Source organism: Streptomyces sp. NPDC005281 (genome assembly GCF_040607495.1).
GTDB lineage: Bacteria > Actinomycetota > Actinomycetes > Streptomycetales > Streptomycetaceae > Streptomyces.
On the sequence record NZ_JBEXGX010000042.1, the window covers coordinates 1 to 56,068 of the forward strand.

Annotated in this window: 54 protein-coding genes and 5 pseudogenes; 23 read left to right on the plus strand and 36 right to left on the minus strand. The window is 69.7% G+C overall.

The window, feature by feature from the left end; all coding sequences use genetic code 11:
* Positions 1-164: 164 nt before the first annotated feature.
* The 3 genes and pseudogenes from ABZV42_RS37050 to ABZV42_RS37060 form a co-directional block, all read left to right on the plus strand.
* Positions 165-263: pseudogene (locus ABZV42_RS37050) on the plus strand (ALF repeat-containing protein); the annotation flags it as partial.
* Between the two features lie 90 nt (positions 264-353).
* Complete coding sequence (locus ABZV42_RS37055; RefSeq protein ID WP_356055874.1) at positions 354-3,434, plus strand: hypothetical protein; 3,081 nt, start codon at positions 354-356, stop codon at positions 3,432-3,434.
* 81 nt (positions 3,435-3,515) lie between these two features.
* The gene (locus tag ABZV42_RS37060; RefSeq protein ID WP_355987313.1) at positions 3,516-3,905 is read left to right on the plus strand and encodes a hypothetical protein; all 390 of its coding nucleotides are present in this window, start codon (positions 3,516-3,518) and stop codon (positions 3,903-3,905) included.
* A gap of 652 nt (positions 3,906-4,557) precedes the next feature.
* On the opposite strand, the gene ABZV42_RS37065 is transcribed toward ABZV42_RS37060, so the two are convergent.
* Positions 4,558-5,070, minus strand: a complete 513-nt coding sequence (locus ABZV42_RS37065) for a PadR family transcriptional regulator (RefSeq protein ID WP_356055876.1) — start codon at positions 5,068-5,070, stop codon at positions 4,558-4,560.
* A 63-nt stretch (positions 5,071-5,133) separates the two neighbouring features.
* Here ABZV42_RS37065 and ABZV42_RS37070 point away from each other — a divergent pair, with 63 nt between their 5' ends.
* Complete coding sequence (locus ABZV42_RS37070) at positions 5,134-5,727, plus strand: hypothetical protein (RefSeq protein ID WP_355990670.1); 594 nt, start codon at positions 5,134-5,136, stop codon at positions 5,725-5,727.
* Between the two features lie 724 nt (positions 5,728-6,451).
* Here ABZV42_RS37070 and ABZV42_RS37075 read toward each other — a convergent pair.
* From ABZV42_RS37075 to ABZV42_RS37145, 15 genes are all read right to left on the minus strand, one after another.
* The gene (locus ABZV42_RS37075; RefSeq protein WP_356055878.1) at positions 6,452-6,973 is read right to left on the minus strand and encodes a YbaK/EbsC family protein; all 522 of its coding nucleotides are present in this window, start codon (positions 6,971-6,973) and stop codon (positions 6,452-6,454) included.
* Positions 6,970-8,313: a hypothetical protein gene (locus ABZV42_RS37080; protein WP_356055880.1), complete on the minus strand. Its 1,344-nt coding sequence runs from the start codon at positions 8,311-8,313 to the stop codon at positions 6,970-6,972. Before ABZV42_RS37080 ends, ABZV42_RS37075 begins: the two co-directional genes overlap by 4 nt.
* Positions 8,314-8,350: 37 nt before the next feature.
* On the minus strand, positions 8,351-9,031 hold the full coding sequence (locus ABZV42_RS37085) for a hypothetical protein (protein ID WP_356055882.1): 681 nt from the start codon (positions 9,029-9,031) through the stop codon (positions 8,351-8,353).
* A gap of 29 nt (positions 9,032-9,060) precedes the next feature.
* Complete coding sequence (locus ABZV42_RS37090; protein WP_356055949.1) at positions 9,061-9,975, minus strand: clavaminate synthase family protein; 915 nt, start codon at positions 9,973-9,975, stop codon at positions 9,061-9,063.
* Between the two features lie 71 nt (positions 9,976-10,046).
* Positions 10,047-11,333 carry a cation:proton antiporter gene (locus ABZV42_RS37095; RefSeq protein WP_356055884.1) on the minus strand — a complete coding sequence of 429 codons (1,287 nt, stop codon included), beginning with the start codon at positions 11,331-11,333 and terminating at the stop codon, positions 10,047-10,049.
* Entirely contained in the window at positions 11,323-13,107 is a 1,785-nt protein-coding gene (locus ABZV42_RS37100; protein ID WP_356055886.1) for an ABC transporter substrate-binding protein, read from the minus strand. The genes ABZV42_RS37095 and ABZV42_RS37100 overlap by 11 nt, the downstream gene beginning before the upstream one ends.
* Positions 13,104-13,466 carry a hypothetical protein gene (locus tag ABZV42_RS37105; RefSeq protein WP_356055888.1) on the minus strand — a complete coding sequence of 121 codons (363 nt, stop codon included), beginning with the start codon at positions 13,464-13,466 and terminating at the stop codon, positions 13,104-13,106. The genes ABZV42_RS37100 and ABZV42_RS37105 overlap by 4 nt, the downstream gene beginning before the upstream one ends.
* Positions 13,467-13,494: 28 nt before the next feature.
* Positions 13,495-14,364, minus strand: a complete 870-nt coding sequence (gene ddaH, locus ABZV42_RS37110; protein ID WP_356055890.1) for a dimethylargininase — start codon at positions 14,362-14,364, stop codon at positions 13,495-13,497.
* A gap of 52 nt (positions 14,365-14,416) precedes the next feature.
* Entirely contained in the window at positions 14,417-15,661 is a 1,245-nt protein-coding gene (locus ABZV42_RS37115; RefSeq protein WP_356055892.1) for an ATP-grasp domain-containing protein, read from the minus strand.
* 21 nt (positions 15,662-15,682) lie between these two features.
* Positions 15,683-16,981, minus strand: a complete 1,299-nt coding sequence (locus tag ABZV42_RS37120; RefSeq protein ID WP_356055893.1) for an MFS transporter — start codon at positions 16,979-16,981, stop codon at positions 15,683-15,685.
* Positions 16,978-18,216, minus strand: coding sequence for an FAD-dependent oxidoreductase (locus ABZV42_RS37125; RefSeq protein WP_356055895.1), 1,239 nt, complete (start codon positions 18,214-18,216; stop codon positions 16,978-16,980). The genes ABZV42_RS37120 and ABZV42_RS37125 overlap by 4 nt, the downstream gene beginning before the upstream one ends.
* 4 nt (positions 18,217-18,220) lie before the next feature.
* On the minus strand, positions 18,221-19,846 hold the full coding sequence (locus ABZV42_RS37130) for a class I tRNA ligase family protein (protein WP_356055897.1): 1,626 nt from the start codon (positions 19,844-19,846) through the stop codon (positions 18,221-18,223).
* A complete protein-coding gene (locus ABZV42_RS37135) occupies positions 19,843-20,205 on the minus strand; it encodes a cupin domain-containing protein (RefSeq protein WP_356055899.1) in 363 nt (120 codons plus the stop codon). The genes ABZV42_RS37130 and ABZV42_RS37135 overlap by 4 nt, the downstream gene beginning before the upstream one ends.
* A gap of 351 nt (positions 20,206-20,556) precedes the next feature.
* Positions 20,557-21,885 (minus strand): SidA/IucD/PvdA family monooxygenase, encoded by a 1,329-nt coding sequence (locus tag ABZV42_RS37140; protein WP_356055901.1) that lies wholly within the window; start codon positions 21,883-21,885, stop codon positions 20,557-20,559.
* Between the two features lie 61 nt (positions 21,886-21,946).
* The gene (locus ABZV42_RS37145) at positions 21,947-22,129 is read right to left on the minus strand and encodes a hypothetical protein (protein ID WP_355990699.1); all 183 of its coding nucleotides are present in this window, start codon (positions 22,127-22,129) and stop codon (positions 21,947-21,949) included.
* 435 nt (positions 22,130-22,564) lie between these two features.
* On the opposite strand from ABZV42_RS37145, the gene ABZV42_RS37150 reads away from it, so the two are divergent.
* On the plus strand, positions 22,565-23,818 hold the full coding sequence (locus ABZV42_RS37150) for an ATP-grasp domain-containing protein (protein ID WP_356055903.1): 1,254 nt from the start codon (positions 22,565-22,567) through the stop codon (positions 23,816-23,818).
* 266 nt (positions 23,819-24,084) lie between these two features.
* On the opposite strand, the pseudogene ABZV42_RS37155 reads toward ABZV42_RS37150, so the two are convergent.
* The 5 genes and pseudogenes from ABZV42_RS37155 to ABZV42_RS37175 all read right to left on the minus strand — a co-directional run bounded on the left by ABZV42_RS37155 (position 24,085) and on the right by ABZV42_RS37175 (position 26,074).
* A pseudogene (locus ABZV42_RS37155) lies at positions 24,085-25,181 on the minus strand (amidohydrolase family protein).
* Positions 25,181-25,354, minus strand: coding sequence for a hypothetical protein (locus ABZV42_RS37160; protein WP_356055962.1), 174 nt, complete (start codon positions 25,352-25,354; stop codon positions 25,181-25,183). The pseudogene ABZV42_RS37155 and the gene ABZV42_RS37160 overlap by 1 nt, the downstream one beginning before the upstream one ends.
* A gap of 9 nt (positions 25,355-25,363) precedes the next feature.
* Positions 25,364-25,549, minus strand: coding sequence for a hypothetical protein (locus ABZV42_RS37165; protein WP_356055964.1), 186 nt, complete (start codon positions 25,547-25,549; stop codon positions 25,364-25,366).
* 157 nt (positions 25,550-25,706) lie between these two features.
* A pseudogene (locus ABZV42_RS37170) lies at positions 25,707-25,835 on the minus strand (transposase); the annotation flags it as partial.
* Positions 25,796-26,074 carry a transposase gene (locus tag ABZV42_RS37175; RefSeq protein WP_356055951.1) on the minus strand — a complete coding sequence of 93 codons (279 nt, stop codon included), beginning with the start codon at positions 26,072-26,074 and terminating at the stop codon, positions 25,796-25,798. The pseudogene ABZV42_RS37170 and the gene ABZV42_RS37175, both read right to left, overlap by 40 nt.
* On the opposite strand from ABZV42_RS37175, the pseudogene ABZV42_RS37180 reads away from it, so the two are divergent.
* Positions 26,073-27,410, plus strand: a pseudogene (locus ABZV42_RS37180) (transposase); the annotation flags it as partial. The gene ABZV42_RS37175 and the pseudogene ABZV42_RS37180 sit on opposite strands and share 2 nt — an antisense overlap.
* Before the next feature lie 7 nt (positions 27,411-27,417).
* On the opposite strand, the gene ABZV42_RS37185 reads toward ABZV42_RS37180, so the two are convergent.
* Positions 27,418-27,786, minus strand: coding sequence for a tetratricopeptide repeat protein (locus ABZV42_RS37185; RefSeq protein ID WP_356055954.1), 369 nt, complete (start codon positions 27,784-27,786; stop codon positions 27,418-27,420).
* 103 nt (positions 27,787-27,889) lie between these two features.
* Here ABZV42_RS37185 and ABZV42_RS37190 point away from each other — a divergent pair, with 103 nt between their 5' ends.
* On the plus strand, positions 27,890-29,101 hold the full coding sequence (locus ABZV42_RS37190; protein WP_356055905.1) for a transposase: 1,212 nt from the start codon (positions 27,890-27,892) through the stop codon (positions 29,099-29,101).
* A 399-nt stretch (positions 29,102-29,500) separates the two neighbouring features.
* On the opposite strand, the gene ABZV42_RS37195 is transcribed toward ABZV42_RS37190, so the two are convergent.
* On the minus strand, positions 29,501-30,163 hold the full coding sequence (locus tag ABZV42_RS37195; RefSeq protein WP_356055906.1) for an SUKH-4 family immunity protein: 663 nt from the start codon (positions 30,161-30,163) through the stop codon (positions 29,501-29,503).
* 76 nt (positions 30,164-30,239) lie between these two features.
* Positions 30,240-30,812 (minus strand): hypothetical protein, encoded by a 573-nt coding sequence (locus ABZV42_RS37200; RefSeq protein ID WP_356055908.1) that lies wholly within the window; start codon positions 30,810-30,812, stop codon positions 30,240-30,242.
* Between the two features lie 165 nt (positions 30,813-30,977).
* Here ABZV42_RS37200 and ABZV42_RS37205 point away from each other — a divergent pair, with 165 nt between their 5' ends.
* The 5 genes from ABZV42_RS37205 (at position 30,978) to ABZV42_RS37225 (ending at position 34,246) form a co-directional block, all read left to right on the plus strand.
* The gene (locus tag ABZV42_RS37205; protein ID WP_356055910.1) at positions 30,978-31,928 is read left to right on the plus strand and encodes a hypothetical protein; all 951 of its coding nucleotides are present in this window, start codon (positions 30,978-30,980) and stop codon (positions 31,926-31,928) included.
* A gap of 238 nt (positions 31,929-32,166) precedes the next feature.
* Positions 32,167-32,574: a DUF3224 domain-containing protein gene (locus tag ABZV42_RS37210; RefSeq protein WP_356055912.1), complete on the plus strand. Its 408-nt coding sequence runs from the start codon at positions 32,167-32,169 to the stop codon at positions 32,572-32,574.
* Between the two features lie 302 nt (positions 32,575-32,876).
* On the plus strand, positions 32,877-33,239 hold the full coding sequence (locus ABZV42_RS37215; protein WP_356055914.1) for a metalloregulator ArsR/SmtB family transcription factor: 363 nt from the start codon (positions 32,877-32,879) through the stop codon (positions 33,237-33,239).
* The gene (locus ABZV42_RS37220; RefSeq protein ID WP_356055916.1) at positions 33,223-33,789 is read left to right on the plus strand and encodes an SRPBCC family protein; all 567 of its coding nucleotides are present in this window, start codon (positions 33,223-33,225) and stop codon (positions 33,787-33,789) included. Before ABZV42_RS37215 ends, ABZV42_RS37220 begins: the two co-directional genes overlap by 17 nt.
* Before the next feature lie 166 nt (positions 33,790-33,955).
* Positions 33,956-34,246: a dihydrofolate reductase family protein gene (locus ABZV42_RS37225; RefSeq protein ID WP_356055956.1), complete on the plus strand. Its 291-nt coding sequence runs from the start codon at positions 33,956-33,958 to the stop codon at positions 34,244-34,246.
* A gap of 110 nt (positions 34,247-34,356) precedes the next feature.
* Here ABZV42_RS37225 and ABZV42_RS37230 read toward each other — a convergent pair whose 3' ends face one another.
* From ABZV42_RS37230 to ABZV42_RS37240, 3 genes are all read right to left on the minus strand, one after another.
* On the minus strand, positions 34,357-35,562 hold the full coding sequence (locus ABZV42_RS37230) for an ATP-binding protein (RefSeq protein WP_356055918.1): 1,206 nt from the start codon (positions 35,560-35,562) through the stop codon (positions 34,357-34,359).
* Between the two features lie 300 nt (positions 35,563-35,862).
* Positions 35,863-37,170, minus strand: coding sequence for an MFS transporter (locus tag ABZV42_RS37235; RefSeq protein WP_356055920.1), 1,308 nt, complete (start codon positions 37,168-37,170; stop codon positions 35,863-35,865).
* Positions 37,171-37,449: 279 nt separating this feature from the next.
* The gene (locus ABZV42_RS37240; protein WP_356055922.1) at positions 37,450-39,714 is read right to left on the minus strand and encodes a glycoside hydrolase family 3 C-terminal domain-containing protein; all 2,265 of its coding nucleotides are present in this window, start codon (positions 39,712-39,714) and stop codon (positions 37,450-37,452) included.
* 320 nt (positions 39,715-40,034) lie between these two features.
* Here ABZV42_RS37240 and ABZV42_RS37245 point away from each other — a divergent pair, with 320 nt between their 5' ends.
* The gene (locus ABZV42_RS37245) at positions 40,035-40,676 is read left to right on the plus strand and encodes a TetR/AcrR family transcriptional regulator (RefSeq protein ID WP_355986540.1); all 642 of its coding nucleotides are present in this window, start codon (positions 40,035-40,037) and stop codon (positions 40,674-40,676) included.
* A gap of 207 nt (positions 40,677-40,883) precedes the next feature.
* On the opposite strand, the gene ABZV42_RS37250 is transcribed toward ABZV42_RS37245, so the two are convergent.
* A complete protein-coding gene (locus ABZV42_RS37250; RefSeq protein WP_356055924.1) occupies positions 40,884-42,134 on the minus strand; it encodes an NAD(P)/FAD-dependent oxidoreductase in 1,251 nt (416 codons plus the stop codon).
* 138 nt (positions 42,135-42,272) lie between these two features.
* On the opposite strand from ABZV42_RS37250, the gene ABZV42_RS37255 reads away from it, so the two are divergent.
* Positions 42,273-42,851: a helix-turn-helix domain-containing protein gene (locus ABZV42_RS37255; RefSeq protein WP_356055958.1), complete on the plus strand. Its 579-nt coding sequence runs from the start codon at positions 42,273-42,275 to the stop codon at positions 42,849-42,851.
* Between the two features lie 101 nt (positions 42,852-42,952).
* On the opposite strand, the gene ABZV42_RS37260 is transcribed toward ABZV42_RS37255, so the two are convergent.
* A complete protein-coding gene (locus tag ABZV42_RS37260; protein WP_356055926.1) occupies positions 42,953-43,531 on the minus strand; it encodes a hypothetical protein in 579 nt (192 codons plus the stop codon).
* A gap of 152 nt (positions 43,532-43,683) precedes the next feature.
* Entirely contained in the window at positions 43,684-44,904 is a 1,221-nt protein-coding gene (locus ABZV42_RS37265) for a metallophosphoesterase (RefSeq protein WP_355986534.1), read from the minus strand.
* Between the two features lie 20 nt (positions 44,905-44,924).
* Between ABZV42_RS37265 and ABZV42_RS37270 the strand changes: the two genes are divergently transcribed.
* Complete coding sequence (locus ABZV42_RS37270; RefSeq protein WP_356055928.1) at positions 44,925-45,125, plus strand: hypothetical protein; 201 nt, start codon at positions 44,925-44,927, stop codon at positions 45,123-45,125.
* Positions 45,126-45,204: 79 nt separating this feature from the next.
* Here the strand turns inward: ABZV42_RS37270 and ABZV42_RS37275 are convergent, their stop codons facing one another.
* Positions 45,205-45,651: a DUF1772 domain-containing protein gene (locus ABZV42_RS37275; protein WP_355986530.1), complete on the minus strand. Its 447-nt coding sequence runs from the start codon at positions 45,649-45,651 to the stop codon at positions 45,205-45,207.
* A gap of 90 nt (positions 45,652-45,741) precedes the next feature.
* On the opposite strand from ABZV42_RS37275, the gene ABZV42_RS37280 reads away from it, so the two are divergent.
* From ABZV42_RS37280 to ABZV42_RS37310, 7 genes are all read left to right on the plus strand, one after another.
* Positions 45,742-46,320 (plus strand): TetR/AcrR family transcriptional regulator, encoded by a 579-nt coding sequence (locus tag ABZV42_RS37280; RefSeq protein ID WP_356055930.1) that lies wholly within the window; start codon positions 45,742-45,744, stop codon positions 46,318-46,320.
* 353 nt (positions 46,321-46,673) lie between these two features.
* Positions 46,674-47,867 carry a cytochrome P450 gene (locus tag ABZV42_RS37285; protein ID WP_356055932.1) on the plus strand — a complete coding sequence of 398 codons (1,194 nt, stop codon included), beginning with the start codon at positions 46,674-46,676 and terminating at the stop codon, positions 47,865-47,867.
* 130 nt (positions 47,868-47,997) lie between these two features.
* Positions 47,998-48,132 (plus strand): hypothetical protein, encoded by a 135-nt coding sequence (locus ABZV42_RS37290; RefSeq protein WP_356055935.1) that lies wholly within the window; start codon positions 47,998-48,000, stop codon positions 48,130-48,132.
* Entirely contained in the window at positions 48,129-48,920 is a 792-nt protein-coding gene (locus tag ABZV42_RS37295; protein WP_356055937.1) for a class II aldolase/adducin family protein, read from the plus strand. The genes ABZV42_RS37290 and ABZV42_RS37295 overlap by 4 nt, the downstream gene beginning before the upstream one ends.
* 215 nt (positions 48,921-49,135) lie before the next feature.
* Positions 49,136-49,375 carry a hypothetical protein gene (locus ABZV42_RS37300; protein ID WP_355986521.1) on the plus strand — a complete coding sequence of 80 codons (240 nt, stop codon included), beginning with the start codon at positions 49,136-49,138 and terminating at the stop codon, positions 49,373-49,375.
* Positions 49,375-49,752: a fic family toxin-antitoxin system, toxin component gene (locus tag ABZV42_RS37305; RefSeq protein ID WP_355986518.1), complete on the plus strand. Its 378-nt coding sequence runs from the start codon at positions 49,375-49,377 to the stop codon at positions 49,750-49,752. Before ABZV42_RS37300 ends, ABZV42_RS37305 begins: the two co-directional genes overlap by 1 nt.
* Positions 49,753-49,912: 160 nt before the next feature.
* Complete coding sequence (locus tag ABZV42_RS37310; protein ID WP_355986516.1) at positions 49,913-50,308, plus strand: hypothetical protein; 396 nt, start codon at positions 49,913-49,915, stop codon at positions 50,306-50,308.
* Positions 50,309-50,571: 263 nt separating this feature from the next.
* Here ABZV42_RS37310 and ugpC read toward each other — a convergent pair whose 3' ends face one another.
* From ugpC to ABZV42_RS37330, 4 genes are all read right to left on the minus strand, one after another.
* The gene (gene ugpC, locus ABZV42_RS37315; RefSeq protein WP_356055939.1) at positions 50,572-51,768 is read right to left on the minus strand and encodes a sn-glycerol-3-phosphate ABC transporter ATP-binding protein UgpC; all 1,197 of its coding nucleotides are present in this window, start codon (positions 51,766-51,768) and stop codon (positions 50,572-50,574) included.
* A 38-nt stretch (positions 51,769-51,806) separates the two neighbouring features.
* Positions 51,807-52,640, minus strand: a complete 834-nt coding sequence (locus ABZV42_RS37320) for a carbohydrate ABC transporter permease (RefSeq protein WP_355986512.1) — start codon at positions 52,638-52,640, stop codon at positions 51,807-51,809.
* Complete coding sequence (locus ABZV42_RS37325) at positions 52,640-53,482, minus strand: sugar ABC transporter permease (protein ID WP_356055960.1); 843 nt, start codon at positions 53,480-53,482, stop codon at positions 52,640-52,642. The genes ABZV42_RS37320 and ABZV42_RS37325 overlap by 1 nt, the downstream gene beginning before the upstream one ends.
* A 95-nt stretch (positions 53,483-53,577) precedes the next feature.
* Entirely contained in the window at positions 53,578-54,747 is a 1,170-nt protein-coding gene (locus tag ABZV42_RS37330; RefSeq protein WP_355986509.1) for an ABC transporter substrate-binding protein, read from the minus strand.
* A gap of 349 nt (positions 54,748-55,096) precedes the next feature.
* On the opposite strand from ABZV42_RS37330, the pseudogene ABZV42_RS37335 reads away from it, so the two are divergent.
* Positions 55,097-55,254: pseudogene (locus tag ABZV42_RS37335) on the plus strand (GNAT family N-acetyltransferase); the annotation flags it as partial.
* A gap of 46 nt (positions 55,255-55,300) precedes the next feature.
* On the opposite strand, the gene ABZV42_RS37340 reads toward ABZV42_RS37335, so the two are convergent.
* Positions 55,301-55,741: a VOC family protein gene (locus tag ABZV42_RS37340; protein WP_355986507.1), complete on the minus strand. Its 441-nt coding sequence runs from the start codon at positions 55,739-55,741 to the stop codon at positions 55,301-55,303.
* Positions 55,742-56,068: the final 327 nt, after the last annotated feature.

Consider the following 56,068-nt stretch of genomic DNA (forward strand, 5'->3'; position numbering starts at 1 on the left):
CCGCTGGAACAACTCCCACAACTCATCCGGCACCAGCCGCTCAACGATCGAAACCACGATCGACAGCCTATCGAACCAAATGAGATGACTTCTTAGCCGCCACGGCCGATGCGGCCGATTTCCCGCCCCTCCCCTCCCTTCCGGACACCCCACGGGCCAAGGCCGTCACCGCGTGGCAGGTCGGCGGCAAGGCGACCCGGGAGGCCGCGGCCGCCGCTCTCGTCGGCACCGACACGGACGTCGCGGCGTTCATCGCCACGGGGCTGCCCGCTGCCGTCGCCGAGGACAACCGCGTCGCCCTTTTCAAGTCCCTCTCCATCTCCGGCAAGGGCACGGCTGCCGAGATCTCCCGCGTGCTGGATGCGGGTGACACCGAGATCGCGGCCTTCCTCGCCGGCGGATTCGCGACGGCGCAGACGGAGGACCTCAGCGTCCTCACCTTCACGCTGAAGGCCCTGGGAGGCAAGAGTGTGCAGGCCGCCGCGGACACCGCGCTGAATGACGGCTCCGGCGAGGCGCTGATGAAGTTCGTCACCGCCACCCAGTTCTCCGCGCGTCTCCAGGACGAGACCGCCGAGGTCTTCAAGCTCCTCAACGGCGCCGGGCCGGAACTGACGAAGTACGCGACGCGCGCCTTGGACGACGGCGGCGCAACCGCCATCCGCTGGTTCCTGGAGATCGGGCAGAACATAGCCCGGGCCCGCGACGACGAACCAGCCACTATCGGGCAACTCGTCGCCGTCGCCGAACGGCAGTCCAAGCGGGCCCAGTTGACGACGGAGAAGGCGAAGGAGGAGTCAAGCAAGGCAGTCTCGGCAGCCGCCGAGGCCAAGAAGGCTGCCCTGGAGGCAGCAGAGGAGGCACAGGCCGCCAAGCAGGACGTCGCCAAGGCTGCGGCCGCCGCGCGCAAGGCCGCCGGCGCAGCCAAGGGCGCGGCGAACGCCGCGTCCACCGCCATCTCCGCCTCCTACGCGGCCCAGTCCGCTGCCCGCAAGGCCGCGTGGGCCGCCCACGCCGCGACGTCCGCCGCGGCCATGGCTGCCCATGCCGCCTCCAGCGCCTACCAGGCCGCCATGGCGGCGTCCAAGGACGCGTCCAAGACGAAGGCCGCCACGGACGCGGCAGTCGCTGCCCGTAACGCCGCGGCCAAGGCACGTACGGCTGCGAAGGCAGCCGACGCCGCCAAGGTCGCCTCCCAGCAGGCGGTGTCGGCCGGCAGCTCCGCCGCGTCCGCCGCGCGCGACGCCGCCGCCGCCGCGAACGCCTCGGCCGCTGCGGCCACCGCCGCCGGTGCCGCCCAGTCGGAGGCGGCTGCCGCCCGCGCAGCCGCCGCTGAGGCCGACGCTCAGGCCGCGCGCGCCACCCGTGCCGCCTCCCAGGCGCAGACCCTGGCCAACAGCGCGGCGACGGCTGCCGGGGCAGCCCGTGACGCAGCCAACTCCGCGGCCGACCACGCGGAGAAAGCGGCGGCCGCCGCCGACGAAGCCGTGAAGTACGCGGGCCAGGCTCTCGACTTCGCCAACAAGTCCACCGCGTACGCCAACGACGCCCAGGCCGCGGCCGACGCCGCGGTCAAGGCCGTCCTGGACGCGCAGAACGTGGAGCAGCAAGCACGCGACGCAGAGCTCACGAAGCTCGACCAGTACACCGCGCAGGGCAAGGCCGAGGCCGCAGCGCTCGCCGTCCTCGAGCAGCAGGACAACGAGAAGGCCCGCAATCAGCTGACTCAGCAACAGGCCACGGACTCGGCCACGCTGGACCTGATCGCGGCGGCGCAGACGGCGTTCACGGCCGGCGACCACCCGACTGCCATAGGCCATGGCCGCAACGCGTGCCTCAGCCTGCTGTCGTCCCACGGCACCTGGACCCGAGAGGCCGCCGCGTTCGCGCTTGCTGCCGGTGAGGAGTCGGTCCTGAACTGGATCGACACCGACCGGACCATCGCGCAGAAGCAGGACGACCGCGAGACCGTCCTGTTCATCAGCCAGGTCTCCGCGCCCGATGTTGCGATCGCGGCCCAGGCGGCCCTGGAGTCCACGGACGACGCCGCCCCCGCTGCCTTCCTCACCACCGGCGGGATCCAGGCGGCCAAGACCGATCAGACCGCGGCGATCTTCCGGATTCTCGGTCAGAATCCCGGCAAGGCGGTCACGCAAGCGGCGACCGACGCCCTCAACGACGGCTCGGCCAAGGCCGTGCACGACTTCTTCACCGTCAAGTACGGGCCTGCGCTGGCGCAGGACGACAACGTAGCGGTCTTCTCCTCCATCGACTCCGCGGGTCCGTACACCAAGATGTCGGCGACCGTGGCGCTCGAGGGCCCGACCTGGATGCGCCGCAACTTCGTCCTCGCCGTCCACCCGCGGATGTTGCAGCTCGACTCGGACTCCGCCGCCCACATCGCGGCGATGCAGGCCCTGCTCGCCCACGCCGCCAAGCTGGCCCAGGACGCGACGACGAATGCGGCGTACGCGCAGAAGGTGGCGGCGGACGCCCGCAAGGCGTCGGACGACGCGCAGAAGTGGGCCACTGCCGCCACGAACTCCGCCGCCAAGGCCAAGGACTACAAAGATCAGGCGGACGCCCACGCGGACGCGGCGGAGAAGTCCGCAGCGGACGCCCAGGCTTCCGCCGACAAGGCGAAGACCGCGGCACTGGCCGCCCGCGGCTCCGCCCGGCGCGCCAACTACTCGGCGAACCAGGCGACCGCCGCCGCGGACGCCGCGACGGCGTCCGCCGTCAGCGCGCAGGCCTCCGCCAACTCAGCCGCCGCCTCGGCCACCCAGGCCGGCAAGAACGCCAAGGAGGCGGCCGCGGCTGCCTCCCAGGCGAATCAGATCGCCGCCACGAAGCGCAAGCAGGAGCAGGCGGAAGCGGCCAGGAAGGCCGCGGAGGCGGCCGCGAAGGCCAAGCAGGACGGCGTCGACCAGGCCGACAATGCGGACAACGACGGGGCGAAGAAGCCCGGCACGTTCCTGGGCGGCACCAAGGGTGACTGGCAGGCCGCCGCCGCAACGCTCGGCACCATATCCACCTACGCGGGCTACGTCGCCGCTCTTTCTCTGCTGGTCCCGCCGCCGGCGGGCGAAGCCCTCTACGGGTTCTTCGGCGGGGTCTCCCTGATCACGGGTGTGGCCAGTACCGTCATCTACGGATTCACCAACGGCATCGGCTCCGCGGAATTCCTGACCTCGGCGGTCGGCGTGGCCCTCGGCGTCTTCACCACCGGTTTGCCGTGGACCAAGTTCGGTGGCACGGTCGGCGTCATCGACGACGCCTTCAGGGGACTCGAAGGCGGCGTCATGTCGCTCGGCGCCCAGGCTCAGCGCCTTGGTATGGCAGCCCTTTCGCCGGCTACCGGCGCCGTCGTCGATGCCGGAAATGCAGTGAAAGATGCTGTCAGTGACACCTGGCACGATCTGACACCGTGGTAATCCCCGAATGATGTCCTCCGGGGCGGAATCCAAGCGATTTCAATAAATCACCTCGTGTTCCGTCCCGGGAGGGCCGCGGCCATGTCTCTTCATTTGATCACAGGCGACTGGGTTCTCATCGCCGGCGTCACCACCATCATCTACACGGTCGCGATGCGCTGGTGCATGCCGACGCCAAAGACAAAGCGGCGAATATCCTTCGCCCCGCTGGGCGGCAGCGTATTCCTGGTGCCCACCGCCGTAGTAAAAGGATATTCCGCCTCCTTCACCCTGTATTTGTACAGTTGCGTCCTGCTCACTTTCGTCATCATGCTGGTGCCGGTCAGAAAAAGAGTCGCGGCCGACATTTTGGAACAGGAACAGAAACCCTGGGACAAGGTGCCGTTCAATACTGCTTCTTTGTACTGGGTCATATTTTCGTTCACGGGCTGCATCATCGCGATGCTCTGCATCTGGCCGGCTATTAATTGACATCGCCATTTCGGCTGGGGTGCACCAGCGAAATGATCAGCCAAGCTCAGTCAGCGGGAACGGGACGAGGTTGTCCGGAGCCGGAGAAGGGTCAGGCTCGGGGCCATCTTTCGAGCGAGAAAGAGCGCCAGCCAGGGTGAGGAGGGTCCCCGTCGCTTCGCTGACCCGACTGCGCATCGCCGTGGTCGGGGGTGCCGGGTTCGGCGGTGCGGACCCCCACGTGGTGGCCGGGGGTTGTCTTCGAGGTTCATGCCCCCGAACGACTCTGTCGCATGGTGAATGCCGCGGTGAAGTGATCCCCTCTCGGGCCTCGTTCGCCGCCGGTGGTGGCTGCCCCTGCACCATCAAGCTCGCGAGCCAGGTGAGGCCGTTTCGGCGTCGGCACCCGGTACGTCGAGTGCGCGCAGTCACGCAGGAAGCGGTCCCCGTGACTGTTGCCGACGAGGTTCACGCTTTCACCGATTCATGTGGGTGCGCCGTCGGGTTCCCTTCCTGCGCGGCGCTTTCGCCGTGATCCCCAAGGGTGCCGCCGGGACGAGCCTTACGTCAGCGGCAGGATCCAGGCCGTCTGTCACGGCCCGGAGCCTGCCGTGGTCGGTTGGGGAGAGGGGTGGAACACATCCGGGAAGGATCGCGCCGGGTTCGGCAGTCGTCACTTGATCTGCGCCGCAGCCCATTTTGCCCATTCGCGACGCATCGTGTTGAAGCGCAGGCCGTATTCCAGGGCGATGCGGCCGTGCACCGCGAGATTGTCGTCACCCCAGTCGACGGACTCCATGAGCTGCTTCAGGTTGTCGTGCTCCCGCTCGGACATCCCGGCGAGTTCGTCCAGGTAGGAGCGCGCCTGCTCCGGTGTGAGTACGCCGAGGAAGAAGACCCGCAGCAAGATGTCGCTGCGCAGGACTCGCTGGGGTCTGGTCTCCGTCATCCAGTGCCGCAGCTCGGCCAGCCCCTCGTCCGTGAGGGCGTACTCCTTGCGTCCACGAGGCCCTTCCGCCGCCACGGTGATCAGCCCGGCAGCAGCCAGCTTCGTCAGTTCCGTGTAGATCTGGCTCTGCGTGGCCGGCCAGACGTTGGCCAGCGACGTGTCGAAGAGCTTCAGCAGGTCGTATCCGCTGGCGGAATGCTCCGAGAGCAGGCCGAGAAGTGCGTGTCTGAGACTCATGCTTCCCACCGTACCGCCACCCTCCACTATTGACAGGTCAATCTAGAACCTTCTATTTTTGACATGTCAAAACAGGGACAACGAATCGGGGAGATCATGTCCTACCTGCGCACCTTCCTGCCGTGGATCGTCTTCGCCGTGGCTCCTTCGGGAGACTGGCAGTGGGCAGCACTGGCCGCGCTGGTGATCGCCGTGGCGGTCATCGCGCAGCAGGTGCGTTCCGGCGTCGGCTTCGATGCCCTCATCATCGAAGCCGGCTCCGCGGTCTTCTTCGCCGTTCTGGCCGTCATCGCCTTCACCCACCATGACTCGGACGTGCACACCTACTCCGCGGCCCTCTCGGCGGGCACCCTCGCCGTCATCGCCGGAGTCTCCTTGGCCATCGGCAGGCCGTTCACCCTGGGCATCGCCAAGCAGACCACTCCGCGCGAGATGTGGGGGCTCAAGGCGTTCATCCGCGTCAACGTCGTCATCACCGCCGTCTGGACCGCCGCGTTCGTCCTGACCGCCGTTGTACTCGCCGTGCTGGAGCATGGAGGACACGCGCACTCCACCGCCGCGACGCTCGTCCAGATCGCCGGCTTCGTCCTCCCGATGCTCTTCACCGTCCGCTACGTCGCCCACGTCCAGGCAAAGGCCGCCGCACAGACGATCTGATGATCGCCCTTCACCGGCCTGGACGACGACCCCGAAAACCAGTGATCGCCACTGGCTTCGAGGCTGCCCGCACGAAGCCCCTCACCACGGCGAAGAAGCAGATCAACAAAACTGGCGAGTCAAGCCGCACAGAGTCTTGGAAACCGTCGTGGCGCGAGTCACCGTGGGTTCAAATCCCACACCCACCGATGGTGAACGGCGCCTGACCGAGCAACTCGGTCAGGCGCCGTTCTCGTGGGCGTTGTTTGTAAGCACCTGCTGTTCCCTGCTGTTTCCCGGGAAAGGGCAGGGGAGGGGCACGACCGATCAGCCCGCTATCTGCTGTCGGCAGTGCTGCGAGCCTGCTTCCTTGATCGGCGGTATCGACGCCACTTGGGCGCAAGCTCGCCGGACGCGGTCACCCAGGCGGCGAGGACGGCGCAAGAAGCGATGCCCTCGTGCTCTCCCGTCAGCCTGCACACCGCCCAGAGGGCCGGCGTCGTAATGAGCCAGGCCACGAGCAGGGGTCTTGCCTTCGGCCACCAGTGCGCGTCCTTCACAGGCGGGACGGTATCAAGGGTTCATCCGTCAGTCTGAGGACAGCTGGAGGCGGCTCCGAGACTCGGGTGGGAGGTGCCATGGGGAGCGTGGCCCATTCCGGGGGAGGGGGGGCGGGCAGTCTCCTGAGCTGCGCCGTGAAGCACGACGTTGGGGGCCATGATCTTCGAGGGTCGCCCCCAGGACACTAGGCCACCGTGGACATGGGTGCGTCGGCCACCGGCTCGATTCGGGGGGCGGCGAGTTTCACATAGTCGTCGGTGTGCAGGGCCACCGACCGGTCCAGCCGGGCCGCGTTGAAGAAGATCTCCTCGTGGCCCAACAGGTCCGGGTCGACGAGGAGGTCCAGGCCGGGATCGAAGGTGAACGGCATGATCGAGCCGCTCACGCCGTCCGCGAGCCGTTCGGCGACGGCGCGTGCCGCGAACGCCGCGTCGGTGCCGTCGTAGAGACGGCGCACCCGGTCGAGGTCGGCCCGTCGGTCGCCCGGCACCACCGCCAACACGTACCGGCGGTGCTTCTTGCCGAGTCCGACCCGGATGACCAGGCACTTGGCTGCCTGTTCCAACCGGTGGCCGCGCAACCGTGACGCGAGTTCGGTGCGTCCCTCGGGGGCATGTGCGATGAGGCGGTAGCGCGCTGCGGCGCCGTCCAGGAGAGCGATCAGCCGGGAGTACGCGTCGGCGGTCACCGTCGGCCGGCTCATCATGCGCCCGGGATGCGCGGGTGGAAGACGGTGCCCGTCGACGCGCCGGTGCCGAGGTTGATCACGTCCACGCGGGACTCGGTGCGGGTCGCCCGGACGAAGACGCCGCCGCTGACGGTGGCGGTGGTGAACACGCCCCACACCGGTGTCCACGGCGTGAGGGTCCCGTCCTCGTCGGCGCAGTACTCAGGCACGGGGTGAATGCGCCGCTGAAGGACGTACGGGCCGTCGACCGCGTCGCGCAATTTCGCGGCCCACTCCTCGGGCGTCAGCCCGTCCTGCCAGCCGAGCAGTACCGCCATGCCGCCGTGTCCCAGGGTCGCCTTCAGCACCAGGTCCTCCTGGTGCTCGACGGCGTGGGTGAGGAGGTCGACGCGGCTGCCGTCCTCCAGGGTGACCTCGCCCTCGCGCACGGTCCTGGTCCAGGGCAGGATCCGGTCGAGGGCGGCCAGCTCCTCGGCGGCGAACAGGTGGCGGTTGGCCTCGTCGGAGAGCATCGCCAAGGCCGCCTTGCAGCCGAACAGTTCGGCGTCCATCGGCGTGAAGATCTTCACCTCACCGCGGTCGGCGGCGTCCAGGACCGGGTCCATCAGCGCCACCGCGTCCGGCGCCGATGCCACGTCCTCCAGCATGAAGAGCCGGTTGACCACGTCCACCCGGTGCTCCTTGAGCCAGATGCCGCCGTCGCGGGCCTCCAGCTCACCGATGTGGCAGGCATGCGCGTCCACGCCGAGCGTGCTCCAGTGCTCGGCGACCGCCCGCATGTACGGCGCCAGCGACTCGTAGCTCTCGGGCCAGTCGGTGATCGCGACCACCGGCCGGGCGCCGGGCTCGATCCCGCACTCCAGGCGGATGGTGTCGAGGTGGGCCGTCATGGTGTCGACGTAGTCCAGGTCGTGCTCCGCCGCGAACTCCTTCATCCGGGGGTCGTTCAGGAGAGCGCGGTTGATGTGGACCATGTCCGAACCGCCTATGGCACTGCCCATGTTGTACTCGAGGAGCCGGAACCCGCCCGCGTCCGCGTACAGGTCGGAACGGCTCAGCCGGGTCACGCTCGTACCGCGTCCGCGCAGCACGCAGCGCACCTGGTCGTCGTTCATGCCCAGAGCACGCGCGAACGCCTCCAGGTCGCCGGCGAACAGCCGGTCGGGCAGGCTGATCAGCGCACTGCGCAGCACGTCCAGGTCGGCGAGCAGACGCCGGCGTTCGTCGGCCTCGATGAAGAGCGGGCGGGTCAGCAGGCGACCACGGTAGAAGATCCGTACCAGCTCCGACTGAGGATCCACCGGAACGGGCGTGGGCACGGCCTTGAGGAACTGTGCGGTGAGCGCGTTGCGAGCCACGTGAATACCCTTCGAAAGTGGGAGTCGGCCAGCGGTCCTACGGCGACGTCGAGTTGGCGCCGACGGTGATGGCCAGGTAGCAGTAGTCGTCGAGCATCTTGGGCAGCGGGCGGGACGGGCGGCCGAGCACGTCGGCGAAGGCGAGCGCGTCCTGGACCCGGGTGCCCAGCCCGGCTTCGGTGAGCAGGCCGGCCGCCCAGTCGCGGCCGAGCCGCTGGTGCGCCACGTACGCTGCTCCGTCCCGGGCGCCGTGCAGGTGACCGGCGATCGCCTCGTCCCACGGCATCAGCGTGTGCGGGCGCAGGGCGTGCAGCGCCTTCGCGGCGGCCGTCGGCCCGAGTGCGCGGACGCGCCCGGTGGCGGGCGACAAGGCGGCCGGGGCCGCGGCCAGTTCCGTGAAGCATCCGCCGAGCGCATCGACTTCGGCGTCGGTGAGTTCGGCCAGAGCGCGGTGGGGAAGGCCCGCCCCCCGACGGTGCCACCAGGCGGTCAGCCCCTCGTCGAAGGGGTCCGGCTCGCCCGGCTTGGGGTACCGGATGCGGCAGCCGGCCAGGTTGAGCCAGCGCAGCAGCGCCTTGCGGTGCGCGGACTCGGCGAGGTCGGGCCGGTCTCCGGTGGCGGACAGGTACTCCTCCCAGATCTCGTCGACCCGCGTGTACTGCGCGAACCTCTGCACTGCGGCGTGCAACACGGTCTGGTTCATGGGCAGTTCGGGCACGACTACTCCTCGGGGAGAGGGCGGGTGGATCACCGGGACAGTATGTAACCGTCCTGCGGCCGGTGGCCGCGCGAGCGGCGCAGGTCGGTGAGGACGAAGGTGCGCTGGAGCCAGCGGTCGTTGCCGTCGTACCGGGGGGAGAACGCGGTCCGGCCGTGCAGCGTCACCCGGTTGTCGACGATCGCCAGATCGCCGGCAGCCAGCCGGATGGTGTACGAGACGTCGTCGAGCGACTTCTCCAGACTGCGCAGCGCGTCCTCGGCACGCGGCGTCAAACCGGTCGTGGCGGCGAAGTCGACCCGGATGTCCGGGTCGTGGGGGTCGCCGAACAGGATCGGGTGGGCCGGGGTCTCCTCGTCCCGCGCGCCGAAGGAGGGTGGTGGCTGTGTGGAGAACTCCGGGCTGGACAGCGCCTCCACGACGGCCGGGGGCAGCAGCGGCAGCGCCTCGCGGATGCCTGCGGTGCGCAGCCCGGCCTCGCTCTCGTGGTCGGCGCGCAGGCACAGCAGCATGACATGGTCGGGGCGGTGCTCGTGGAAGGCGTTCTCGTTGTGCATCATCAGGGCCACCGAGCCGGCGTTGCCCTGGAAGGTCTCCTGGCCCGGCACGGGCACCACGTCCTGCACGAGGGCACCGGACTTCTCGGCCCGGAACGCGGCCGGGTCGCCCAGGCCGCAGGCCATCATCATCAGCACCGCGGCGGGGACGCTGGCCTCACGCTGGACGGAACCCTTCACGATCGGCGTGGGCGGCAGCGCCGTCGCGTCCACGGGCAGGCCGCGGACCAGGAGGGCGCCGGCCGGGCCCGAGTGGCGGCGGTACTCGCGGGCCGAGCGGCGCAGCGAGGCCGGCATCTCCTCCCACGCGGACCGGGCGGCGGCCACCCAGCGGGGATCGTCGACCTCCGGCAGCGTGGCGCACAGGTCATGGGCCGACGCCTCGATGCGGACCCTGTCATCGGGAGCGAGGGCGAACACCGTCGGGTGGGAACGGAGGGATATGTCTGCTGTCGCTGTCACTTCATCACCATTTCTGTACGTGGAGCGGCGTGCGTCCGGCGTGCCGACACGCGGTCGATCAGGGTCAGAGCGGGTGCGGTGAGCATGGTGGTGAGGAGCGTCATCACCACGAGCATGGTGAAGACGGTGGGGGTGATGACCCCCAGCTGGAGACCGACACCGAGCACCACCAGCTCGGTGAGGCCACGGCAGTTCATGAGGGCGCCGAGGGAGAACGCGTCCTGCCAGCCGAACCCGGTCAAGCGGGCCGCCCCCGTGCTGCCGGTCCACTTCGCGAGGATCGCGACGCCCGTGATCACGGCGCACCACGCCCACAGCGTGGGGTCGGCGCCGAGCAGCCGGAACTCGGTGCGCAGCCCGGTCTGGACGAAGAACAGCGGGAGCAGCATGACCAGGGTCAGCGAGCGCATCTTGTCGACCGCGCTCGCCACCACGGCGTTGTCCCGCGGTACGACCGCTCCGAACAGGAACGCGCCGAAGATCGCGTGGACGCCGATCCACTCGGTGGTGAACGCGCCCAGCAGGATCCCGGACAGGACCACCGGCAGGGCGCTGCGACCGGCCGGCCACCGTTCGACGCCACGGGCCAGCATCGGCCGCAGGGCGAACCACACGGCGCAGGCGAAGGCCAGGCTCAGTGCCACGGTCAGCAGGACCGAGAGGGGGGAGCCGCCCTTGGCCAGGGCGGTCACCAGGGCCAGCAGGCACCAGGCGGTGATGTCGTCGATGGCCGCGCAGGTCAGCGAGAGTGCCCCGACCGGGGTGCGGTCGATCTTCCGGTCGGTGAGGATGCGGGCCAGCACCGGGAACGCGGTGATGCTCATGGACACCGCGATGAACAGGGCGAAGGTAAGGAAGCTGACGTGCCTCCCGGCGAACCGGTCGTACATGGCGAAGGCGAGCAGTACCCCACCGAGCAGCGGCAGGGCGATGCTGACGTTGCTCACGAGGACGGCGGAGCGGCCACGGTCGCGGACATGGCCGAGGTTGAGCTCGTAGCCGACCAGGAACATGAACAGGACCAGGCCGAGCTGGGCGAGCGCGTTGATCACCGGCAGCATGGCGTCGGGAAACAGCCAGTGCTGCCCCGTGGGCCAGACGGCGCCCAGCAGCGAGGGGCCCAGGGCGATGCCGGTGAGGATTTCGCCGATGACCGGGGGCTGGCCCAGCCGGCCGGACAGCCGGCCGGCGAGCAGACAGCAGATCATCATGACCGGCAGGGCGAGCAGCAGATGACCCGTCAGCTCCAGCTTGGGGAGCCCGACGGCCAGGTCAGCGGTCACCGGAACCGTCCTGTTCCTGCGTGAAGTACCAGTTCTCGGGGTTGATGAAGCCGAGCGGGTTGACGGGCCCGAAGCCCTGGAGGTCGTGGGCGACCTCGAAGACGCGCAGCGGGAAGTTGGGCATCCAGATCACGGGGACCTGCTCGGCCAGGTAGTCCTGGTAGGCGTGCAGGTCGGCGAGGTCGTCGCTGGTGACGGTCTTCTCGATCAGCTCGTCGGCGACAGGGTCCGAGTAGCTGCCGAAGTTGCAGCCGGCGCCGGTGCGGTAGAGCAGCTCGCCGGTCGGGTGGAAGTTCGGCCCGTACACCCAGCCGCCGTTCCAGCAGGACATCTCCCAGCCGGTGGTGCCGGTGGTGTCCTGGCCGACCAGGACGGACGGGTGCACTTCTTCGAGGATCAGCTCGATGCCGGCCCGGGCGGCGTCGTCGCGGAGCGTGCGCAGCAGCCGGGCCAGGGTCCTCTCGTGGCCGGAGGCGTAGCGCAGGGTGACCGTCAGCCGGGTGCCCTCGGGGATGCCCTCGCCGGCCTGGCCGACGCCCGTGCCCGCGTCGACGCAGACGGCCGGGGTGACCGAGGTGTCCCAGCCGTTGTCCGTGAGCAGCCGGCGGGCCCGGTCCACGTCGAAGGGGAACGGGTTGGACTTCTGCGCCGGAGAGAGCAGTTCGGTGGCCGGCAGCGCCGGGACCGGACCGTACGTCGGATAGCCGTAGCCCTGGTAGATCTCGCGGAAGGAGCTGTCCTGGTCCAGGCAGGTCTGGAGGGCCTGGCGGAAGTACAGCTGCCGCAGGATCTTCCCAGCGACCGTGGGGTTGATGAAGTTGATCGGGAAGTAGTGGATGGCGTACAGGACTTGCGGGACGATCCGGTAGTGCTCGGCCAGCGGGTTGGGTCCGCCGGCCGTCGGGTCGGTGGTCGGTTCGGTGATCCGGTCGAAGGGCAGGAAGCCGACTTGGATGCCGTCGGGGCCGTGCGGACCCTGCTCCAGCCACTCGTACTGCTGCTCGAAGGTGTCGGTGGACACCAGCCGGAACTCATCCGCGTACGGCTTGTTCGAGCCCGAGTAGGACGGGTTGGGAACCATCCTGACCAGGCCGTCCATCGAGAATTCGGCCAGCTTCCAGGGGCCGTTGACGACCGACCAGACGGGGCTGTCCGCCCAGCGGGTGCGCGCGCTGTTGTCCTCCGCGTACACGTCGCCGTTCTGCGCCATCAGGTAGTCGTAGACGGCGGGCGCCTCGTCCTTGTTCCGGGTGGCGTCGGCCGGTCCGTCGGCGGTGCGGTCCCAGGCCTTCGGCAGCGGGGTGATCAGGCTGAACTGGTTCATCAGAACCCAGTTGTGCGCGTACGCCTTGTCGAAGGTGAAGCGGACCTTGTCGTCGGCGACCTTCTCGTAGGAGGTCAGGTTGTCCGGGAAGAAGCCCGGCACATAGCCGCCGTACTCCTCCTTCTTGGTCTCCAGCAGGTGCATCCAGAACATGACGCCGTCGGCGTCGACCGTCTCGCCGTTGGACCACTTGTACGGCTTGACGGTGAGGGTCGCGGTGCGGCCGTCCTCGCTCCACTCGGGCGGCCCGGCCAGGCTCAGCTCGTAGTCGACGCCGGCGTCGCCCTTGGTGCCGTACCAGTACAGCGGCCGGTACATGAGCATCTGGAACTCGTAGAGACTGCGGGCGCCGAAGCGGCCCGGGGGCAGCAGCGGGAAGATGCCGGCGGGCGGGAACCCGGGCGTGCAGGCCCAGTTGATCGTGCCGCCCTTGCGGGGAACCTTGGTCATGACCGTCCTCGGTGGGTGGAAGGGGCGGCGTCACGGGACAGTTCCTCGATCGAGGAGGTGCCGCTTGCGGCGTCCGGGCCGTACCGCTCCCAGGTCTCGTGCAGCCGGATCCGGCCGTCGGGCAGGACCTCGGGGACGCTCTCGCAGCGTCCGGAGACGGTCCGGCCGTCGGTGAGCACCATCGTGTAGGCGAAGGTGAGCCTGCCGTCGGGTGCGGCGAGGCCGGTCAGGGACCCGCGGCGCACGTCCGCGCCTGCGGAGGACCCCCAGACCAGGTCGCCGTCCTGGCGGTAGTGGGCGACGGGCGCCTCGGGGCCGGCCGTCACCTTCCTGAACCGTTTGCCGTCGTAGTCGATCACTTTGCGCTCCGGTGGCTGGTGGGGTCGCTCAGGCGGCTTCGCGCAGCTCCAACGTGCAGCACTTGACGCTGCCGCCCGCCTTGAGCAGCTCGGACAGATCCACGCCGCGCGGCTCGAAGCCCCGCTCGCGCAGTTCGCCGATGAGATGGGTGGCCGCCTGCGGCAGCAGCACGTTGCGGCCGTCGCTGAAGGCGTTGAGGCCGAAGACCGCGGCGTCCGCGTCGGTCGCGAGGATCGCGTCCGGGTACAGCTCGCGCAGCACGGCCCGGCTGCCCGGCGTGAACGCGGCCGGGTAGTACATGACTTCGGTGTCGGACAGCACCGCGAGCGCGGTGTCCAGGTGGTAGAACTCCGGGTTGACCAGGGTCAGCCCGGTGACGGGGACCCCGAAGAACTCCTGTGCCTCGGCGTGCGAGCGGGGGTCGGTACGAAATCCCGTGCCGGCCAGCAGCCTGCGCCCGGCCAGCAGGTAGTCGCCCTCGCCCTCGTTGATGTACTGCGGCCACAGCAGCTCGGTGAAGCCACGGCCGCGGAACCAGTCGAGGTAGGCGGGCCCCTCTCCGGTGCGCTCGGCGTGCCGGAAGCGCGCGCCGAGCACCTTGCCGTCGACGACGGTGGCGCCGTTGGCCGCGAACACCATGTCGGGCAGTGCGGCCTGCGGCTCGATCACCTCGACGGTGTGCCCGAGCTCCTCGTACAGCGCGCGCAGGGTCTCCCACTGGGCGAGCGCGAGCTCGGTGTCGACGGGCTTGTCGGGGTGCATCCACGGGTTGATGGAGTAGCGCACGTCGAAGTGGCTGGGGCGGCACATCAGGAGCCTGCGCCGGGTGACGGTGCGAGCGCCGCGGACGCTCTTGTGGACGCTGGGGCGCGGCGTGATCGGTTCGGAGTACGGCATCGCGGTTCTCTCCCTGGGGTGTGGGACGGAGTGGGGGTGCGGGTGACGGTGGTCAGTTGGTGAGGCGCACGTCGATCGAGCGGGCGAGGTCCGTCGCCGTGCTCATCGCGTCCTCGAACGAGGTGCCGGTGACACCGAGGAAGCCGAGGATGGAGTTGCCCTGCGGGGGACGGCGGATGATGTCCCCGGGGCGGGCCGTGATCTTGAAGAAGAACACCCGGTCGGACTCGGCGAGTTCGTCGGGGACGACGACCTCTTCGATCTGCCCGGAGTCGCACAGCAGGGCCATGCCGGCGATGTGCACGCCGGTCGGGGTGTACGGACCCGTCCTGGGGCGCACCCCGCGGGCGGTGTCCATCAGGGCGCGGATGGGGCAGTGGCCCGCGGTCAGCCGGGCGATGTGGTCGAGGCCGCCGCCACCGGGCCTGATCGCGATCTCCAGGATGTGCGGGGCACCGTCGTGGTAGCGGACCTCGGCGTGCAGCGTGCCGTGGGTGACGCCCTGGGCGCGCACCCCGGCACTCACCGCCCGGTGCAGGGCCTCGATCGCGTCGGGAGACAGGGAGGTCGGCGCGGCGTGCACGTCGTCGTCGAAGGTGTCACCCTCGACGGTGACCCGGTCCACGATCGACCCGAGGTACACCTCGCCGTCCCAGGCGACGGCCTCGCACAGGAACTCGCGGCCGTCCAGGAACGACTCCACCAAAAGGCCCTGCGGCCCCAGGTCGATGCCGTGCGCCTCCATCCGGTACCAGGACATGTCGTCGATGCCCGCCAGCGCCTGCTCGAAGCGCGCCGCCATCTCGTCCGCGTCGTCGACGCGGAAGACGAAGTTGCTGGCCGCACCCAGGGTGGGCTTCAGGATCACCGGGTAGCCGAACTCCTCGGCGGCGGCGAGCGCGTCACTGAGCTCGGGCACGAAACGGAAGCCCGGGATGGGCGCCCCGCCCTTCTCGTGCGCCTGGCGCATCAGGTACTTGTTGCGGCTGGTACGGGCGGCCTCCACCCCGACGCCGGGCAGCCCCAGCGCCTCGGCGACCGCGGCCACGCTCACCACACCGGCCTCCGAGAAGGTGAGGACGCCCTCGAAGCGCTCCTCCTCGTGCCAGGCCCGGGCGGCGGCGACGATGTCGTCGATCTGCTGGGAGCCGGCGACGCGGTAGCGCCCGGCGGGCCAGTAGTCCTCCTCGCCCACGCCGTTGAGTACGTACAGGTCGGCCCCGAACTCCTCCACCTGCCGGTAGCGAGACAGGTAGTACTGCGCGTTCTGGAGAGCCTCGACGGCGAGCAGTTTCATCGCTCGTGCTCCTTCCTTCGGTCAGTTGACGGGCTGAGGCGCCACGGCCGCGTCGGTCGCATCCGCCTCGCCTGGCAGATCGGGAGCGGCAGCGGTCCCGGCCGGGACCTGCGGCGGCTCGTAGAAGCCGCGCATGGTGGCGATCGCGGCCAGCGGGACCACCATGAGCAGCGCGGACAGCACCCAGAACGCGGAGGCCACCGACTGGTGGTCGGCCAGGTAGGACAGCGAGATCGTGACGACCAGGCCGGCCGCGAGGCTCACCGCGTTGACGGTGCCGAACACCCGGCCCGAGCGGCTGTCGTCGATGGCGCGCATCAGCAGCGTCCGCGAGGAGATCGCCGCGAAGCCGAAGGAGAACGCGGCGAAGGGGATCGCCGCCATCAGTGCGGCGATGTGCAGCGGCTCCACGGCGATCAGCGCCGCGTTGCCGAAGAATCCGAAGGCGGCCAGTGTCAGGTTGGAGAACCGGTGCGAGATCCGCTTGTAGAGGGCCGCACCGCACAGCATGCCCACCCCGGCCAGCGCGTCGACCAGACCGAAGATGCCCACCTTCTGCTTGAACACCTCGATGACGACGACGACGAGCAGCACGTTGCTGACCGTGATGTTGACGCTGCCGACCGCCAGCAGCAGCCCCAGGCGCTTGACCGGTCCTCCGGTCGCCACCGTCTTGGCCTCGCCCTGCTCGGCGTCGGCGGTGCTGATCTCGGGCTTGCGGCCGAGCAGGATCCAGCAGACCGCGGAGAAGGTGAAGGTGACGGCGTTGAAGTAGAACATCGGCATCAGGCCGAAGATCTGGATCAGGAAGCCGCCGACGGAGGCCGACAGCAGCGAGCCGGCCTGCGTGGACATCGAGAAGTTGGCGTTGAACGGGCCCAGCCGCTCATAGCGCACGCGCTCGCGCACCAGCGCGTTGCTCGCCGGGTTGAACGCCGCGGCGACCGTCGACAGCACGAAGGTCACCACGTAGGCCGTGTACTGGGAGTCGGCCCCCTGCCAGATCGCGATGGGCAGGGCCAGCGCCGCCACAGCGCTGACCAGGTCGCACACCAGGCACATCACCCGCCGGTCGAACCGGTCGACGAGCCACCCGAAGGGCACCGACAGCAGCACCTGGGGAATGGCCATCACGATGAACAGCCAGCCCACCGACAGCGCCGTCCCCTGCTGTTGCAGCACCAGCAGGGAGGCGCCCGTCAGCTGGATGCCGTTGCCCAGGTAGGTGACGAAGTTCGCCGGGAGGATCAGCCACTCGGCGCGGTCGGCCCTGGGCGGTCCCCCCGCCTGATGGGGCTTGGTGAGTACTGCGCTGGTCATGGTGCGACTCCTGTTGTCGAGTGGTGGGGGGAAGTGGCCGGGGCGTCGGGGGAGTGCGGGGCCGATCGCCGGACCCCAGTGGCCGGAGAGGACCAGCGGGACTCGGGGACGCTCAGCTCACCGGGCATCCGTACGGGGTGGTCGACCGCCCTCAGTCCGGTGGGCACCCGCGGCCCGGTGCCCAGCGCCCGGCCGGCCAGCGAACGGGCGATCATCGGCGCGAACTTGAACGAGGACCCGCCGCACGCGGCGTAGATCCAGGCGTTGTTGTCGCCCAGCTGCCCAAGGACCGCGCCATGGGTCTTCCGGTCGGCGAGGTAGTAGCTGTCCTCGGCCCGCTCGATCCATTCGGCGCGGAAGCCGTTCAGCAGGGAGGTGAAGTGCAGCACGAGGCGGGTCTGCACCTCGCGGGGTGCGACGCGGTCGCCGGTCCGCTCGACCGGGCGGCAGGCGACGGCCGCGCTCAGCTTCAGCGGGGCCCCGCCCACCGGCGGCACCAGCCACGCGCCCTCCGCGGTCCCGAACGACGGGACGGCCGGGGTGCGTTGCCACACCTCACGCGCGGAGGCGGGCACCGCGCACATCAGCTGGGTCTGCCGGTACAGCGTCAGGCCACCGGACAGGTCAGGGCCGAGCAGCTCGCGCGACCACAGGCCCGCGGCCACCACCACCGCATCGGCGCGCAGCACCGAGCCGTCCGCGAGACGCACCAGGCCGAACGCCGCCTCCACACCGGTCACCCGGTGGTGCGGCAGCAGCCGTACGCCCGGCCGCGCGGCCAGCACCTCCGCGGTGCCCGCCAGGATCCGGTCGGCCAGCAGCACCCCGCCGTCCCGTTCGAGAACGGCCCGGCTGCCGCGGGGCAGCCGCAGCTGCGGAAACCGCTCGGCCGTCTCGCCCACGCTCAGCCGGCGCGCACCGGGCAGCTCGGCGAAAGCGGCCGCCGACGCCTCGGGCTCCTGCGGTCCCAGCACGGTGAGGGCACCCACCCGGTGGTAGACGGGCGTACCCAGCCGGGACTCCACCTCGGCCCACCGGTGGTGGGCCTCGATGGCGGCCGCGGCCTCCGCCGCACCGGGATGCAGGGCGCGCAGCACCCGGTGCCGGTCGTAGGAGGTGGCCTCCGGGTTGGGTATCGCGCCCCGGTCCACGACGCTGACCTCGGCGCCGGCAAGCGAGCACTCCAGTGCGGTGAGAAGGCCGATCACCCCACCGCCCACGACGATGATCCGCACGACGTCAGCCGATCTGTTCCGGGAGCGTGTCGAACGACGGCAGGGCGAAAGGCTTGACCTCCAGGACCGCGAACGCCTCGAACCCAATGGACCCGTCGAACCAGCCGGCCAGCGTCGCCGCCTCGGCCAGGTCGATCAGGATCGGCGAGGCGCACGCGACGAGCGCCCGGACCTCGACGAACAGGTCACCCAACGCCGTACGGTCCAACTCCCCTTCCAGGTCGAGTTGTTCGGCCCATCGGGCCAGCCGCTCCAGCTGCACGCAGATCAGGTCGGCCGCACGGGTGAGGCTGTAGCTCTCCAGCTCGTAACAGCCCGCGAACCGCTCCAGCATGATCGCCGCGTGCTTGCGGGCCCGGTCGGAGACGGGCAGCGCCCCCGCCCCCGCCCGCTCGACGGCCTCGGCCAGCCGCGCGCCCAGCCGCCGCCAGGGCCGCACCAGACGCTCGTCGCTCACCTTGTCCAAGGCGGCCCGGCTGAAGTTGGTTCGCTGGTTCTCCGGGTTCGCGAGCGCGAGGTAGAACCGCACGAGATCCCGGGGGACCTCCTTGAGGAGTTCCTCGGCGTACAGGACATGGCCGCGGCTGGTGGAGAACTTCTCGTTCTCCAGCTCGTAGAACTCGTTGACCACCATGGCGTCCGGGACGATGTACCGGCCCTCGTGCGCCATGATCAGCGCCAGGTGGGTCAGGCCCCAGAACCAGATGTTGTCGAAGCCGATGAAGTAGACCAGCTCGTGATCGCGCCTGGTCTGCCACAGCTCGTCGGAGGACTCGGTCTCCTCGCCGAGCTGCCGGGCCGCGTAGTCGGTGGTGTACATGACGGCCGGGATGCCCTCGGCCCAGGCGTTGATCACCTGGCCGGGTGTCTCGGCGAACGGCGCGGGGATGCCCCAGCCGATCGGGTAGGTGATCGCGAAGTCGGGCAGCGGGCGGTCGAGCAGCTCACGGATGAGCTGCGCCATGTGCGGCCGGAGATAGGGGAGCTTCTCGGCGTAGTACGTGGTGAGCCGGTCCCGGTACTCCTCCATGGGCAGCACGAGGATCTCGGCCTCACGGGTGGTGAGGACGTCGGCGGGGTCGGCGGTGGAGCGGGTGCCGATGAGCTCGTCGAAGTTGTTCGGGTGCCCGCACGTCTCGCACAGGCCGCCGCGGCTCTCCGACAGACAGATCGGGCAGTCGCCGCAGACCAGGCCCTCGACGAGGAAGTCGCCGGTCTTCTCCGAGTAGGGCAGGTTCACCGTGCGCAGCCGGAACTTGCCGGCGTCGTACAGCTCCTGGACGAACCGGAGCACCGTGGCGCGGTAGCCGTCGTCGTAGGGCGCGAAGCCGTCGACCGACATGCCCATCGTCGCCAGGGTGTCGCGGATGCCGTTCCAGGAGCGGGTGGCCAGCTCCTCGGGAGACACGCCCAGCTTGCGGGCGCTGGCCAGCACGTACGTCTGGCTCTCGTCGGTGCCCGAGGAGTAGAGGACGCCGCGGCCGGTGGCCCGAAGGTAGCGCGCGTGGACGTCCGCGCCGATGAACGGGCCGGCGAGGTGGCCGATGTGCAGGCTGCCGTTGGGGGTGGGCGGGGTGTCGATGACGATGACGCGGCGGTCACCGAGGTCGTCGACGGAGGTCATGATCATGCCTCGCTCTCGTGCCGGGTCCCGAAGGCCCCGCTCATGTCGGTGTCCCACCAGATGCTGAACATCTCGAAGTCGGTGTCGGTGTCGTTGATGACCTGGTGCTCGTGACCGGGCGGGAAGTGCACGATGTCGCCGGCCGTGAACGGCAGCCGTTCACCGTGCGACTCGATCCAGGCCTCGCCCTTGACCGCGACGAAGATCTCGTACTCGTGGTGGGCGTGACGGGGGGACGAGGACTTGGACCGGATGACGCTCTGGGCGCCTTCGAAGGGCGCGTTGAGCGTGGGCCACGGCAGCAGTCGCTGCGACCAGCCGTTCTCCTGGCTGAGCGCGGCACGGTCGAGATGGCGGATGTGCAAGGGGGTTCCTTCGGCAGGCTTGGGCTTGGGGGATCTGGATGGGGGATGGGGGATGGGGGATCGCTTGGGGTGGGGCGGGAGCGTCCGCCGGGTGCCGGGTGCCGGGTGCCGGAAGCCGGGGGCAGCGGTGATGGTGTGTTCTGTGGCGCAGGCCGGGTGCCCGGAGGCAGGTGAGAGGCGCCGAGGGCAGCGGTGACGGTGTGCTCGGTGGCGGAGGCCGGGTACCGGGAGGCAGCCGGGAGGCGCCGGGTGCAGCGGTGACGGTGCCTTCTGTGGCGGAGGCAGGGGCCGGGAAACAGGTGGCTGGTGCTGGGTGCAGCGGTGGCGGTCCGCTCGGCGGCGGGGGCCGGATCAGCGGCTGCCCGCCACGACCGGCTCGCGGTCCCTGCCGGCGGACACGGTCTCGATCAGGCCGGCCGCCGGTGCGGCGTGCCGGATCAGGCTCCGGGCGATCTCCTCGCTGCGCTGGGCGAGGACGCTCAACAGGGAGTCGGCGATGCCGTGCGTGGCCTCGTTGACACCCTGGAGATGGACGGTGGCGGTGGCCTGCTCGCCGATGTCCAGGCGGTAGTCCCGGCAGACTTCGACGTTCGTCAGGCCCAGAGCGTCGGCGAGGTCCTGGATGACGGCCGGCTGCTCGGAACGGAAGCCGGTGCCCAGCAGGACGACGTCGCAGGAGATCTCCTCCTCGACGCCGGTCAGTTGGTTGACGAGGCTCAGCACGACCTCGTCGCCGGTGTCCCGGGCCGCGGTGACCTCGGTCATGGTGCGGATCGACAGCCGGTCCCGGCCCCGCATCCGGTCCAGGTAGACCTGCCGGTACAACTGCTCCAGCATGGCCGGGGTGAGCCCCGCGTAGTTGGTGCGGTGCATCTCCTGAAGGATGCGGGCACGGGACTGCGGCTCGGCGTGGAAGAACTCGTCGACGAACCCCGAGTAGAACAGCTCGTTGGTGAACTTGCTGGTCTCGTAGTGGTTGAACCCGATCGAGCGCATGACCAGCGTCGGTTCGCAGCCGGGCAGATCCTGCTGCACGGAGTGGAACATCTCCGCGGCGCTCTGCGCCCCGCCGATCACCACGACGCGCTGGCCGCTGGTCCGCGGCCGCCCGGTGATCCGGTCCATGTACTGGGTGCTGTGGATGACCCGGTCGCCGCCGAGCCCCCGGAAGACCGTCGGTACGTTGGCGTCGCGCCCCGCGCCGATCACGAGCTGGCGGCCCGTGACGGTGGTGCCGTCCGCCGTGCGAGCCACCCAGCCCTCGACCGCTCCTCCCCGGTCGCGGCGCGGGCGAAGCGAGGTGACTCGGGAGCCGTAGCGCACCGTGACGCGGTCCAGGGACTCGGCCACCCAGCGCTGGTAGTCGGATATCTCGCTGCGGTACGGGGTGAAGGTCCCGAGGTTGATGAAGTCCTCCAAGCGCCCCGTCTCGTGGAGGTAGTTGACGAAGGAGAACTTGCTCCTCGGATTGCGCAGGGTCACCAGGTCCTTGAGGAAGGAGACCTGGCTCTGCGACCACGGAAGCAGCATGCCGCGCTGCCAGGCGACCTGGTCGCCTTGTTCGAGCAGGAGCGTACTGTCCGCCAGGCGTGCGGGCGCGAGCTCCTCGAGCGCCACGGCCAGGGCCAGGTTGGCCGGGCCCGCTCCGATGGCCAGGACTTCGACGTCATGGTTGGACATGAACTTCCCCTCGGTGCAGTGCCATTGCTCCGGGCGGTGTGCCGGAGCGGGGTGGACGACTTCAGACGCGCAGCCCGGCCGGCACGTTCTCGGCCGCCGTCGACGAGCTGCCCCAGCCGGAGTCGTTCGCCCGGACCGAGCCCCAACCGGAGTCACCGTTGGTGGTGTTGGTGAAGCCCGCCAGGGCCGCGACCAGGGCGGAGAACGAGAGAGCGGCGACGACAGCAGCACGGGTGCGGGACATGAGTGCTCCTCGAATCGTTGGGTTCGGGTGGGAACTACCGCGCCTCAACCGGCTGTTCGCTAGGGAGGCAGGGCCAACCCTGACAGCCCGCCGGGCGGGGTGCGTGCCTCCTTGCGGACCGTCAAACCGCCTGGCAGAAATACGGCACTTGAATAAATCGCCCAAAGAGTGATGAAAGTCAATGAATGAATCATTCCGCCTTCGTCGACGACGGGTGGCGCATCGAAAACGACCACGTGGAGGCGAACCTTCATGCCGGTATGCCGGCTCTCGTCCAACTTCCCTATCGGTCATCCCATTCGCACACCCGGCAGGTTCCCGCCTGGCGGATTTCCGGCCCTGCGAGCACCCTGCCGACAGGCGGACGACCGGCGATGGTGGAACGCGGGACCGCCCGCCGGTCCCTGATCCCACCGAGGCTGAGGAGCCGGCACCATGACCGCACAGACCGACGCCCTGCTCGTGATCGGCAGCGGCCGGCAGCGCTACCGCCAGTACCTGCTCGCATCGGCCGCCGAGCGGCACCCCCTGTGGCTGATCGACGCGGCCGAGCCGACCTGGCAGCGCCCCCACGTGACCGGCTGGAGCGTGGTGCCCCTGCTCGACACGGACCGGCTCGTCCCGGACCGCGAACAGATCCTCGCCACGGCCCAGGAGATCGCAGCCTCACACCGGATCGCGGGCGTCTTCACCTATGACGAGACCCTCGTGACGACCACCGCACTGATCGCCGAGAAGCTGGGCCTGCCCGGCCTCACCCTGGACGGCGCCGACCGCTGCCGCAACAAGCACCGCACCCGCTCCGCTCTCACTCTGGCCGGGCTGCCACAACCCCGCTACACCCTCGCCAACACCCTGGAGGAGGCACGCGAGGCGGCCCCGGCGATCGGCTTCCCGATGGTGCTCAAGCCGCGCGGCATGGGCGCCAGCATCGGTGTCGTACGCGTCGACGACCCCGCCGCCTTCGACGACGCCTTCGCCATGGCCGAGCACGCCGGCCACGGCGGCTCCCCGGACTACGAGGGCGGCGTGCTGCTCGAGGAGTACATGACCGGCCCCGAGATCAGCATCGACGGGATCTGCGTGGACGGCGCGTACGAGCCGATGTTCATAGCCCACAAGCAGACCGGCTTCGAGCCCTACTTCGAGGAGACCGGCCACGTGGTCGAGGCCGACGACCGGCTGCTGACCGACCCGGACCTCCTGCACGTCCTCAAGACGGCCCATCAGGCGCTGCACGTCTCCACCGGCATCACCCACACCGAGGTCCTCTTCACCGAACGCGGCCCCGTGGTGGTCGAGGTCAACGCCCGCCTCGGCGGCGACCTCATCCCCTGGCTCGGCGAACTGGCCACCGGTATCCGCCCCGGCCGGGTGGCCGCCGAACTCGCCCTCGGACAACGCCCCGACCTCACCCGCACCGGGCAGCGCACGGCAGGCATCCGCTTCACCTACCCGCCGCGGAACTGCCGCGTCCAGGAGGTGTCCGTTCCCGCCGTCGGCGACGTCGAGGGGCTGCTGTGCGCCGAGGCGATCGCGGACGAGGGCACGGAACTGCGGCTGCCCCCAGGGGGATACCTGAGTCGCTACGCCTACGTCGTCTGCGCCGCCCCCGAACGGACCGCCTGCGAGCAGAGCCTCGACAAGGCCACCGATGAAGCACACCTGACGTTCGCTCCACTGGACTGACGGCCCTTTACGACTCCCGAGCACCACCCGACCGGCGTCGACGACGGCCTCCTCACCGGCCTCGCCCTGGCCCTGGCCCGCTGGCGCCGCACCCGGGGCGTGCCAGCCGCCCCGACGCCGGTCCGGCTCGAGGGCCACGGCCGGTCCCCGCGTCCGCCGAACTCACCCGACCCGAGGCCGGCGAACACGCCCGGCTGCTCCAGACGGACTACGGCCGGATCCACCTCGACCCTCGACCCTCGACCGTCGCCCCATGCCCCTCGGCGCTATCCGAGTCGGTTCTTGTGGATCCGGCCACCCTTGACGATGAGAGCGAGGTTCTTCTCAGGATCGGCGAGCAGGGTCACATCGCTGGTGGGGTCGCCGTCGACGACCAGGACGTCGGCCCAGGCTCCGGGCCGGATGACACCGAGAGGCGCCCGGCGGTACGGGTCGCGCTCTCCGGCGAGCCGGAACAGTTCGGCGTTGCCGGACGTCGCGATCCGCAACGTCTCGACGGGGGTGAAGCCGAACCGGGTCGTGAGGCGGGTGAGCATCTCCCCCTGTTTGTGGGCGGAGGCGGGGTCGAGCAGGAAGTCCGTGCCGAACGCGAGCTTCACCTTGTGGGCGCGGGCCCAGGCGAGCGTGTGCTGGACCCCGTCGCACACCCGGCGGTTCTTCGCCGCCGAGTCCGGGGACGCGAAGGTGTGATCGCTCTCCAGCAACGGCTGGGCGCTCAGCCACACGTCCTTCTCCGCCAGGTGAGCGATCGTCGCCTCGTCCGCGAGCAGACCGTGCTCGATCGACTTCACGCCCGCGTCCACAGCACGGCGGATGCCCTCCGGGGTGAAGACGTGCACGGACACGTAGGTGCCCCAGTCGGCCGCCGCCTGGACCGCGGCTTCCAGCTCGGCCGCCGTGACTGCAAGGTGTCCAGTGGGTCGTAGGCGGAGGTGACGCCGCCGCCGGCCATCAGCTTGATCTGGCTCGCGCCGCGCTTGAGCTGCTCGCGCACTCCTGCCAGCACCCGCTCCGGACCGTCCACCACGCGCATGAACGACAGCGCCTCCGCGCGCGAGGGGGCGCCGCCGAACGCGGTGGCGGCCTGGTGGACGTCGGAGAAGTCGCCGTGCCCGCTGGTCTGGGAGATCGCCGCCTGGCTGGGGTAGATCCGCGGGCCAGGGAACAGCCCGGCATCGATCACCTGCCGCAGGCAGGCGGTGTCCCCGGCCATGTCCCGCACCGTGGTGAAACCGCGCATCAGCATCTGCCCCGCCTCGGCCAGGGCCTTGTAGTACAGGACGCCGGTGGGCGCGAGCAGCATCTCCGGCATGGTGGCGCCGGCGGCGAACAGGTGCACGTGCGCGTCGCTGAGCCCGGGCATCAGCACCCGGCCGCCGCCGTCGACCACGCGTCCGGACCGGCCTGCTCCTCTTCCTCGCCGATCAGGCCGTCCTTGAGGTACACCGACCGCGTGCCGCTGAGCTGGTCGCTCACGCCGTCGAAGACCCGCACGTTCTTGATCAGGACCGGCGGCGGGGCTGATGGATGGCTCATGACTCGGTTCTAGCCCGGACCCCGGACACCGGCCGGCGGCACGGCGGCCTGGGCCTTTCGGGCACGGACGTCGGCACCCCGGCGGTCGCCGCGCCACGTCGCCCGCCTCTGCCGCGTCAGGTGTTCCGGAAGCGGCGGGCCTCGGCGATGGAGCAGGGCGAAGGTCTGCTCGACGACGTAGCGGAGCTTGCCCATGCCCTTGATGTTCGGGGCGCCCCTGCGGGAGATGACGGGCAGGATCCGGCGCTTGCGGAGTTCGTCGCGGTGAGCGTTGGAGTCGTAGCCCTTGTCGCCGAGCAGGGCTTCGGGTCGGCGGCGCGGTCGGCCGGGGCGGGCCGGCGACGGGTGGGATGCCGTCGACCAGGGCGAGGGTCTGGGTGACGTCGTTGACGCCTGCCGCGGTCGTGATGACTTTGAGCGGGGTGCCGCGTCCGTCGCAGATCAAGTGGTGTTTGCTGCCCGTTTTCCGCCGGTCGACCGGCGACGGACCGGTGTCGGCGCCCCCTTTCTCGCGCGGATGTGAGAACCGTCCACGCACGCCCTGGACCAGTCGAGTTCGCCGGCCGCGTTCAACTCTGCGAGCAGGATCCGGTGCAGTCGGTCGAAGACCCCTGTCTTCTGCCACCGCTCCAGGCGCCGCCAGCAGGTCTGTCCTGAGCCGAACCCCAGCTCCAGCGGCAGGAGTTGCCAAGCTATGTCGTTGTAGAGGACGAACAGAATGCCCTGCGGGTGGCCGGGTGGCGCACCGCCCTACGGATACCGCATCGAGGGCAAGGGCAAGCGTGGTTCCTTCCTCGTCATCGACGAGCACGAGGCCGCCATCCTCAAGGCGGCTTGGAAGATGGTTGTAGAGGAGGGGCTTAGCGGGGGCGAGGTGGCCGCCCGGCTCAACACGCTGGGGCAGGTCACCCGATCGTGCAAGCCTTGGTCGCACTCGAACCTGCGCGCCAAGCTCACCAACGAAGCGACCGTGAGCGCGACCGTCACCTTCCGCAACCCGAACCGTGCGCACGCCGGACACGGCGCAGCTCGCAACAAGGACGGCACGACCAAGCACGGCGCAAGCGTCACGATCCCGCTTGACCCGATCTTCACGCCGGGCGAGTTGGCCGCCCTCGCCGCAGGACTCGGCCAGACGTCCAAGGGTGCGGGCAAGCCGAAGCCCCAGCCCTACCCGCTGTCGAAGCGACTGTTCAACGAGCACACCGGCTGCAACGCGCACCACGTCGCCATGAAGCGCTCGGGTCGCGATGGTCGCTGGTATCGCTGTTCCGGCCTCGCCTCGAAGTACCCGGGTGACTCGGTGTGCACCTGCAAGATGGTCGACGCCGACGCGATGGAGTCGGCCATCTGGGGCGAGGTCGTCAACCTCCTCGGTGACTCGGAGCGGCTCAAGGCCATGGCGGCTGAGTGGGTGGGCATGGTGGCTGGCCAGGAGTCCAACCACGTCGACCGCATCGCCGACCTGGACCGCCAGATCAAGGAGCGCGAGCAGGCCATCACGACCACGGTCACCGACTACGCCAAGGCAGGTCTACCGGCGGTCGCCGTGGCCGCAGCCACCCGCGCGCTGATCGAGGAACTGGAGCAGCTCCAGGCGATGCGCAAGGAGGCCACCGCGTGGCTTGAGGAGACCGAGGCCGCCGAGCATCGCGCCAAGGACCTTGCCGCCCTGGCCACAGTCGCCTGTGAGCGGCTGGCCGACATGGGCCCCGCGCACCAGGCCGAGGTGCTCGGGCTGCTCGACGTGCGCGTGACCATCACCGGGCCGGTGCCGCGACCCCGGGTAGGCCTCGCGTGCTCGATGGCGGAGTGGTTCAAGGGGAGCGGGCGGCTCGTGCCGGACGAGCTGACCGACGAGGCATGGGCCATGGTCGAACCGATCGTCAAGGCGTGGGTGCCGCCGAACCACCGTATGCACCCCGGTCGCCTGATGCTCGATGCGATGTTCTACAAGGCGCGCACCGGTTGCCTGTGGGAGCACCTTCCCGAGCGGTTCGGCCTTTGGAAGGGCATCCACTCCCGTTACAAGACCTGGCGCAACTGCGGGGTCTGGGACGAGATCATGGCCGCCCTGCCCGACACGGGTCAGCCGGTGTGGACACCGCCCCTGGTGCCGCCGTCCCGTGTGGAGGGCCGAGTTGACCCGCGCGTCCTGACCGACGCCGACAACATCCAGGAAGAAGAAGGGGTGTCCGCCGGAACAGGTGTCCCCGGCCCCGCGAAGTGTGACCTCGGTCGGCTCGTGCTCCAGCCCCTGACCGATGAGCTGGACCGCGAAAGTCGCCCTGTTCGGCATGCAGGTCGGCCAGGTCGAGATACAGCGACCAGTTGGTCGGGTCCAGGGCAAGAGCGCGCTCGAACGCCGCCGCGATCTGACCGTGGTCCCCCAACTTTCGCCATGTCCCGGCCCGCACGGCTTCTGTCAGCATGATCCGCTCGATGGAATCCGCCCGGTCGCAAGGGCCGAACGACGCATCGGTGAGACCGCAGGCCGTTAGGGTTGAGTGAAATCGGCCGGAGGGGGTGGGCTGGATGATCCGTGCTTATAAGTTCCTTCTGCGGCCCACTGTCCGTCAGGCGCAGGCATTGTCGGAGATGCTGCAAGATCACTCTCTCTACAACGGGGCTCTGCAAGAGCGCCGCGATGCCTATCGGCACCCGTCGAAGACCAGCGTCAGGTACGGGATGCAGTCCGCGCAGCTCAAGGAGGTCCGGGCGTTCGACCCGGAGCGTCAGGGCCGCTGGTCGTTCTCCTCACAGCAGGCCACCTTGCGCCGTCTGGACAGGGCGTTCGCCGCGTTCTTCCGCCGGGTCAAGTCTGGCGATGCCCCGGGGTATCCGCGTTTTCGTGGGGTGAACTGGTTCGACACGGTGGATTTCCCGAAGGACGGGGATGGCTGCCGGTGGGACTCCACTGCGCATGACCCCGTCACCCGCGTCCGCCTCCAGGGTGTCGGGCACGTGAAGGTCAATCAGCACCGCGCCGTGAGAGGCAGGGTCAAGACGATCTCGGTCAAGCGGGAGGGCCGCAGGTGGTTCGTCGTGCTCACCGCCGAGCAGGAACAGCCACAGCCGCTGGCATCGACCGGCAGCACGGTCGGGATCGACCTGGGCATTGCGAACTTCCTCGCCGACTCGGGCGGCGCCTTCGTGCCCAACCCGCGCCACGGCCGTCGGACCGCCGCCAAACTCCAGGCCGCGCAGCAGACTCTGTCCCGGTTCCCGCGCTGCAAGGCCAAGGACCGCACCGCCAACCACCAACGTGCCGTGGAGAAGGTCGCCCGGCTGCACGGCAAGGTCCGCCGCCGGCGGCTGGACCACGCGCACAAGACCGCCCTGGACCTGGTCCGCAGGCATGACGTCATCGCGCACGAAGACCTCAAGATCCGCAACATGAACACGGCACCCGCCCCGAAACCCGACCCCGACCAGGCAGGCGCATTCCTGCCCAACGGGGCAGCGGCCAAGACGGGACTGAACCGTTCGATCGCCGATGCCGGTTGGGGGGTGTTCCTGAGGATCCTGCACGCCAAGGCTGAAAGCGCCGGACGGGAAGTGATCGCCGTGGACCCCCGCAACACCTCCCGCACCTGCCCCCACTGTGGGCACACCGCGAAGCAGAACCGGCCCACCCAGGAAACCTTCCACTGCGTCGCCTGCGGCCACCACGCGCACGCCGACACCGTCGCAGCCACCAACGTCTTACGGGCCGGGCTGGTCCGTCGCCACGCCAACCCGGCATAGCGAGAAGCCCCGTTCTTCAGGACGGGGAGGAGTCACGTCGTTCCGGAGGAAGCAGCTGACGTAAGACCGCGCCAGCACCGTCCTCAGAGAGCCGGCGTCTCGAAGGAGCTCCGCGAGATCCGCCTGCTGTTCCTCCCAGAGTTCGGCGAGCATCGCGTACGGTTCCCGGTCCTCGGGTGCCGCGGCGATGGCCCCGGCCACGTAGTGCACGGCTGCCGTGGGACTGCCCCCGCAATGCGCCATCACCCGCGCAAGACCGACCCCGGCAGCCGCAGCTCGATTCGACATCATCCGAAGATAGTAGGGACGCGGAATCTTCGAACCACCAGGAGTCACCGCGACCGGACGGCGTCGGTGCGGGGGCAATGGAGTCCGTGCCGTTGCCCCCGCTTCCCACGGTCAGAGCGAGTTCGCGCGGATCAGTTCGACCCAGGTCGCGTGCGGCTCTTGCGCAGCGACGGCCGGGTCGATGCGACGGACCGCGTCGAGGATCAGGTCGACGCACCCGTAGAGCAGGTCGTAGTGGCTGTCGAACTCTTCCTGGAGGCCGTTGATCGCGGGCTCCGTCACGCTTCGCAGGATTGCCAGGGCCGCATGCCAGCGCCAAGCGGTCTCGAGGTACTGCGCGAGCGAGGAACTGAAGAAGGACGTCGCCGGCTTGTGGAGTCCCTCATGGAACGGCCTCAGAGCGGGCGGGAGATCCTCGACCGTGATCGGCGCGGGCAGCAGGCAGAGAACTCGGCCATCCCCGGGGACGACGCCGACAACGCAGCTGTCTCGACGAGAACCCCAGAAGCCCAGCTCGTAGAGGCGTTGCCCGCGCGATACGAGGCGGCGCTCGTGATCGCCCGCCAGATTGGGATCCAGGGTGGGTTCGGCAGCGACTGGGTGTGTCGGGGTGAAGAGTCGCAGCTTGGGGAGGCCCCACTGGCGTACGGCTTCGAGATCGCGAGCCGGGAGGTCCCATTTGAGCACGATGTCGCTGACCCGTTGGCGGTCTTGTGTGGTGACCAGGTCCGCGAGCGGGAGTGACAGCCGGCGCCTCAGTTCATCGGTGATCAACCCCTGGACCTCCGTCCCGGTGCAGCAGGCGCAGTGTCACTCGCCGGAACCCGGTGTCCCGGGGACCGTTCGCTGGTCACCGTACGGTCCCAGGGCTGTTCAGCTCGCGGAGGGTGTCGGTGTAGTACTGGCGGCGTTCGGCGATGAGCGTGGTGACGCTGTCGGCGGTCGAGGCCTCGAGCCCGTTGAGGTGTCCCAGCAGGTTGTCCCGCTGTTCGTGATCGGAGTCGGTTATGTAGGAGACCGTGCGTTCCGTTCCTCCGCCGGCGAGGAGAAGGCGGTGGGGCAGACCGAACCAGGTGTCGAAGCTGGTGGTGATCGCCCACCACAGGTGCCAGACGTCGTCGGGCCGGCGGTGCTCGGCGAGCAGGACCGCGGCGATCTCGATGGTGTGACTGAAGCCCCAGCAGTGGCGGTGGAACCGCATCTCCTGGTCCAGCAGGAAGCGGGCGAAGTCATGGTCCAGCAGTCCTGGGGCGAGGATGAGCGCGTCCAGGACGTCCTGGCGGTCCTTCCACCACCGGTCCAGCGGCAGGCCGCCCTCGTCGTGGGCCGCCTCGAACCGCAGGAGCTCCCAGCGCTCCGGGTCCTCGGTCCACCAGGCCGGGTCGAGGGCGTCGTCGGCATCACTCTTCCGGGCGGCTTCCATGACTGAACTTCCTAGGCTTCTGTACCGGTGGCTCTCTCCGCCGCTCTGGACTTGGATCCTATGCGGCCCGCTGTCCGAGAACATCGGGGCGCCTCAACTCTCCTGATGCCAGTTCAGTCCCGGCAGCGATTGAGCGCGTGACGTCCGGGTGGCACCATCTCCAGGGTGGTTGATCGCAGAGACGACGTGAACTGGTGCGCGCTGTTCCACGCCATGGGGCCCGCCTCCGACACCCCTCGGCATCTGGCGGCGCTTCTCGGCGACGACGTGGAGGCTTTCGTCGAGGGGTACACCCACCTGTGGTCGACGACGCTCCGCCGGGAGGGGAAGGCCTGGCCCGCGACTGCGCCCACGGCGCTGCTGGTCGCCGAGTTGCTGGACAATCCGCAGTTGGGGCCCGACGATCCCTCGCTGGGGGACGCGATGCTCGCCTACCTGTACGCGGTCGGTGTCGCCGCCGACCTCGGCGACCAGGCTTCGGGGGTACGGACCCAGGTCAGGGACCGCGCGACGGAGCTGAGTGAGTGGACCAGCGCCTATCTGTCGGCCTGTGCCGACGACCGGGCCGAGATGTGGCATGACGGTACGGGGCTGGGCGAACTCGTACTCGATGAGGCGGCGCTCGCCTGTTTCGACCTGGCTCCCCTACTGCTGAGGCGAGTTCTGCCGCACCTGGCGTCGGAACGTGCCGGCCGCAGGAGGTGTGCTGCCGCGGCCGTCGGGTCACTGGCCCGGCATGCAACGGCGTCAGCCCAAGTTCACTCGCTGCGGGAGCAGTTGACGTCGATGGCCTGGGCCGCATCCTCGTCCTCATACGAAGCGGCGACCATCTTGATCTCCATCGGCCACCTCGGCGGTGACACGCGCCCCTGGCTGGCCGACCCGCACGCGGGCGTCCGGGCCTGCGCCGCACTCGCCCCCGGCCTTACCGGCGACGACACGGCGGGACGGCTGCGGCGTGAACTGGCCTGCTCGCCAGGCGTGTTCACCGAGTCCTTCGGGGACATGGCTCCGCCGCTTCAGTTCCAGTTCAAGCCGTATCAGGACCTGCTCACGCCAGTAGGGCCCCAGAGGGTCGACGATGCCGACAAGCCCCTGCCGCACGCTTCTGCGTAGGTCTGCGACGGGCTGCTGAATGCTGGGATCTGAGGACTCGGACAGGGCGTGAGGCGACTGATCGAGACGGGTCGGATGGCTTGAGCGACGCGACGCGCCCCGAAACGCGTTGCCGAGCTTCGCCACGGCCCCGGCACCTCGAAGACGGCGGCCCCATCCCCACCCCACTCCAGGACTCTGTCCGGTGGTCATCAATCTGGTCGGGGCCGATGTCAGCAGTGCGCAATACGATCCGAGGATGCGAGCTTCAGGAACATTCAAGGTGGCCGACTTCACCCCGGCTCCGATGCCTGGCCCGGCGATCGAGACCGCGGTGCCCGTCGGTGTCGCCACGATGAACAAGCAGTACGAGGGCGAGGTCGCCGGACGCTCGGCCACCTTGTTCACCGCGGCGTTCGACCAGTCCACCGGCACCGGCACCTATGTCGCGATGGAGTCATTCGACGGGGCGCTCCACGGCCGGTCGGGTGCCTTCAACTTTGCGCACTCCGCAACGACCCTGGGCGAGGGCAGACAGAGCGAGTTCTTCGTCGTCGTCCCCGGCAGCGGAACGGGCGAGCTGGCCGGGATCACCGGCACTGGAGGCATCGCCGTCGACTCGGACGGCACGCACCGGATCTGGTTCGACTACGTTCTCGGCCGGTAGCTCAGCAGGGCGCCCGGCACCAGAACGGAACCTCGCGGGGTGGCCACCGATTGGGCGACGCCGGTGAAGTGGAGAGGGCGCAACGCGCAAGGCTCCTGTGCCGCTGAGGGAGACGCTCGAGGTCTCAACCCGTCGGCACAGGAGCCTCGTTGGTTGGCCCGCCGCGCTCGGCCTCCCTCACACCTTGGTCGAGTGGGTCGCGATGCTCGTCGTCACCGGTGAGGTTGACCGACGGTGCGAACGTCCGCCGCATCGGCATGCCCTCGCGTTGACACATTCCGATATAGGCATACGGTGAGGACATGGCACGAGCGGCGACGACCTCGGACGCGTTCAACGCGATCGCCGAGCCGCAGCGGCGGGAGATCCTGGTGCTGCTGCGGGGAGGCGAGCGGCCGGTGACCGAACTGGCGCGGGACCTGGGGATGACCCAGCCGCAGGCGTCCAAGCACCTGCGGGTGCTCCGCGAGGTCGGGCTGGTGCGGGTCCGCGTGGCGGGCAAACAGCGGCTGTACGGCCTGGACGCCCAAGGGCTGCGGCCGGTCCACGAGTGGGTCGGCGGCTTCGAACGGTTCTGGAACGAGACCTTCGACCGACTGGACGAGTACGTGCGAGATCTGAATCAGGCAAGGCAGGAGGAACCACCGGATGACGACGACCAGTAGCGGCGGCGGGCCCGACCACCCGACCGCGGACCGCGAGATCGTGGTTTCCCGGGCCATCGGCGCGCCACGGGAGCTGGTGTTCGAGGCGTTCACGCAGGTCCGGCACCTCTCACGGTGGTGGGGACCGGACGGGTTCACGACCACGACGCGGTCCTTCGAATTCCGTGCGGGCGGGGTCTGGGACTTCGTGATGCACGGGCCGGACGGGACCGACTACCAGGAGTGGATCAACTGGACCGAGATCGTCCCGCCGGAGCGGATCGCGATGGTGCACGGCGAGTCCCGCGACGACCCCAACGCCTTCGAGTCGGTCCTGACCTTCGAGCCGGCCGGCGAGGAGACCCGGATCGTGATGCGCGCGGTGTTCCCCACCAAGGAACTGCGCGACGAGGCGGTGGAGAAGTACCACGCGGTCGAGGGCGGCGAGCAGACCCTGCGCAACCTGGCGGCCTACGTCGCCGAACTCACCGGGAGCGACACCACCGGGAACGAGACCTCTGGGAACGAGACCGACCGGAGCGAGCGCACATCGAAGGGAGTGGAGGGCTGATGGCCGGCAAGGTGTTCTTCAGCGTGACGATGTCGCTCGACGGCTTCATGGCGCCGGAGGCCGTGCCTGTCGAGGACGTCTTCTCGCCCGAAGGTCAGAGCGACCCGAGGGTCCAGCGCTGGATGGCGAAGTGGTCGGAGCTTCAGGCGTGGCTGTTCCCGCAGCGGTGGTTCCGGGAGAACCTCAAGCTCGGCGTTGGCGGCGAGGAAGGACTCGACAACGACATCGCACGGGCGACGTACGAGCGCACCGGCGCGAGCGTCATGGGAAGACGATCCAGGAGTACCTGGACAGCGGCCTCGTCGACGAATTCTCGATCACCCTCGCGCCCGTGCTGTTCGGCACCGGCATCCGCCTGTTCGACCGCGTGGACCCGGCCCGCCTCGCCCTCGCCCAGACCCGCACGGACGCATCGTCCCGGGTGACCCACCTGACCTACTCCGTCGGCAAGCGATAGCCGACGCACCACGCCGGTCAGCGCCCCATCCCGTGGCCCAGGCTGCGCGGGGTGGGACGCCGATCCAGTCGAGTACGGACATCACTGCGCTCCTGTGGGAAGCGCAGAAGTCAGCGGCCATCCGAGTCCGTTGCTGGTGAGTTCTGGGGTGCATCCCGGACGACTCGGTCGATGACGGCTGCGGCTCGCTCCGGTTGTTCCTTCAGCCACCTGCCGAGGTGGTGCTGGACGCTCTGTCCGACACAGTCGCGGACTGCGGAGTTGCCCAGCACGCCACGTGTGGAACCCTCGAACTCGGGACGGTCCAGCTTCACCGACACGACGGCCGTCAGGCCCTCGCCGATCTGGTCGGTGCCAAGGTCTGGGTCCGTTGCCGTCAGCAGATGCTGCTCGCGCGCGTACGCGGTGACCGCGGCCGCCGCTCCGTCGCGGAAGCCCAGCGCGTGCGTGCCGCCAGTGGTGGGCCGACTGTTGGCGAAGCTCCGGACCCGTTCCTCGCCGGAGCGGGACCAACGGAAAGCAACCTCCATCACCCCCGCCATCCGTGGGTCCTCGTGCTCGAAGGCGATGATCTCTCTGGGCGCGAGCTCTGTGGGCGCGGGCTCTGATGCGGGGCTGTCGAGGAAGACGACGAAGTCTCGCACCCCGCCCGGGAACCGGAACCGCGTCGAACGGGACTCACCCGGCCCGCGCCGGTCGGTCAACGAGACCTCCAAGCCCTGGTTCAGGAAGGCCAGTTCCCTGAAGCGCTCCGCCAGCCCGTCGAACGAGCACTCTGTGGTTCCGAAGATGTCGGCGTCGGGCCAGAAGGCTATCGACGTCCCGCTTCCGGTCGCCGCGCCTGCCTCGGTGAGCGGGGTGACGGCCACGCCGCGTACGTACTCCTGGACCCAGCGGACGCCCTCGCGCCGCACCTCGGCCGTCATCCGGCGTGACAGGGCGTTGACGACGGCGGGCCCCAAGCCGCAGAAGCCAAGTGTCACGCTGTGACGGCCGTCGGGTCCCGCCCCGGCCTGCATGTCGGTGAGCAGGGCTTCGAGCCCGGAACCGCCGGCGCCCTCCGGTTTGTCGATGGGAACGCCCGGCCCGTCGTCGGCGACACACACGCCGCCGTCGGGCATGAGAGTGATGTCAACGCGGCCGGAACCCGTGGCCAGGGCCTCGTTCACCGCCCGATCGGCCACCTCGAACACCATCTGGTTCAGGCCGCGTTCACCTGTCGAGCCGATGTACATCCCCGGCCGCTTGCGAACGGCTTCCCACCCCTCCAGCACCTGGATGTGGCTGGCGTCGTATCTGTTGGCTTCCCCACTCACATTGCCCCCTCCGGTGACGGCCGACAACACGCCCCCAGGCTAGGTGAATTGCGGGAAAATACCAGGCCAGGCCACTTTCGCCGATGGCGTGGGCGGGTGAGTGAGCGACTTTTGGAAGGACGCCGACCCAGGGGGTGCGAATCGCCGCTGGAGTGCGGTCGCGGGTCCCTCGAGGCCGCGTACGACACCGTTGCCAGCGGCCTCGAGGCCCTCAATTTTGACTGCTCGACAATCAACCTGCGGTGGTCCAGGCGGTGCCGCCCCGGCCGGGGCGGCACCGACGCGACGGCGCCGGGACGGTCAGCGCACGGTCCGTATCGGCAGGATGCTCAGCGCGCCGAGGACGGTCAGGAGGATGCCGGCGACGAACAGCGCGCTGTAACCGCCGAGCGCTCCGATCACCACCGCGGCGACCGCGGGCGCCAAGGCCTGGGGGAGTGCGTTGGCGACATTGAGGACGCCCATGTCCTTGGCGGCCGCGTCGGGCCGGGGAAGCACCTGTGTCATCAGCGCCGTGTCGACGGCCATGTACATCCCGAAGGCGCAGCCGGAGAGAACGGCGTAGCCGAACATCGAGGCCACGCTGTGCAGGACCAGGGGCAGGGCGAGAGCGCCGGCCATGCCGAGGCTGGAGGCGATGACGAAGGGCTTGCGACGGCCGACGCGGTCCGACCAGGGACCGGAGACGACGATCATCACGATCAGCCCGGGCAGCATAGACAGGCTCAGCAGCGGCACCAGGTGGTTGGCGTGGTCGCGGGTCAGGCCCAGGTAGTCGTCGAGTATGTACAGCTGGTACGACGCGACGCAGTAGTACCCCAGGACGAGCAGGAAGCGGCCGAGGAAGGCCCAGCCGAAGTCGGGGTGCTTGCGGGGGCTCACCCAGAATCCGGCGAGGAAGGCCTTCCAGCGGAATACCTCGCCCTGCGGGGCGGGGGCCGCGGGCTCCTTGTTCAGCAGCAGGTACACCGCGGTGCCGATGACGACCAGGACGCCGAAGGCGGCGAAGCCGAGCCCGAGCGCGTGCGCGAAGCCGGCGGCGGCTGCGGCGCCGAGCGTGGCGCCCAGCATCTGGGCGAGACCGGCGGCGGAAGAGAAGACGCCTCGCCGGTGTTCGGGCGTGCGGTCCGGGATCACGGCGGTCAGCGGGGCCTGAAGGCCGTTGAGGGAGATCTGCGCCAGCGCCCAGGCCACGCCGATCCACAGCAGGTTGTTGCCGAGGCCGAGCGCGATGAGTGACAGCCCGCCCAGCAGGGCACCGCCCGCCATCCACGGGGCACGGCGGCCGAAGCGGCCGTGAGTGCGGTCCGAGAGCGCACCCGCGACGGGGTTGGCGAGCATGGCGCCGAACGCACCGACGGCGCTGATCACGCCGAGGGAGGTGGACTTGGAGCCGGGGTCGATGTCCGCCACGAGATTGGGGAGCAGGACGGCGGGGACGGCGCCGTAGACGGCGTACAGGGCGACGCTGTTGGCCATCAGGCCGGTCAGCAGGCGCCGTTCGCCGGTGGTGGGGGCCTGGTCCGCGACGGTGGCCGGTGCCGTGTCCGTGGGCTGCCCGGAGGGGACGGTCGACTCCATGCCGGAGCCGATCGGTGCAGTTGTCATGACGACCTCTTTGTCGTACGGGATTTGGCGCAGCCTCGGGCGGCGCGACGGTCCTGAGCGGTGGGCGGGGCGGCGGAGAGCCGGAGGCGGGTCAGGTTGGGACGAGCTGAGCGGCGGGCCGAAAGTGGTTCGGGGCGGGGGAGGTTACGGAGGGGGAGGAGCGGCGAAGGGCCGAAGGCATTTCAGAGTGGGGAAGTTGAGGCCGGGGGAGAGGCGGCGAGCGCCGCGCCTCCGCCGGGGGAGCGATGGCGAGCGCCGCCCCTCCCCTCCCCCGGGGAATCAGGACCCGGCCGCGGTGGCGCGTGCGGCGTTGAGATCGCCGAGGAGCTTCTCCAGGTCGGCGGCGGTGACGGCGCCGGCGGCGAAGCTGAGCAGCCGGCCGACCGGGATGGACGCCATCATCCGGGCCATGTCGACGCCGAGGACGTCGCTGTCCGCGGCTGCCGCCGGCATGGGCATCAGCGCGCCGAGGATCTCGGCGGCGCCGGGCGCGGCCATGACCTCGCCCAGCGTGGAGTCGAGGGTCAGCGGCAGGATGAGGCCGTCCCCCTCCACCTCGACCGTGGCGGTGGCGCGGATGTCGCGGCTGGAGGCGGCGGCGCGTACGTCGTAGCCGCCGCCCTCGACGATCCAGCGGTCGGCGCGGACATCCCAGTACGCCAGGTCCTGGCGTTCGATCAGCACGCTCACCCGTTCCGCGGTACCCGCGGCCAGTGCCACGACGGTGTGGCCCTTGAGCTCCTGGGGCGGCCGGACGACGGCCGAGCCGGGCCTCGTCACGTAGAACTGGACGACCTCGCGGCCCGCTCGCTGCCCGGTGTTGGTGACCGTGACGGACGCGGTGATGCCCTGGGCACCGGCGGTCAGTTCGAGGCCGGAGTAGGCGAAGGAGGTGTACGACAGTCCGTGCCCGAAGGGATAGGTGGCCTCCATGGAGCGGGCGTCGTACCAGCGGTAGCCCACGAACAGGCCCTCGCCGTAGGCGACATGGCCGTGCTCGCCGGGGAAGTCCAGATAGGCGGGGGTGTCCTCGATCCGCACCGGCACGGTCTCCGTCAGCCGCCCCGACGGGTTGACCCGGCCGAACAGCACATCCGCGAGCGCGCCCCCGCCGGCCTGGCCGAGCAGCGCACCGTCCAGCACGGCGGCAGCCTGATGGTCGACGTCGGCCAGGCGCAGTACGCCGCCGTGCGAGAGGACGACGACGGTACGCGGCTGGGCGCGAACCACCGCTGCCAGCAACCGGAGCTGTTCGGTGGGCAGTTCGATATGGTCGCGGTCGAAGCCCTCGGACTCCTGGTGGGCCGCCAGGCCGAGGAGGACGACGGCGGTGTCCGCCGCCGCGGCGGCTCGGACGGCCTCGTCCCGCAGGGCGGCCGCGTCGCCGGAGCCGTCGGTGGTGAATCCGGCCGCGTAGGTGACCTCGGAGTCCGCCGCAAGGGCGCGGATCTCCTCCAGCGGCAGGTCCACGCGGGTCGGGTTCACATGCGAGCTGCCACCGCCCTGGTAGCGCGGTGACTGCGCGAACTCACCGATCACCGCGAGGGATCGGCCTTCCTCCAGCGGCAGTACGGCCCGTCCCTCGACCGGCTCGTTCTTCAGCAGGACGACGCAGTGGGCGGCCACCTGCCGGGCCAGGTCGTGGTGTGCCTCGGCGTCGAACGCGGCGACCCGCACCGCCCGGCCGGCCTCGGCCTTCGCGGCCAGAGCGAGCATGCGGGCGGCCGCTCGCGCGACCACGGCCGCCTCCAGCTCTCCCTCCTCGACCGCCGCCACGACCTGCGCGTCGGTGACGCCCCCGGCCCCGGGCATCTCGAGGTCGAGGCCCGCCGCCACCGCCTTCACCCGGTTCGACACCGCGCCCCAGTCGCTGACCACGACACCGTCGAAGCCCCACTCGTCGCGCAGCACTTCGGTGAGCAGCCAGTGGTTCTCGGAGGCGTAGACGCCGTTGACGCGGTTGTAGGAGCACATCACGGTCCACGGCTGCGCCTTCTGCACCACATGCTGGAAGGCGCGCAGATAGATCTCGCGCAGCGGGCGCGGGGCGATGTCGGAGCTGGAGCGCATGCGGTCGTACTCGGTGTTGTTGGCGGCGAAGTGCTTCAACGAGGCGCCCACACCGGTCTCTTGGAGTCCGCGTACCCAGGAGGCGGCGAGTGTGCCGGACAGGTGCGGGTCCTCCGAGTAGTACTCGAAGTTGCGGCCGCAGCGCGGGTCCCGCTTGATGTTGATGCCCGGTCCGAGGAGTACGTCGACGCCCAGCGCGCGGCTCTCCAGGCCAAGCGCCGTACCGACCTTGGCGGCCAGGTCCGTGTCCCAGCTCTGCCCGAGGCCGACGGCCGGCGGGAAGCACGTGGCGGGTTCGCTGCCCGCGAGGCCGAGGTGGTCGGTGGCACCTACTTGGCGGCGCACGCCGTGCGGTCCGTCGGTGAGCACCAGCGAGGGGACGTCACCGACCTGCTTCGTGCTCCAGAAGTCGGCGCCGCTGCCCACGGCAGCCTGCTGCGCCGTCGACAAGGAAGCGGGGTCATGCGTGGTCACGGGGTCTCCTCAGGTAGTGCGGTGCCCTGGCGGACGGTTGTGAAGCGGGAGAAGCGGGAGAAGCGGGAGAAGCGGGAGAAGCGGGCGCGGCGCTTCGTACGTGCGCGTGCCGGAGAAGCCGGTTCGGGTGGCGGGCTCAGCGCCCCCACGACGCGCAGCCCACCACCGCCCGGAGTGTCGGCGATTCCCTGGTCAGGAAGGGAAGGCAGCGAACCGCTGCCGCACTCGGCCGCCTCGCCGACTTTGAAAACGTTATGGCATTCGGTTTTCGGCGACAAGGGGTCCCACCAGCGAATTTCCTGTGAAGTAGAGTCCTGCTCATGGCACGACGTGGTTCGTACGCGAAAGGCATCGCCAAGCGTGAGGAGATCCTCGAGACGGCGCTCGGGATCGTGGCACGGGTCGGTTACAGCCGTACGACGGTCCGCGAACTCGCCCAGGCGGTGGGGTTGAGCCAGACGGGCCTGTTGCACTACTTCGGAACCAAGGAACAGCTCTTCATCGCCATCCTGCGCCGCCGCGACGAGGTCGACCAGCGCATGGTGACAGGCGCCGTCGATGCCGCCCCTGGCACGTCACCGGACCTGGCCCAGGGGCTCACCGCGCTCGTCCGCCACAACGCCGAGGTTCCGGGGCTCACCCAGCTCTTCTCCCGTTTCGCCTCCGAGGCGGCGGAGCCCGGTCACCCGGCGCACGAGTACTTCCGCGACCGATACGCGACCGCGCGCTCCACCGTCGCGACGGCCATCCGCGAGCAGCAGGCGGCAGGCTCCCTGCCCGCGGACCTCGCCCCCGACCGCATGGCCGGGCTCCTGTTCGCCTTGATCGACGGCTTGCAGATGCAGTGGATGTACGACCCAGAGATCGACATGGCCGAGCAACTCGCCTATTTCTGGCGCCTGTTCGCCCCCACATCCACGACGGGGGCCGAGAGGCCGCCGGACGCGGAACCAGTGATGTGACGATCACCGCGAGACGCTGAGCTTCCGGACCGTAAGGCGATCGCCGGCGAGGGCGCGGCCGCACTCACAGCGGGGATGCCGGTGCAGGGCAGGCACCCCTAGACGGAGCGCCTGCCCTGCGGTTGTCTTTGCCGGCCGGACAGCGGCTTTTGAGCGCAGCACCGCGGGGTCCGCTGTGCCGCTGTGGCCGAGACTGATGACGTCCCGTCAGACCTCGGTGCGCTCACCGGCCCGCCGGGCCCGCTCCTGTCGGTAGGCCTCCGCCCGGGTGAGGTAGTCCCGGTGCTCCTGCTCGGGGTCAGGCGGCAGGTCCGGGGTGTCGGTGGTGGCGAAGAACTCCAGCAGGGCGTCGTTCGAGCTCACGGCCAGGTCGCCGGAGCGGGCGAACATGTCCGACTCGTAGCGGGCGGTCGCCCGGTCGAGCGCCGCCAGGTCGAGACCCGCCGTCGGGTCGGGGCCGGCCGCCCGGCTGACGGCGTGCGCGAGCTCCGCGCCGTCCAGCATCGCGAGGTTGGCGCCGTGACCGCCGAAGGGCGCCATCAGGTGGGCCGCGTCGCCGATCAGCGTGACCCCGGGGACGTGCTCCCAGGCGAGCGGCGCGGGCAGCGCCCAGAAGGACCGCGGCACGTAGTCGCCGTCGTTGCGGACGATCGACGCGCGCATGGCCGCCGACCAGTGGCCGAACTCCCGCGCCAGGTGGGAGCGGACGCTCTCCCGGTCGGTGAGGTCGACGCCGGCCCCGATGTGCCAGTCCGGTGCGGCGCGGAACGCGATGTAGCCGCGGACCACGCCGTCGCCGTTGCGTTGCAGGATCACCGCGCGGCCGTCGTTGTCGTTGGAGAACATGTGACCGTCCCCGACGATCCCGGCGACCTCGGGGTGGCGGGAGTCGACCTCGTCGAACCGGGCGTCCAGGAAGCAGACCCCCAGGTGCCGTGGGGCGGCGGCGCTGACCAGGGGGCGGACCTTCGACCACGCCCCGTCGGCGCCGATCACCAGGTCGGCCTCCACGGTGGTGCCGCCCGCGAACTCCAGGCGGTGGCCGCCGTGGCCGAGCGGGGTCGCGCTGACGAGCCGGTGGTTCCAGCGGACGGTGGCGGGCCGCAGGTGGTCGAAGAGCAGTCGGCGCAGCCGGCCGCGGTCGATCTCCGGCGCGGCCTCGTCGCCGGGGGCTGGGGTGAACTCCGCCAGGACCGTGCCCTGGTGGTCGCGGCGGGTCTTGGCTTGGCCCTCCGGTCGGGCCTGCGCCATGAAGGCGTCGAGCAGCCCGGCGTCCGCGAGAGCGATCTGTCCGGAGTCGGCGTGCAGGTCGAGCGTGCCGCCGGAGTCGCGGGAATCCACGGCATGGTCGGCGTCGTAAACAGTGACCTCGATGCCGTGGCCTTGCAGGACGCGGGCGCACGTCAGGCCGGCGGGCCCGCCGCCGATTACGCAGATCCGGGGTGTGCTGTTCGTCATCGGGACCTTCCCCTCAAGTGGCGCGGTGATCGCGAACGGGTCGCGACAGCACCTGGGTAGGTGCAACCGCTAAAAAAGCGTAACAGCTCAACTTTCGTATCCGATCCATGAACGCGGTAAGGTGGCCGGGTGACCGAGATGGGGCGCCGAGAGCGCAAGAAGGCAGCCACCCGCCAGGCCCTTGCGGACGCTGCGCTGCGACTGTTCACCGAGCGGGGCTACGACGAGGTCGGGGTGCGCGAGATCGCCGACGCGGCCGACGTCTCGGTGACGACGCTCTTCAAGCACTTTCCCGACGGCAAGGAGGCGCTGGTCTTCGACCAGGACGTCGACCGCGAGGCGGCCCTGGTCGCGGCGGTCCGCGAACGCCCCGCCGGCCAGTCCGTCCCGGAAGCACTGCGCCGCATGCTGCTCGGCGAACACTCCCGACGGGTCCACACCGACCCACGGTTCGACGACTTCCTGCGCCTGATCGACACCACCCCCGCGCTGCGGGAGTACGCCCGCCGGATGTGGCTGCGGCACGAGCACGCCCTGGCCGCGGCGATCGCCGACGACGCCGGACTGCCCGCGGACGACCCGGGCTGCCTGGCGCTGGCCCACTTCGCCCTGGAGGTGCCCGTTCTCGTACGCGGGTCCAGCGACCCCGACACGGCCCTCGACCGGGTCTTCGAGCTGCTAGGCAACGGCTGGACCGGCGGTACGCACGCAGGCTGACCCGACGTCAGCGCCCAGGTGTCACAAGCGGCGCCCGGAAGACGCGCAGGCACGACGTCGGCATGCACGCGGGCGATTTCGCGCGCGCCGGAGTGGCCGGGTCAGAGCTGACGCCTCTCGGGCTCGTCAGCGGCGGCGTCGCCGAACGGGGTGAAGGCAATGCTCGATCCGAACATGTGGTCACCGCTCCGGAAGGCGAGCAGACGCGCCGATGGGGCGTCCCCCGCCGCGCCGAAGTGGAAAACCGCGAACGGAGCGGTCCGGTCACCGGAGGCGTAGCCAAGGGTCTTGGCCGAGCACGGATCCTGGTCGCCGAAGATCACGGAAGGCCGGCCGTGGACCCGCAGAACATCGTCGAATGTGCGGTCGGTCTCCGCCCAGTCCTCGGCTGTCTCGACGAGGCTCGTGAAATCGGGAGCACGCAAGGCTCGATCGAGACGGAGCCAGCCACGCTGGTGAGCCGCGGCGCCGTACTCCGCGGCCACCACGTGAATCTCCGGCTGGGGAAAGCAGTAGCGCAGCAATGCCGTCATGTTCAACCGCGCGTTGTCGTCCACGATCCATCGCGCGCCGTCGGCCCGGGCCTCGTTCTCGGCGAGGGCGTCGAGGAAGAGCGGCAGGGACGCGAGCCCGCCGTGCGCCTCGGGGCACCGCACGGCGGCGTTGAACTCGTCGAGCACGCGGCCGCGTTCCGCCGTGGTGGGCAGGGCCTGACGGTGAACCGTACGAGGATTCCTCCGAAGAGACAGCATGCCGAACACCTTCGGACGTTGCCGTCCGGCTGTCCACCGTATTCCTCATCGGGCTCGAACAGTCAAGGGCATGCCCGGTGTCATGGCCCGGTGGGCAGGTCCGGGGAGCGGAGCACGAGCAGGGTGATCTCGCTCGGGGCGAAGACGCGGAACGGCGGGCCCCAGAAGCCGGTGCCGCGGCTGGTGTAGAGGAGGGTGCGGGTGCCGTGGTGGCTGAGGCCGGCGACTACGGGCTGGTCGATGCGGACCAGGTGGTGGAAGGGCCAGATCTGGCCGCCGTGGGTGTGGCCCGAGAGCTGGAGGTCGATCCCGGCGGCCGCCGCCCGGTCGATGAACTTGGGCTGGTGTGCCAGGAGCAGGACGGGCAGGTCGGGGTCGGCGCCGTTCAGGGCTCCGGCGAGGTGGGCGCGGTGGCCTGCCAGGCCGGAGGACTCCGCGGTGACGTCGTCCACTCCGGCGACGACGAGGGTGTCGCCTCCGCGTTCGAGCAGCAGATGGCGGTTGCGCAGCGGCTCCCAGCCCAGCTCGTCCATCAGGTCGACCCAGCCCTGGGCCTCGCTGTAGTACTCGTGGTTGCCGGTGACGTAGACACGGGCCCGGGTGGCCCGCACGGTACCGAGCGGGGCGGCCTGGGCGCGGCGGCGTTCGGCGGTGCCGTCGGCGATGTCGCCGGTGTGGCAGACCAGGTCGGCTTCCAGAGCGTTCACCGTCTCGCACACCCGTTCCGACCAGCGAGTGCGATCGAGCGGGCCGTAGTGGGTGTCGGTGATGAGGGCGACGCGCGTGCCGTCCAACCCGGCACCCAGCCGCGGGAGTTGCACGTCGAGTCGGCGCACGCGTGGCACGCGGCGGGCTTCGGCGTACCCCCACGCGAGCAGTACGGCGGTCACGCCGAGGACGGCCCAGGTGACGATCCGGGCCCGGTCCTGGCTCTCGCCGACGCCGGCCACGGTCAGGGCGAGCCGCAATACGCTGCCGAGGAGCACGGACCAGGTGAACAGAACCCAGCTGGTGCCCAGCAGGGTGTCACCGACGATCGCCGCCCGGTCCTGCTGGCGCCGGCCGTGGCCGCGCATCATCGCGAGCGGCATACCGATGAGGCCGAGGGTGAACAGTGCGGTGCCGACCAGAGTGACGGGCAGCGGCCAGTGCTGGCCGGTGTACAGGAGAACCCAACAGGGCACGGTCCACAGCAGGACGGGGGCGATCAAGGGGAGGTAGCGCATCAGGCGGTGCAGTCGGCTCTGCCGCGGCGCTTGCGCTTCACTGTCGACGGGTCGGGTGTCGCTGGTGTCGGTCACGCTTCCCCTCCTTAACCAGGGTGACGTCTCGCGCACTGTATCCGGTCGTCCTCAGGCCGGCCGGGCCCGCCGGTGACCTCCGGGGCTTCGGGACGGGGATCTCCGCCGAGACTCCTGCCCCGTCCCGGCGGATCGACGACGTCCACCCCTGTCCTGGCGAGGCCACGACCGATGCCGAGGAGGCGGCGCTGTCGGTCGGGGTGCAGATGATCCACCCGTGACCGTTGCTCAAGGGACCCGAGCACCAAACGCCGCCGACCGGGCCGAGGCCGACAAGGTCGAGGGTCTCGGCACGCGGGTTCAGGCCAGGGAGGTGACCAGCAGGGCGAAGGCGGCGATGATGACGGCGACGCGGACGTAGTGCCAGCGGTTCCAGCGGTTCATCTGCTCCTTCCAGTCCTCGGGCCGGTTCTCGGGCGTCCACGTCTTGTTCCGGTTGTTGATCGGGACGAGCAGCAGGAGCGACATGACCACGCTGAGGATCAGCAGGGCGCCGGCGATGACGACGAGGCCGGCGCCGTCGTGGTGCCGTCCGGCGATGGCCCAGACCGCGACGAGGACGAGCGAGCTGATGTACCAGACCGGCATCACGGCGCCGAGCATCCGGCCCCCGTGGGCGTGGCCGAGTTGGCCACTGTCCTCGGGCAGGGCGTTGAGGATCGGGCCGATGACGAAGGCGACGGAGAACTCCACCCCCACCATCACGCCGACGAGCACGGTGGTGACGACCTCGAGTGCGTTGAGCATGATGACCCTCCTGTAATCTAGCGCTGCTAGGTGATAGGGCAACGCTAGTACTAACTCTGCTCGATTGTCTAGCAGTGCTAGGATCGAGTTATGTCGGTACAGGAACGCAAGGAGCGCGAACGGGCGGCCCGCGAGCGCCTCATCGTGGCGACGGCCCGCGAGCTCGCGGAGCAGCAGGGCTGGGACGCGGTCACCACCCGCCGGCTCGCCGAGCGCATCGAATACAGCCAGCCCGTCCTCTACAGCCACTTCCGCGGCAAGCGCGAGATCATCGGCGCCGTCGCCCTGGAAGGTGCCGCCGAGATGGCCGCGACGATGCGGACCGCGGCCTCCGCCGCGGACGGCCCGCGCGCCCGGGTCACCGCCCTTGCCCGCGCCTACCTCGATTTCGCCGAGCGCAACCCGGCGGTCTACGACGCACTCTTCCAGCTCGACGGCGGCCTGGCGTTCGCGAACGAGGGCACCCCGGAGCCGCTGAAGGACGCTTTCGCCGCCCTGTTGGAGAACCTCGCCGAGGTCGCCGGCGACGGTGTTCACCCGGGGCTGTTCACCGAGGTGTTCTGGGCGGCCCTGCACGGGCTGGCGACCCTGACCCGGGCGGGACGGCTTCCGCCGGGGGACGCGGAGCGAAGGGTGGACCTGCTGGTGGACCGGCTCGCTGTCACCTGAGACCCCGGCCGGGCCGCCGACCGGGGTCTTCCGGCCCGGCTTCCGGCCCAGGCCGTCGCTTCCCGGTCCGACGCTGGCCCGACCCGCTTGTCCGCCGGAGTCGACACGGCTGCCGACACACCCGGGTTCCACGGAGCGCCGACACGGTTCTCATCCCTTGTCGGGGAACTCCTGTGCCCACCATGCCGAGTTGACGTTTCTCGGGCAGAGCACGATCGGCGTCGAGGGCGAGTTGCGGGTCCGGTCGGCGGAGGCACTGGCGGCGGGGGCGGCCGTGGTGAAGTCTGACCGCACACGGCTGACGGCGGACTCCTTCCAAGGGGGCGCCGACACGACGACGGGGGCAGCGATCGATGGACCGAACCGACGACGACGCGCGGAAGATCCGCAGGGTTCCCACCGGTTCCGACTGCCCGGTCGGCCGCGGGGACGACGGCACGTGGCAGGTGCGCGGCTACTCGGCGGCGCGCGCCGTTCTGCGCAGCACCGACACCGTACAGGCGGGTCTGGGCGTCGAGACCGTCGAGAAGATGCCCGCCCGGATCCGGCGTCCCGTTCTGTACCGCGACGGGCCCGAACACCGGGAACACCGCCGTCAGACCGCCCGATACTTCACCCCCCGCCGCGTGGACGAGCACTACCGGGAACTCACCGAACACGTCACGGGCAAGCACCTGGACACCCTGCGCACCGAGGGCGAGGCACGGCTGGAGGACCTCACCTTCGGCGTCGCGATCGACGTGGCGTGCGGGGTGATCGGGCTGACTCGCAGCAGACCCGGCATCCAGCGCCGGCTGGAGCGCTTCTTCCCAGAGAAATTCGGCAAGCCCGGGCTGACCAGTCCGCACGGCATCTACTGGCTGTTCCGCCAGAACACCAACTGGCTGCGGATCTACCTCGCCGACGTCCGCCCGGCCGTTCGCGCCCACCGCGAACGGCCCGCCGACAACCTGATCTCGCACCTGATCGCGGAGGGCTGTTCGAACCCCGAGATCCTCGGCGAGTGCCTCACCTACGCCGCTGCCGGAATGGTCACCACCCGCGAGTTCATGTGCGTGGCCGCATGGCATCTGTTCACCGACCCCGCACTGCGCGAGCGCTACTCGGCGGGGAGCGAGAGCGAACGCCTCGCGGTGATCCACGAGATCCTGCGCCTGGAACCCGCGGTCGCCCGTCTGAGCCGGCGAACCACCGGCGCCGTCGACGTGCCGGGTGCCGATGGCCCGGTCACCGTGCCCGCCGGTGCGCTCGTCGACATCTACGTGGACGAGGCCAACACCGACGCCGAGGCCATGGGGACCACCCCCACGGCGGTCTGCCCCAGCCGGCCGGCGACGACCGGCCGGTACGCGGCCGCCCTGTCCTTCGGCGACGGACCGCACCGCTGCCCCGGTGCCGACGTCGCGATGATGGAGACCAACGTCTTCCTCGGCCACCTCTTCGCCCTCGAAGGCATCCGCATGCTCACGCCGCCCCGCGTCACGTTCCAGGACGAGATCGGGGGCTATGTGATCCGCGGACTCCGCGTGGCCGTCGACCGGGTGTGACGCCGCGCCGACAGCACGCGCCCGGCGTCCCGGCCAGGCATGCGTTCAGGGCCCTCCAGAACATACGGAGCGGCCCTGAACCTCGTGCGGATCCGGTCAGGCGTGCGCGGCCACCGGCTCCTTCGCGATCGTGGCCTCGGCCGGGGAGACCGCGTACATCACCGAACCCGCGCACAACGTCATCGCCTGGTGGACCACCGGGCGCCCCGACACCCCCGTCGCCGTCCCCGCCGAGGCGACCTCCCAGCAAGGAGCACCCGCGTGACCGACCTCCTCACCACCCCCGAATCCGCGGCCCTCGACACCTCGGCAGAAGAACTGAGGCTGCGGCGCGAACTCGCCGCCGTCTACCGGCTGGTCGCCCACTTCCGCATGACCGACCTGATCTTCACGCACATCTCGCAACGGCTCCCGGGCCCGGACGACCACTTCCTCATCAACCCCTACGGACTGCTCTTCGAGGAGATCACCGCCTCGAACCTCGTCAAGATCGACCTGGACGGAAACCCCGTCGAGCCCACCGAACACCCCGTGAACCCGGCCGGGTTCGTGATCCACAGCGCGATCCACAGGGCTCGCACCGACGCCAACTGCGTGCTGCACACCCACACCAGGGCGGGCTGCGCCGTCGCCGCCCAGCAGGGCGGACTGCTCCCGGTCAACCAGATGTCGATGGAGTTCCACAACCGCGTCGGCTACCACGACTACGAGGGTGTCGCACTCAATCTCGCCGAGCAGGATCGCCTGGTCACCGACCTCGGCAGCCACTCCGCGCTCATCCTGCGCAACCACGGCCTGCTCACCGTCGGCGACAGCGCCAAGCAGGCGTTCCTGCGCATGTACTACCTGGAGAAGGCCTGCGAGATCCAGGTCACCGCCCAGGCGGGCGGCCCCCTGGTCCTGCCCTCGGAACAGGTCGCCGAGTACACCGCCCAGCAGCTCACCGGCGAGGGCGACACGTCCTCCGACTTCGAGGACCACGACGCCTACGACCTGGCATGGGCGGCGCTCCTGCGCCTGCTCGGGCGGATCGCCCCCGACTACGAGGACTGATGGGCAACACCTGGGTCGGGCCCCGCTCGTCCTTGGCGTGCGGCGCGGCGGCCTCCGCCCCGCTGCGCGTCTGCCGACCTGGCATCTGACCGGGTGCCACGATGCCGGCCACCAGCGTCTGCACAACAGCTCCCTCTCTCACGGGGGCTGGTGGGGTGACATCGCATCTTCAGCCGCGCCCTCGCAGGCGAGGTAACAGCTGTTACCATGCCGGTATGGCCAAGACGCAGCTGGGCGCACGTGTGGATGAGGATGTGGCGGACCTCGCGAAGAGGCGGGCCGCCGACCTGGGGCTGAGCATCGGGGACTATCTCGCCAGGCTCGTACAGGACGACACCAGCGGCCTGCGGGCCCGCGCGGTGGACGCGGCCGCCCGCTTCCTCGCCGAGCACCAGAGCGTCTTCGACGCGGCCGAACAGGCCCAGCAGACGGCCCGTGGGGCGCACGCGGCCTGATGGACCTGAACATCGACGTCCCCTGGATCCTGCAAGTCGCCGAGGCCGCCGGAGCCGACGATCCGGCCCCCGACGACTACGGCGTTCCCGTCTCGGCGGTCGCCCGTCAGCGTGCCGAACTGTTCGAGCAGCCCGTCTACGACGGCCCCTACGCCAAGGCCGCCGCCCTGGTCCACACCCTGGGCCGGTGCCGCTGGCTCGAGCGCTCCAACCTCGCCGTCGCCGCGGCCAGTGGTGTCATGTACCTCGAAGCCGCCGGGATCGGGGTCAAGCCCACCCGCGAGGACGCCATCGCCCTCAAGGACCTGCTCCTCGACCCCGCCTGCACCGCCGGGAAGATCTCCGCTCTGCTGCGCGCCTGGCCCACCACGACCTGAGCCCGCAGAAGCGGTACCGGACGGGTCCGGCAGCGGCTGTGCGGTTCGGCGTCGGCGGGGCCCACAGGTCACATCTACAACACGAAGTGTGCACGCAATATCCACTCCAAGTCACACAGGCCCCAGAATGACGGGGCTCAAGACCGACCTTGGGGGGTCCATGCGCGCCAGAACCGCACTCATCCCGATCGCCGTCTTCGCGACCGCACTCACGGGCTGCGACTCCGTAGCCAATCAGCAGGACAGATCCCGACGCGCCAACGACGCCGCCGCGTCCAAGGCGTCTCCCTCCTACGCGGCCGACAGCATCTTCGGCCGCTGCAAGGCACAGCAGTGGCCCCAGCCCATGCCCGACGTCGAGGGCCGGACGTTCGAGCCGCTCAGCAAAGAACTCATGTGCTTCGACAACCTTGAGGCCTTGGCGCCCGACGGACACGATGTGATGACCGACGCGGCCGGTGGGCTGGGCGCCTGGATCGTCGTCTCCAGCACTCCCGGCCCCGGCGCCAAGGTCCGGCCCACGACCCCGATCACGCTCGAGCTCCGGGAAGGGTGAAACAGCCAGGGTTCGGGCCATGGTCCAACGCCCGCTAGCAGAGCGGAAGTTGTCGGGCCCTCCTCGGCAGGTACGCCAAGCGGCGGGCGGCCGTTGTCGGACTGCCCGTCGTGGATGTGAGCGTGCTCGGCCCGGCCATCGGCACGCCCATGTGATCACCGCGCCGAGCCGCGGGTTTCCCGTACGGACGTCGGGAAGCCCGCGGCTCGGCGTATGTCCGGCTGCGGCTCGACGGTTGGGTCGGGCACATCCCGCTCCGGGGGTCAGTCGGCAGGCTCGTCGGTCAGCGTCAGGTTGGCCCCGGAAGCCGGGTCGAAGACGTGCATCTTGGCGGTGTCTACCCAGAGTTCGGCCCGGCTGCCCTCGCGTACCCGCGTGGATGCGTCGAGACGAGTGACGATCTGGTGCCCGCCCGCACCGGTGTCGGTCGTCCCCGAGTCGGCCGCGAGCTCGGCGAGTTCGGACGTGGCGGTGGGCTGCCACTCGTCCTCGGTGAAGTAGGCGTACACATCGGATCCCAGGGATTCGACCACGTCGATGTCCACGCTGAAGGTCGTACCCGATCCGGCCCTGCCCTGGTCCACCAGAGCGGCGTCCTCGAAGGCTTCCGGGCGCAACCCCACGATCAGGTCCCTGGGGGCGTGGTGCCGCTCGAGGGTGCGGCGCAGCCGGTCGCCGAGATCCAGGTCGCCCACCGACGTGCGCAGGCGACTGCCCTCCACGGTGGCATGCAGGAAGTTCATCGCGGGGGAACCGATGAACCCGGCGACGAAGAGGTTCTTCGGCTGCTCGTAAAGGCGTTGTGGGGTTCCGATCTGCTGCACGACTCCGCCGCGCATCACCACCACCCGGTCGCCCAGTGTCATGGCTTCGGTCTGGTCGTGGGTGACGTAGACCGTGGTGCTGCCCAGACGTTGCTGGAGACGGGAGATCTGGGTGCGCATCTGGACACGGAGCTTGGCGTCCAGGTTGGAGAGCGGTTCGTCCATCAAGAACGCCTTGGGGTCGCGCACGATGGCCCGCCCCATGGCCACACGCTGGCGCTGGCCTCCGGAGAGGTTGGCGGGCTTGCGCTCCAGATGCTCCGTCAGGTCGAGGATGCGGGCGGCCTCTTCGACCTTCTCCCGGATGGTCGCCTTGTCCACTTTGGCCAGCCGGAGCGCGAAACCCATGTTCTCGCGCACGCTCATGTGCGGATAGAGGGCGTAGCTCTGGAAGACCATGGCGATGTCACGGTCCTTCGGCGTCTTGTCGTTGACGACCTGTCCGTCGATCAGGAGGGTTCCTTCGGTGATGTCCTCCAGCCCGGCGATCATGTTGAGAGTGGTGGACTTACCGCAGCCGGAGGGACCGACGAGAATGACGAACTCACCGTCCCCGACACGGAGGTTGACGTCCTTCACCGCCACCGCACCATCGGGGTAGCGCTTGGTGATGCCTTCTAGAACGATCTCTGCCACGGTCGGTCCTTCTTGTCCTGACGAACGGCTGCCGCCGGTCAGCCCTTGACGGCTCCGGAGGTGAGCCCGGCCACGATGCGCCGCTGGAAGAGCAGCACGAAGACGATGATGGGGATGGTGATCACCACGGCGGCGGCGGCGATCGAACCGGTGGGCTGGGCGAACTGACTGCTCCCGGTGAAGAAGGCGATGGCCGCCGGCACGGTCCTGGCCGCCGAGGTCGAGGTCAGCGAGATCGCGAAGAGGAAGTCGTTCCAGCAGAAGATGAACACCAGGATCGCCGTGGTGAACACTCCCGGCGCCGCGAGCGGAGCGATCACCAGCCGGAACGCCTGCGCCGGGGTGGCCCCGTCCACCTTGGCCGCCTTCTCCAAGTCCCAGGGGATCTCCCGGAAGAAGGCCGACAGGGTGTAGATGGCGAGCGGCAGGGAGAAGGTCATGTACGGGATGATCAAACCGGTCCAGGTGTCGAAAATGCCGATGATGCGCTCGATGTTGAACAACGGCGAGACCAGCGAGATCGGCGGGAACATGGCGATCAGCAGCGACATCCCGATCAGCAGGCTCTTGCCGGGAAACCGGAGCCGGGCGACGGCGTAGGCCGCCATGGTGCCCAGCCCGACCGCGATCACCGTGGAGATGAGGGCGATGCCGATGGAATTGATCAGCGCGCGGGTGAACTCGGAGGTCTGGAAGATCCCGTGGTAGTTCTCCCACGTCCACTTGGTCGGGATGAAGCTGCCGTCGGTGAGGGTGCTGGGGTCCTTGAAGGACAGCGAAATGATCCACCAGACCGGGAAGAGCGCGTAGGCGATCACGAGGATGTTGACGACGGCCCACCCCGACTTCCGTCGTCGTCCGGTGGCGGACATCAGCGTCCCCCTTCCTGGGCACCCGGGGCGGCCGCCCCGAAGAGTTTGATGAAGGCGAAGGCGATCAACGCCACGCACAGGAAGATGAGGACGGAGATGGCCGAGCCGATGCCGAGGTTGAGCGCGGTGAAGAGGTTGTCGTAGCCCAGGATGGACACCGAGCCGGTGTTGTGGGCGCCGGACGTGAGGATGTAGATGTTGTCGAAGATCCGGAAGGCGTCCAGGGTCCGGAAGAGCAGGGCGACCAGGATGGCCGGCTTCATCAGGGGCACGGTCACGAGGAAGAACCGCTGCCAGGCTCCGGCACCGTCCACCTGGGCCGCGCGCAGCGTCTCCTCCGGCACCAGGGCGAGACCGGCGAGCAGCAGCAGGGCCATGAACGGCGTGGTCTTCCAGACCTCGGCCAGGATGATCAGGCCGATGGCCGGCCACTGCTGGGTGAGAGGCGCGTCACCGGAGGGCAGGAGATCGGCCAGGTAGCCGGTTTCCGGGGTCCAGGCGTACTGCCAGGAGTAGGCGGCGACCACGGTGACGATGCCGTACGGGATCAGGATGGCGGTGCGAACCGTCCCGCGCCCGAAGATGGTGCGGTGCATGACCAGCGCCAGGGCGAATCCGAGGACGAGTTCCACGACCACGGAGACCACGGTGATGAACACCGTCACCCACAGAGCCTGCCACCAGAACTCGGAGGACAGCACAGCCCCGTAGTTGCTGAGGCCGACGAACTGTGCCTGCTGCGGGAAGCGCAGGTCGTATCGCTGGAGCGAGAGATAGATCGCGTAGACGATGGGGTACGCGGTGACGGCGAGCATGACGACCACGGCCGGTGCGCACAGCATCCAGCCCAACCGGCGTTCCTGCCGGGCTCCTTCGGACAGCGCGCGGCCGTCCTTGGGCACCGGTGCGTGCTGCGGGGCGGTCGGAGCCGACTGGGTCACGGGATCAGCCCCTTCGAGTCGAGGGCGTCCTTGATCTGGCCGCTGATCTTCTGCACGTCCGGTCGGGGGTCGATCCCGTTCGGCGGCGACAGCGTGTGCGAGATCGCGATGGACACGTTCTGGTAGGCGGGGGTCTTGGGCCTGATGCTGGCGTTCTCAAGGGCCGCCAGAACGGTGGAGGCGAAGGGGTAGTTCTTGATCAGGGAAGGGTCCGAGTAGAGCGGGCGGAGCGTGGGCGGCAGTCCACCTTTGAGCGCCGCGTTCAACTGGTTCTGCCGGTTCCGCAGGCACAGCGCCGCCTCGAAGGCGAACGCGGAGTGACGGGAGTAGGCGCCGATGGCCAGGTCGATGCCGCCGATGGTGGGCTTCGCCGGCCGGCCTCTTTCGATCCCCGGATAGGGCGCCCACCGGAACTGCTTGAAGAGCGATGGGTTGTTGGCCTTCATCGAGGGATACACGAAGGGATAGTTGATCTCGAAAGCCGCGCTGCCGGACTCCATGGCCAGCCGGTTCTGGTCCTCCATCTGATTGGACAGCGACGGGTCGGCCGCGGCCGAGGTGGCCAGGGTCTTCATGACGGAGGCCGCGCGCACCGCGGGTGGGCCCAGCCTGGGAGCCGTGGCGGTCGCGTTCAGAATGGAGCCGCCGGCGCTCTCCACCAGCGTGTTGAACCAGACCGTGAGCCCCTCGTACTGCGCGCCCTGGATCTCCACGTAGTGCGGCTTGCCCTGCTTCGCCAGACGGCCGGCCATCAGGATCATCTCGGCCCAGGTCTCGGGCGGCGTGGGGACCAGGTCCTTGCGATACCAGAGCAGTTGGGTGTTCGTGTTGTACGGGACGGCGTACAGCCGGCCCTTCCACGTGGCCGTCCGCAGCGGGACCTCCAGGGTGTCCCGGACGGCCGCGGCGCGGTTGCTCCCGGTCCACGGCAGGATCCACTTGGCTTCCGCGAATTCGGCGGGCCAGGTGACGTCCAGCCCGATGATGTCGACCGTGTCGTCCTTGGCGGCCAGTCGGCGCACCAACTGCTGGCGCTGCCCGTCCGCGGTACGGGGCAGCTTGTTGTAGCTGATCCGGTACCGCCCGCCGGACTGCTTGGAACAGGCGCCGGCCGCACTGGCCAGCGCACCGGAATCATCGGGGAAGTTGTACCAGTTGAGTGTCACCGGCCCGCCACCTCCGCCACCGCAGCCGGCCAGCAGAGCTGCCGACAGGCACAGAGCGAGCACAACCCGCAGGAGGCCACGGTTGCCGGACGACGGCGCCACCCCACACTCCTTCCGGACACGATAGATCCGGACAGAGCGGAGAACAGCCCGGACGCCCGACAGGCTAGGCCCGCACCAAGCCTCACCTCACATGCCGCACCGGCCGGTCACCCGATCGGCCGCGCGGAACACGGGCCCCGCCCCACGCCGTACGGAAGCCCAAGGGCTTCGTCGTCCTGCCCCGCCGATGGACGACAGCGGCCCGGCGGCTGACCATGGACGACACGCTGCGAAAGTCACTTGCAGTGCCGTAGCCGCCGAGATCCGGCGGCGAGGAGGCACACGCCTGACCACCACCTGGCACCCCGGACCGGACGGCCCCACAGGCTTCTACCTCGGCTCGGCTTCCAGCCGACCGGAGAGACCAGCGGAGACCAAACGGTAGGCACGCTGGAACTGGACTGAACCCACCTGATCGATCTGGACCCGAGGCCCAGCGAAGAGACAGAACCTAGCCGATCCGTTCGGCCAGAGCGACGATGATTCCCGAGGGGCCGCGGAGGTTGCAGAGTCGGTAGACGTTCTCGTACCGCGCCACCTCGCCGAGGAGTTCGGCGCCATGGCGACGCAGGCGGGTGATCGCGTCGTCGATGTCGTCCACGGCGAACATGACACGGTGCAGGCCCAGAGTGTTGGGTGGCGGGTCGAGCGGTCCGGCAGTGATCGCCGCGGGGGTGTGGAACTTCGTCAGCTCCAGCTTGCCGTGGCCGTCCGGGGTGCGCATCATCGCGATGGCGCTGCGGACCCCGTCGAGGCCGACCGTCCGGTCCGCCCAGATTCCCTCGATCTCCGCTTCGCCTTCCAATTCCATGCCGAGCTCGGTGAAGAAGGCGATGGCAGCCTCCAGGTCGTCGACGACGATGCCTACGTTGTCCATCCGCTGAATCGTCACGGGGTGCTCCTTACTGGTCGCGCGGTCCGTCCTGGCTACTGCTACCCCTGGGACGGAGTCGGCGCCGCGTTCTCGACACCCGAAAGTGTCGATGTCTTGGGTGCTTCACCTGGCCCGACGACCTACGGCTCACGATCGCCTACCAGCGACCGCCGACAGTGACGCAGCGGGTCGACGGTCAGCCGCGGCTCTCGACCAGGACTGGTCACGGCCCTGGCCTGCTGAGGGCCACCTCTCACTTCGCGGCGGTCGCCGGGCGGGACCGGAGGTGAGGGTGGGATGATCGTGTCCTGTCCGGTATGCCTGGTGAGGCCGCGTGTACCGGAT

What these genes read in the sequence shown, in the direction of transcription:
- ABZV42_RS37280 (WP_356055930.1), top strand. Translation starts at nt 45,742, where the DNA reads ATGTCGGTACAGGAACGCAAGGAGCGCGAACGGGCGGCCCGCGAGCGC.
- ABZV42_RS37235 (WP_356055920.1), bottom strand. Translation starts at nt 37,170, where the DNA reads ATGACAACTGCACCGATCGGCTCCGGCATGGAGTCGACCGTCCCCTCC.
- ABZV42_RS37275 (WP_355986530.1), bottom strand. Translation starts at nt 45,651, where the DNA reads ATGCTCAACGCACTCGAGGTCGTCACCACCGTGCTCGTCGGCGTGATG.
- ABZV42_RS37130 (WP_356055897.1), bottom strand. Translation starts at nt 19,846, where the DNA reads ATGATCATGACCTCCGTCGACGACCTCGGTGACCGCCGCGTCATCGTC.
- ABZV42_RS37300 (WP_355986521.1), top strand. Translation starts at nt 49,136, where the DNA reads ATGGCCAAGACGCAGCTGGGCGCACGTGTGGATGAGGATGTGGCGGAC.
- ABZV42_RS37255 (WP_356055958.1), top strand. Translation starts at nt 42,273, where the DNA reads ATGGGGCGCCGAGAGCGCAAGAAGGCAGCCACCCGCCAGGCCCTTGCG.
- ABZV42_RS37165 (WP_356055964.1), bottom strand. Translation starts at nt 25,549, where the DNA reads ATGGGCAAGCTCCGCTACGTCGTCGAGCAGACCTTCGCCCTGCTCCAT.
- ABZV42_RS37210 (WP_356055912.1), top strand. Translation starts at nt 32,167, where the DNA reads ATGCGAGCTTCAGGAACATTCAAGGTGGCCGACTTCACCCCGGCTCCG.
- ABZV42_RS37150 (WP_356055903.1), top strand. Translation starts at nt 22,565, where the DNA reads ATGACCGCACAGACCGACGCCCTGCTCGTGATCGGCAGCGGCCGGCAG.
- ABZV42_RS37320 (WP_355986512.1), bottom strand. Translation starts at nt 52,640, where the DNA reads ATGTCCGCCACCGGACGACGACGGAAGTCGGGGTGGGCCGTCGTCAAC.
- ABZV42_RS37070 (WP_355990670.1), top strand. Translation starts at nt 5,134, where the DNA reads ATGTCAAAACAGGGACAACGAATCGGGGAGATCATGTCCTACCTGCGC.
- ABZV42_RS37190 (WP_356055905.1), top strand. Translation starts at nt 27,890, where the DNA reads ATGATCCGTGCTTATAAGTTCCTTCTGCGGCCCACTGTCCGTCAGGCG.
- ABZV42_RS37220 (WP_356055916.1), top strand. Translation starts at nt 33,223, where the DNA reads ATGACGACGACCAGTAGCGGCGGCGGGCCCGACCACCCGACCGCGGAC.
- ddaH (WP_356055890.1), bottom strand. Translation starts at nt 14,364, where the DNA reads ATGCCGTACTCCGAACCGATCACGCCGCGCCCCAGCGTCCACAAGAGC.
- ABZV42_RS37160 (WP_356055962.1), bottom strand. Translation starts at nt 25,354, where the DNA reads ATGAGCCATCCATCAGCCCCGCCGCCGGTCCTGATCAAGAACGTGCGG.
- ABZV42_RS37310 (WP_355986516.1), top strand. Translation starts at nt 49,913, where the DNA reads ATGCGCGCCAGAACCGCACTCATCCCGATCGCCGTCTTCGCGACCGCA.
- ABZV42_RS37060 (WP_355987313.1), top strand. Translation starts at nt 3,516, where the DNA reads ATGTCTCTTCATTTGATCACAGGCGACTGGGTTCTCATCGCCGGCGTC.
- ABZV42_RS37065 (WP_356055876.1), bottom strand. Translation starts at nt 5,070, where the DNA reads ATGAGTCTCAGACACGCACTTCTCGGCCTGCTCTCGGAGCATTCCGCC.
- ABZV42_RS37115 (WP_356055892.1), bottom strand. Translation starts at nt 15,661, where the DNA reads ATGAAACTGCTCGCCGTCGAGGCTCTCCAGAACGCGCAGTACTACCTG.
- ABZV42_RS37250 (WP_356055924.1), bottom strand. Translation starts at nt 42,134, where the DNA reads ATGACGAACAGCACACCCCGGATCTGCGTAATCGGCGGCGGGCCCGCC.
- ABZV42_RS37245 (WP_355986540.1), top strand. Translation starts at nt 40,035, where the DNA reads ATGGCACGACGTGGTTCGTACGCGAAAGGCATCGCCAAGCGTGAGGAG.
- ABZV42_RS37185 (WP_356055954.1), bottom strand. Translation starts at nt 27,786, where the DNA reads ATGCTGACAGAAGCCGTGCGGGCCGGGACATGGCGAAAGTTGGGGGAC.
- ABZV42_RS37140 (WP_356055901.1), bottom strand. Translation starts at nt 21,885, where the DNA reads ATGTCCAACCATGACGTCGAAGTCCTGGCCATCGGAGCGGGCCCGGCC.
- ABZV42_RS37215 (WP_356055914.1), top strand. Translation starts at nt 32,877, where the DNA reads ATGGCACGAGCGGCGACGACCTCGGACGCGTTCAACGCGATCGCCGAG.
- ABZV42_RS37325 (WP_356055960.1), bottom strand. Translation starts at nt 53,482, where the DNA reads ATGCTGTGCGCACCGGCCGTGGTCGTCATGCTCGCCGTCACCGCGTAC.
- ABZV42_RS37145 (WP_355990699.1), bottom strand. Translation starts at nt 22,129, where the DNA reads ATGTCCCGCACCCGTGCTGCTGTCGTCGCCGCTCTCTCGTTCTCCGCC.
- ABZV42_RS37285 (WP_356055932.1), top strand. Translation starts at nt 46,674, where the DNA reads ATGGACCGAACCGACGACGACGCGCGGAAGATCCGCAGGGTTCCCACC.
- ABZV42_RS37120 (WP_356055893.1), bottom strand. Translation starts at nt 16,981, where the DNA reads ATGACCAGCGCAGTACTCACCAAGCCCCATCAGGCGGGGGGACCGCCC.
- ABZV42_RS37075 (WP_356055878.1), bottom strand. Translation starts at nt 6,973, where the DNA reads ATGATGAGCCGGCCGACGGTGACCGCCGACGCGTACTCCCGGCTGATC.
- ABZV42_RS37200 (WP_356055908.1), bottom strand. Translation starts at nt 30,812, where the DNA reads ATGGAAGCCGCCCGGAAGAGTGATGCCGACGACGCCCTCGACCCGGCC.
- ABZV42_RS37305 (WP_355986518.1), top strand. Translation starts at nt 49,375, where the DNA reads ATGGACCTGAACATCGACGTCCCCTGGATCCTGCAAGTCGCCGAGGCC.
- ABZV42_RS37100 (WP_356055886.1), bottom strand. Translation starts at nt 13,107, where the DNA reads ATGACCAAGGTTCCCCGCAAGGGCGGCACGATCAACTGGGCCTGCACG.